Raw genomic sequence first — 55,308 nt, 5'->3', positions numbered from 1 at the left:
CCCAACCATAGGCGCAAGGAAAAGCCCTTCGTCCAGCTGACACAGGCAGTGTATCGAGGCAAGAGGCCTTATTCTGTATCGAAATCCTGTTGCGTTGCAACAAAAATCTAGGATACGACTCCGGCTCGTTACATCTGCGATCGTGGGAGGCCTGCCGCAGACACCAGATGCACAAGCGGGGGCGTTCATTGCGTGCGGACTGCCTCGGCGATGCATCTCGTCACATGGCCGTCCAGCTGATGTCGAGGAACTCTGCATCCGCGAGGCCCTTTATTCATTAGTCGGCTATCGGCCCGACGCGGCCTGAACACAGCCGGTCAGGCGTTGGCCAAAGAACGGCGGCGAACCGACGCTTTTTGAGCTTCGGCGGAAAAATAGGCTACCGTGCGAGCAATACCCTCGGCAGGGCTTACGGTGGGGTTCCAACCCAGGCAGCGTTGCGCCAAAGAAATATCGGGGCACCGATGCGCCGGATCATCGACTGGCAGATCCTGATGCGTAAGCGGCACTTGTGCCCCGGTTGATGCCAGCACGAGATCTGCGATATCCAGCATCGAGAGCTCCACGGGATTGCCCAGATTGACGGGCTGCGAGATCTCTGCCGGACTTTCCATCAGACGCACCAGGCCATCAATCAAATCATCGACATAACAGAGCGATCGCGTCTGGGTGCCATCACCGTAGATGGTGAGCGGCTTGCCCGCCAATGCCTGGCTAATGAAATTGGAGACCACCCGCCCATCGTTCGGCGACATCTTTGGGCCATAGGTATTAAAGATCCGTGCGATCCTGATCTCTACGCCCTCTCGGTGTTCGTATTCCATAAACAGGGTTTCGGCGCAACGTTTTCCTTCGTCATAGCATGCCCGTGGGCCAACCGGGTTCACATGCCCCCAATAGCCCTCGCGCTGTGGATGCTGCAGCGGATCGCCGTATACCTCGCTGGTAGAGGCTTGCAAGACCCGTGCACCCGTACGCCGCCCGAGTTCCAGCAACTGCATGGCCCCGAGCAAGCACGTCCGCAGCGTCTTTATCGGATCGGCCTGATACTGCGCCGGCGAAGCGGGACACGCCAGGTTATAAATGCGCGTCACGCCCAGATCGCCCAAGGGTTCGACCACATCGTGACGCAATACCGTAAAACGGGGATGGTCGGCCAGTGCCGCCAGATTGCCCGCACGCCCCGTCTGGAAATTGTCCACGCAGATGACCTCCCATCCATCGATCAGCAACCGCGTGCATAGATGAGAGCCCAAGAAGCCCGCACCGCCTGCCACTAAAGCTCGGCCTGTCTCTGCCATATCGTTTTTCATGAGTGCTCCATCACGGTGTCGAATACGTTGAGCCAGTCGGCGATATAGCGCTCCATGCCAAATCGCTGCAGCGCTTTTTCCCGAGCTGCCCTGCCCCACGTACGAGCCAATTCAGGATCGACGATCAGCTCACGAGCTACCTCGATCAATCGTTCCAGCCGCGTATCGACGTAGCCTTCTTTTCCGTTGGTGATTACGGTGGGTAATTCTGTCGTCGCATACCCTACGACGGGAAGACCGCATAACATGGCCTCCACTAGCGAGAGCCCCAGACTGGCGTAACGGATCGGACTGAAGAAATAGCGATAGCGAGCCACATGCGCAGCGACTTCCAGGTTGGGGACTTCACCCAAACCACCCAATGCCTCGGCGTCCATACCGATCAATTCCAGCGGGGTATGCAAACGCATGTGCTCAAAAATATCCCGGCCTATACGACGCCCGCGACGAGCCAAGTGATTGACGACGACAATTCCTCGCGCCAGGCTGCCGTCGTACGAGACCTGCGGATCGGGTACTGCATGCTCCACAATCCTGACGGGCATGCCCGTACTGTTCCACATCACTGCATTAAAAGGCGTGACGTGGACGATCAAGCCACGTGGTTGTTGAAACGGATGCTGCGTGTCCGTGGGATGCGGTTCAGGGGGATTGTGTTCCAGATACACACTGGGCAGCGCGCGCTGTTGATCTGTCAGTAGCAGGCGAGCGTCTTCGAGATTCTGCCGGGCCTGATACAGGATGCAGTCGAATTGCATGTGCCGCAATTGTTCCGCCGGCACCTGAGTGAGATTATTGCCCCACGGGATTCGGTTGCCCAGCGCGCCATAGCCCGGCACGGGGTGATCCAGGCCCGGCACCACGAAATCGTGAGGAACATGATGCAATGCGTAGAGATAATTGCCATGGACATGCCACGTCAAAATGCGCAAACGACGCGCCGGTTCTCGAGGGGAAGCAATCATGTCACCCTCTCGCACGCATAGAGTTGATCCCGCGCCGCGCCCAACACCTGCGGCACGGTCACCTGCAGTGCACACGGGTGTCCGATCGGACACGTCTGGTACGCACAGGGGCGGCACGGCAGGTCTGCGGACAGCACACGATGGCGTTCGCGATTGAGTGGCGCCCAACGGCGCGTATCGCTGCCGCAGGCCACCACGACACTGGCTGTCTGCATGGCGGCCGCAATATGGGATATCCCCGTGTCGTTGCAGACCAGCAAGCGGCTTGCCCGCACCAGCGCCGCCAGACTCCCCAAGTTGGTCAGCCCCGCCAGATCGGCTAGTGGGATCTGGGCCAGCCGTTGCAGCTCGGCAGTCATCGTCCGTTCGGTCGAGGTTCCGGTCAATGCGACTTGCCAGCCCTCCTGATGCAGGTCTCGCGCGATGTCCGCGAAACGCGCTAATGGCCAACGGCGCGACGCAAGGCGAGCTCCCACATGGATGATCACCAGTCTACGAGGATCCAGATCCCATCGACGCATCAACTGCGCTGCATCGCGTTCGTCCGTATGCGAACACGGGAACTCCAGATGTTCATCGTGCGCGTTTTCCAGGCCCGCAAAACGCAATAGCGCCAGATATCGCAGGACCTCTGGCAGATGGTCCGGCCAGACCAGGCGCGCGCCGGACACTTGTTCATGGCTATCTGGCACAAAGCCGGCCCACTGCTGCGCGCCGAACTGACGCACGATATCGTTGGACTGACGCCCACTGCCATGCAGTTGCAACGCGACATCGGGCTGCCACGCTCGTATCCGGTCAAAGAACGCGGGCAACGCTGCCTCGTCAGGCTCCTGTTCCGGAAAGGCCGGATTTCCAGGGAATGTCGTCAACTCGTCTACATAGGTATGAAACCTGTCGACGAACTCCCGTGCCCCGGGCAGTCCTGCCAAGACGATCTGCGCCCGTGGAAAGGCCTGCCGCAATGCTCTGAATGCAGGAACGGCGCACAACATGTCGCCCAATTGCAGCGCACGGAAAACGATGATGCGATGCGGGGGATGCTGGGGGTCGAGTACCGCCGTCATACCGCCGCCCTTTGAAATCGAATCAAGCCGACCACCCGCCATGCGATGGACAGTAGCGGAATACAGATGGAGGTGATCATCAAGTCCGCGACGGCCCGCAGTGAGTGTCGCGTGCCCCTGAGGCGGCGCACAAAAAATATGATCGTCAGCATCAACCATATGGTTGCGGCTACGGCCGCCAATGGATAGTGCCCGACGATCATCAAGACAACACCCGTGAGAAACGCCGCGGTGACATACAGGTAAAAACTCGGCAACCGATCGCGAATATGCTTGCGATAGAGAAACGGATATTTCCGCCGCAACAACATATCGAACATCACTTTTTTCTGCATCCCTATGCCCGCCGCAAAGCGAAACGACCGCACCGGATGCAACACGCGGGCCAAAGGCGCAGACTGAACCGAGAACCCCCGGTCCAAGAGCGCGAAATGCAGATCGGAGTCTTCTCGCCAGGCCATGGTATAGCGTGTGTCAAAGCCTCCGACGGCCTCCAGCGCCGAGCGGCGGACAAAACAATTCGCGGTAATAAAAGCCGAGCGAGTCAACCCCGCCGCATCACGCTCGTAGTCGCTCGGGGGATCGGGCAACGGCATCTCCGTGACGCCTGTCACGGCGGCGACGCTCGCCGTCATCGCCTGCACGCCCTGCCCCAGCCAATCCGGCGCGGGAATCGTGTCATCGTCTGTAAATGCAATGATGGTGCCGCGAGCGTTGCGCCACCCCATATTGCGCGCGCCGGCAGGACCTCTTGTTCCTACCACAGCCAGATAGCGTATCGAGGGCATCCCCTGCTGTGCACGCTGCCATTGGCCGACCTGCTGACGGGTCACATCGCTGCATGCGTCGTCGCAGACGATGATTTCATAACTATCACGGGGGAAATGCTGACTGGCCAGTGCCTTCACACAACGCTCCAGCAAATCCGGACGGTGATATGTCGGCACAATGACCGACACCAGAATGGTAGGTGCAATCGTTGCGCTCATCGCGGTTTCTCAACGAGATAAGATCCGATCACCAATGCATCCAGCGGCGACGTCCAGAAACTCTCCAGTGCGTCGCGAGGCGTGCACACCACAGGTTCGCCTCGCGTATTGAACGAGGTGTTCACCAGCACAGGCACACCGGTCCGCTTTTCGAACGCGGCCAGCAGATCGTAATAACGCGCGTTCTGGTCGCGCCGCACGGTTTGTACGCGTGCGGTGCCGTCGATATGCCTGACAGCGGGGATCTGCTTTGCACGATGCGGCAGTACGTCATAGACGAACAACATGAACGGCGCGCAGATTGACGCGGCGCCACGGCCGTCGAACCAGGCGGTCGCGCGATCCTCCATCACCACCGGCGCGACAGGCCTGAAGTCCTCGCGGTCCTTCAGACCGTTCAAACGCGCTTGCATCGCGCTGTCCAGGGGCGAGGCCAGAATCGATCTCGCACCCAACGCGCGAGGGCCGAATTCCATCCGCCCCTGAAACCATCCCAGGATTTTCTCCTGGGCCAGCAGTTCTGCGGCCTCCTCTGCGACATCGTCCAGCTTGCGAAATGCCAATCTCGATTGATAGAGGAACCGCTCGATTTCCTCATCCGTATACTCTGGCCCCAGGTAGGCATGTTCCATGGCCCATTCACGCGGCCCGCCCCGACGCTGGTAGTCCACGTATAGTGCCGCGCCTAACGCCGTCCCCGCGTCGCCCGCCGCAGGCTGCACCCAGACTTGATCGAATTCCCCATCACGCGCGATACGCGCGTTCATCACGCAGTTCAGCGCCACACCACCAGCCATGCATAGCCGCGAAGACCCGGTTTGCTTGCGCAGCCAATGCGTCATGTGCAGTGCAGTTTCTTCCAACACATACTGCAAGGAACTGGCAATGTCCTTGTGCCGTTCATCAAATGGCTCGCCGCGATGGCGTGGCGGACCGAATCGCTCAGCCAACTTTGCGGGATGCAAGGCATAGCCGCCCTGATCTTCGAGACTCAGAATCTCGCGAAACTCCTTGCGATACGTCGGTTTCCCGAACGATGCCAGGGCCATCACCTTGTATTCGTCGGAAGAATGCAGAAAACCCAGGTACCGGGTGACTTCCTCGTACAACAGGCCCAGCGAATGCGGCAGATCGATCTGTTTGATACGGTGGTATTCACCTCGGGAGAAATGGCCGAAACTCGTCGTCGTGCGTTCGCCTCGACCGTCCATGGTCAGCACCGCAGCCTCGTCAAAGGGCGCGGCCAGAAACGCACTCGCTTCGTGCGACAGATGATGATCCAGATTGACCCAGCGGTCTTTAATGTGGTCCAGCGTCAGGCCGTCCATCCTCGGCGACCTGAGATGATGCGGGACACCATCAAGCAATTGCCGCGGGGCATTGACCAGATACGAGATGAACAATGGATCCCAAGGCGACTCGCCGTTCGGTCCGAAGCCCGCCTTCGATGGCTCGAGCGGCAGCACGACATTCGGCTCGACATTACCCGCCGGCATCAGCAGCATTGGGTCGTAGGCGTAAGCAATATGATCTACCTGTCCCAGATGAGCGCCGGCCTGCGTCAAACAATAGTCGATCGCGTGATACGGCAACTGCCACGCCGTAAACGGCACGGGCCGTTTGCCATGCTTTATCCGGGTAAAGCGCTCTTCTTCCGCGGCGGCCAACACCTGGCCGTCACGCACCAGTGCCGCGGCGCAATCATGATAAGCCGCATTGATTCCTAGGGTAAGCATGAAACATCCTCCGCGTGACGAGAAACGACGCTGTCGTCGCGTCCATGCTGCAGCAACTCCCGTGCCGCGGCCGTGACACGGCGTGGATCCACACCGGCGAGACAAGCGTGATGGCCCTGCTCGCACACACTGCGATAGCAGTACTTGCATGGCACATCGTGATAAATGACGCGCGCGGCGGTTTGCCACGGCGTGTGTTGTGGATTGGTCAGGGCATAGAGGTCCACGATGGGAGTCTGCAAGGCAGCCGCAATATGCGCAGGGCCGCTGTTATTGCAGATCATCACTGCGGCTCCCGCCAACGCGGCCCCCAATTCACCCAAGGTCAGTTGACCGGACAGATCAAGCAAACCCGGCAATAGCGCGCGGTGATCGGCCAATGCCTGGGATAACGCCGGATCCTCGTGGCCGCCCAATAGCAGCATACGGCGCCCTTCTCCTCGCAGGCCGACCAAAGCCTGGATCATCAATGCCGGCGGATAACGGCGCGAGGCGGCGGTAGCGCCTGCGTGCACGCAAATCCATCCCTCCGTTTCGCTCACGCCCAGATGCACCAGTTTGTGCTTGAGCGAAAGCAGGTCGCCAGCACCGACACGAAATGACAACCGCGTATCGTCGCTATGCGCGCCGACGTGTGCAACGAGATCGAGTTGACGCTGAACCTCGTGACGAATGCCGCTTTGAGGTTCGGTGTCGCGCACCCAATCCGATAACAAGCGATACGGATTTTCGCGGCAATGGGCCAGGACGCTCGGTATGCCGGCCAGATGGCACATCAGCGCCGCGGGCAAGGCGCTCTGGCTGAAAGAGGTAAAAATCACCGCGGCATCCGGCCGCAAAGCCCGCAGCCTACCTATCATGTTGATATCGTCGTCCAGTCCTGACGAATCGTTTTTGACCCACGCGGGGTCATAGGCCAGCACCGTGTCGATCTCGGGAATATAGGGCGCCACTTGAGCGCCGGCAGCGGAAGCCAGCAACGATATACGAGATGCGCCGGATTCGCGCAACGCTCGCATCGCCGGGCTGCACATCAGCACATCGCCCATATTGTCCAGGCGCACACATAAAACATGCCGTTTCGCAGCCCAATCCCACACCATGCTCAACTCCCTCGTGCCGCAGCATCATTGGTCATGGCGTTCAATACCAGGCGAGCTGCCTCGTAAAGATCCGCGGCGCATCGATCGGGCTCGCGTTCCGGTGTCATGCGCCATTCCGTTTCGTGGCCCACGTCCAGCAAGACACTGCGGCACCCTGCCAGATGACCGGCCTGCACGTCGTCGAGAATGTCGCCGATGAACCACGACGCTTGCAGATCCAGGCCCAGTTCCCGTGCAGCCCGTAACAGCAAACCGGGCTGAGGCTTGCGGCACTCGCACTCGATGGCGTAATCCGGCGATATGCCCGTCGGATCATGCGGGCACCAGTAAAATCCGTCGAGCCGAGCACCCGCCGCACGAAACATCTCGGCCAATCTATGCTTCACCGGAATCAAGGCGTCGGGGGAAAAATATCCTCGGGCGATTCCCGCCTGGTTGCTGATCACAACCAGGGGTAGATGGGCGGCAGCGAGGCACGACAAGGCCTGCGCGGCTCCCGGCGCATAACTCATGCGATCTGGATCGACGTTATAAGGTTCGTCGACGAGCACCGTGCCGTCTTTATCCAGGAACACCGCCGGCCTCAGGGCCATGATGTTTCCTTCATCGGCAACACCATCACTTCGGGCACGACGGTTTCCGGCGGCTGGGTCAAGATAAAGCGTACGGCACGTGCGACGTTGGCGGGATCCTGCAAGGTCCCCACGTCAATGTCCGGAAATCGATCCAGCAAAAACGGCGTACGCATGCCGCCCGCGATGACGGCGCTGACTTTCAGGCCCGCGCCGCGCAGCTCTGCATGCAAGGCATGCGACAGGCCCATCAGCCCCCATTTGCTGGCATGATAGGCGCTGGCATTGGGCCAGGCTCGGCGGGCGGCCGTGGACGCAATATTCACAATGTGTCCGCCAGGACTCAAACGGTCCTTTCCCATTTTCGCCATCAAGAATGGGCCCGTCAGGTTGGTGCGCAGGACTCTTTCCCACACATCGGTATCCAGCGTGTCGATCGGCGCCGTCACGTCCACGCCCGCGCTATTGACGATGGCGTCCAGCTTGCCGAACTGGCTGACCACGGCATCCAGCCCGTCGCGTACATCCACCACCACGCCGACATCCATGCCGCAGGCCATGGCCTGGGCCCCGGTTTCCTTCAGCTGCCCGGCCAGTTTCATGGCGCGTTGTTCGTCGATGTCTGCCACCGCAACACGGGCGCCCTCGGCCGCGAGCATCCGACACAATGCCTCGCCCAGGCCGCTGCCGCCGCCTGTCACCAGAATCACTCGATCTTTCAGTGTCTCGAATTCATGCATCATTTCGCTCCTTTACGCCGCAATCTGAACGGCATGACGAGTCCGGCCTGCCCTGCCTGCCTCGAGGCGTTCATAGACGGACAGCAGATCCTGTCCCACGCGTTGCCATGTATAAAGCCGTCTTGCACGCAATCGACCCGCCTCGCCCATCCGTTCGCATAGTTCGGAATTCGATGCCAGCTGCGCCAGCCTTTCGGCCAGCTTGTCGGGATTTTTAGGGGGAACCAGAAATCCGGTTTTTCCATTTACGACGGTTGTGCGTATGCCCCCGGTATCGGCACCGATCACGGGCCGGCCGCATGCCATGGCCTCGACCGGTGTGATACCGAACGGCTCGTACCACGGTGTTGTCACAAACACGTCGCTGGCGCTGTAGTACGTTGCCAGCTGATCGCGATGGCGGCGGCCCGTAAATTGCACCAAAGGCGCGACGCCCTCTTGTTCTGCGATGCCGCGCAACCGTCCGATTTCAGGGGTGGCAGTTTCGCTCGCGTCTTCCGAATTTCCGCCGACCACGAGCAGTCTGGCCTCGATGCCGTAGCGGTGGCGTAATCGCCCCAGCGCTCGAATCACGTTGTCGACACCTTTGCGCGGCACCATGCGTCCCAATTGCAGCAAGGTGAAGGTCGTGTCATCCCAGCCGAGTGCGGCGCGCGCGGCAGCTTTGGGTTGCGGTTTCATTTCGCTGGCATCGTAGCCGCAGGGCACGATGTCGATATGCGTGGGATCGGCCTCGTACAGCTCCATCAAGTCGCGCCGGTCTTGCGGACATTCCGCAATGATGCAGTCGGCGTGCCGGACGATTTCATCTTCGATGTCAAATCGGCTATCAGGAAAACGGTCTGCTTCCTGTTGATAGCGACGGCGCACTTTGCCCAGTGCATGAAAGGTCACCACCATCGGCACACCGAACCGTTGCGATACGGGCAGTGCCGCCAACGCTGACATGAAAAAATTGGCGTGAATGACATCGTAGCCGCGACGCTGCTGTGCGAAGTACCGTTGCAGAAAGGCGCTGAATTCGTCCATATACGGCAGCATTTGTTCCTTTGGCAGATAACTCGCCGGCCCTGCCGGAACATGCACGATATTGACACCGTCCATCCATTCCTGTTCTGTTGCCTGTAGGGGGTCGTCCTTGCGCGTGAAAACGTCGACTTGAATCCCGGCGCGCGCCAATTGACGGGCGACCTGCGCCACATAGATGTTCTGTCCGCCGCTATCGACGCCGCCTGCCAGCGCGAGCGGTGACGCATGCTCGCTGATGAGGGCAATCTTTCTCATAATGAAGCTCCGTTTTCTAGCCAGCGCTCGACGGGTGACGCACGCCGGTGTCGTGTTTGAAGCAAGTGCTGTGCCGTAAAGGCGCGCATACGGCGATGTATGCCGGTGCAACAGGGAAACCGGCGCGATGCGGCACTTCTTACCGGCAGGCGTAAGAAGTGCCGCGAGACGATCAATGTTGAGAAATCCCGTGATTGCGCCGCAGTCAGCCTTTATCCTGGCCGCCGCTCGCCTTTGCCGGCGCAGCGGGCAGCAATGCCCCCACCGTCGCCAGCAACTCCTGTGTATTGACCGGTTTGGCCAGATGGATCTGGAAGCCGGCCAGCAAGGTACGCAATCGGTATTCGGGCTCTGCAAAACCCGATAACGCAATAGCAGGCAAGCGATGCGCCAGCGCGGCGCCTCGCTCAGCCTCCATGGCTCGAATCCTGGCAATGACCTCGTAGCCGTCCACCTCGCCCAGTGACAGATCGCAGATCAGCACGTCGGGCCATTGATCCGCGGACATGGTCTTGAACGCGGCCAATGCCTGCTCGCCGTCGGCATATTCGGTCACACGTGCACCGTTATCCTTCAGCACCTCGGCGATCATCTCGCGCGCCTCGTCTTGGTCGTCTACCACCATTACTGACACATTCTGCACATCGGCACGCTGCGCATCCCGCCGTGTCACTGTGGGCTCGACAGCCCGAATCGGAAAATCTGCCGAGAACGTCACCCCGCCCACATCGGCTGCCGCGCTATGAAAGACACCGCCTTGCCGCTGGACCTGTGCTGCCAGCTGAGCCGGGTCCAAGGCCGCCGCTCGACGCAGCGCATCGGAACCCTCCTGTCCCGTCGAGGACACGAGGTCCGAGCGTCCATCGGTCACTGCCAGATGCGCCATGGGACCATTACGTTGCAACCGTATTTCGATGCGTCCTCCAGGTGGGGTAACCGCGATCGCATGCAAGCACAGATCCCATACCAACTGCTGCAAGGTACTGGGATCGCCACTGATCCGTGCGGCCTCGTTGCCGATGAGGGTATACAGGTTCACGCCGCGCTCTAACGCGACCTCCCGTATTGCATCCAATACCCCTGCCACAACCGCCACCAGATTCACGGGCTGGCGGGTCTGGCGGTCCTGGGCTTGCTCCAGCTCGGACTGTTGACGCTGCAGCGCCCACATTTGCGCGTACATGCCCTGTTGCGCCAACAAGTCCTCGTGCTGGCCCTGTTCGATAACGCGACCTCGATCCAGCACCACAATGTTGTCCGCGTGCACAATCGTCGATAGGCGATGCGCGATGATCAGCGTGGTACGGCCGTGTGAAAGGCGTTCCAGCTCGGCCTGAATCGCACGCTCGGTGCGCGTGTCCAGCGCCGATGTCGCCTCGTCAAAAACCATGATGGAGGGATTCTTGAGGATGGCTCTGGCGATGGCGATGCGTTGACGTTCGCCGCCGGACAGTTTGATGCCACGTTCGCCGACCGGCGTCTCGTAGCCACTCGGCAAGCTCTCGATGAACTCATGCACCCGAGCGCCACGCGCCGCCTGCACGATCTGATCGCGCGTCGCACCGGGCTGACTGTAGGCGATGTTGTAGGCGATGGTCTCGTTAAACAACACCGTATCCTGCGGCACGATGCCCAGGGCTTTGCGAATACTGCGTACGTTGACGGTGCGCAGGTCGTGGCCATTGACGCGAACGCTGCCCTCGCTGGGATCATAAAAACGGAACAGCAGGCGTGCCAATGTGGACTTTCCCGATCCGCTGCCGCCTACCACCGCCAGCGTCGTTCCCGCGGGAACTGTCAGATCGATATCCCACAAGATCTGGCGCCCGGCCTCGTAGCCGAAATTGATTTTCTCAAATCGAATTTCTCCCATGCCGGGATCCAGATCCGGCAGTGTTGCGTCGTCGCCCGTTTCCGTGGGCTTGCGCAACAGATCGCAGACTCGCTCGGCATTCACGAAAGCCTCTTTGGCTTGGCGAAAGATCAAGCCCAGTGTATTCAAGGGCAGGCAGATCTGGATGATGTACGCGTTGACCAATACCAGATCGCCCACCGTCATCCGCGCGTCCACGACCTGCTCGCCCGCCAGCAACATGACGGTCGCCACACCGCAGGCGATAATGGCGCTCTGGCCCACATGCAAGCGCGACAGAGAGGTTTGGTTGCGTATCCCCACATCGACCCATGATCCCAGCACATGGCTCAACCGGCGGGACTCCAGCCCCTCGTTCGCGTTGAGTTTGACCGCCTCGTAATTCAAGAGGCTATCAACAATCCGGCCACCGGCGCGTGAGTCCAGATCATTCATATGGCGCTGGTAGACCATCCGTTTACGCACCATGATCACGGTATAAACAAAGTAGGCCGAGAACGTCGCGGCCATGACCAGCGCAAACCACGCGCTATAGCCCATGACCAGAATCAACACAACGGAGACCATTTCAACTAGCGTCGGCAGCAGCGTAAAGAGCGCAGTACCGAGCAGAAATCCTATGCCGGCAGTGCCTCTTTCCACGTCGCGCGCGAGCTTGCCGGTCTGCCGCGTGCCGTGGAATCGCGCGCCTAAACGCTGCAGGTGATCGAATACTCTCAAGGTGAAATCGGCTACGGCACGCTGCGCCACCCGGACGAACACCACATCGCGCAATTCGGTAAACAGGCTGCCGCCAAACCGGATCAACGCGTAGCCCAATAGCAAGAACACAGGCAAAACCAGCAACCCGGGTTCGCTGAGCCTGTCCACGATGGACTTCAACAGAAACGGGACCAGCACCATCAGCAATTTGGCCGCGACCAGCAGTGCGATCGCAGCCCCGGTTCTGCCCCGATGCTTCCACAACGCGTGCAAGATCGTACGCGTGACCTCTTTGCGTGCAAAGCTGTCGGCCGTGACGTCCTGATCCGATATGCCTACGAATTCATCTGTCTTGTCGTTCATAGGCTGTGCACCGGTCCTTTGAGCCCGGCAGTACGCGATCGCGATACCCGTTCGACCCGTGCACAAACAGAGGCATTCACGCACCGCCGATCACGCCATATCACGACGGCCCCTTTCAATACGTCTGCCAGCAGTTGCAGCCTGGAGGATAGTGATGGCGTGTTCTTGAATTCCTCGATGCTGCAGCGTATGGCCATGGGCAACGGCAGCCGCAGCCATGCTGTCCAGATGCTATTACGCGTCATCAACCGACGCCGCCGCACATTATCCCGCAACGAAGACGGCCAGTGATGCGTCACGACGCTTGGCGCGTAGACGATGCACTGGCCCCTTTCCAGAATGTCCAAGGCCAACAGGGTTTCTTCGCCGCCGATGAACAGAGGCGGCCAATAGCCGCCCGCGTCGCGAAACGACGCAGTCCGCATGACGCAGGCGCCTGCCATGAATCCGATCAGTTCCGGGCCGACATCGTCCACCTCAGCCAGAGGGCTGGCGGCCATGACATCGCATGCCGGGTCGATCCGAGCCTCATTGCCGACCAGAATCTGCGCATTGAGTACGGCGATGAGCGGATGCGCATCCAGAATCTCGGTCGCGGTGTCCAGCGCCGTTGGCGCCCACGCGGTGTCGTCGTCGCTAAAGGCAACGTACGGCGTACGCACGTACTGCACGCCCAGGTTGCGGCCAGCCGCGCCCAGATTGGTCTGCGACACGATCAACTGGACCTCGGGATATTCGTCGGCGATGCGCTGCGCGGTGCCGTCGGTACTGGCGTTGTCCACCACGATAATGGGCGGCGGGCCGGTTGCCGTGGATAGTTCCTTCAAGCGCGCAAGCGTTGCGCATACTTCGTCTTGGCGGTTATAGGTCAGCAGTACGATCGACACGCGGGGTTCGACAGCCTGGCCGGAGGCGGTCATTCTCCATCTCCCGATGGCGTCAAACGCCAATAGCCCTCGGGCCGCGCCAGATCGTCCGGACAGGCGCCAAAGCCTCGCAACTGGCTGCCATACGCCCACACGGCGCGGGATTTCCGGTCCGAACGGCACGGCGTGATTACCGGCGATGTCTCTATTCCCCGCTGGCGGATCACAGACAGCCGTTGCGGCACGGCATCGGGGCGTGCACGATAAGGCACATCCTCATATGCCATCCAGACCGCTCCTGGAAACAGATACAACAACGACAGCAATATGTCCGACACCCGGATGTGATCATCGTGAAACAGTCCCAACGGCATCACCACCTGACGTGGATGCAGGCGCGCGAGCGCATTCTTCAGTGACTCACGCAGCAGCGGAATAAAGGGCTGCCAGTTGTGCACGTATTGACTATCCGGCAGACCCAGCTCCACACCCTCGCTGCCCAGCAGCCTCAGCGCTTCGCGGTTTTCCTCCAGACGCCTTTTCAACGCGGCCCGCGCGGTCGGAAATCCGCAGCGCTGATCCCATGAGGTCAAGCGCGCGGGATTCTCCGGCAGTCCCGTACACACCGTAATGACGGTACTCAGCCGACTGCGGGCCAAGAGATCTCCGCAACTGAACACCCCATCGTCCAGATGCGGAGACACCACAACGAGTGCGTTTTTCTCACGCGTCAGCATGCGTTTCTACCACCGTGACGGGACGGCCGCAGGCATATCGCCTACTGCTTGGCCGGCGCGACAGTTTGCTGCAGCTTGCGGGCATCCTCGAGATGATGCTTCAAGCTGGGCAGCGTTTCTATGGCGAACTGTTTGACGTCGGGGTCCTGGGCGTCCGTCGAAGCTTTTTCAAACAGTTTGACGGCATCCTCGTGGGCCGACACACCGATCTCTTTTGCATAGGCTTCGTCAAAGCTGTCGTCACGTACGTCCAACGCCTTGAGCCTGGCCTTTTGCATCAGCGAGGGGTCACTGGGGATTTCATATCCTTTGCTCTTGGCCAACTCTGCCAATTTCTGAGCGACCTTGGTATGCTCGTCGATCATCTTTTGCGCAAAGGCCTTGACGTCGGCGTGACGCCCCTTTTCCAGCGCGAGTTTGCTGGCCTGGATCTCCAACGCGCCAGAGTGAGCGGCATCATTCAAAAATTGCCGATCGGTGCTGTCCAGCTTGGTGACGGGTTGGCTAGGCTGCGGTGTGGTGGGCGCCTGTGCGGCGCTGACACCCATCATGCCCAAGGTCAATACGACGGCCAGACCACTGTGTATAAAGCGATTCATCATGCTTATCTCCTGATGTGCGCGGCACATATTCCGCTGCGGCGCCGCGAGAGCGTGGCGCCTGTTTGCCCGTCAGCAAGTCGCATGCCGCATGCGCCCCTATCCCAGGGCGGCGATCACGCGTTTTCAAAGCCTTTTTGAATCAGGCCGGACGTGCGCTGGATATTCGGTTTTGCCGCCGTCGGACCGGCCGAAAAAGATGGCAATGTTTTGCTTTAATGAAGTTTTTGCTAATATCGCAACACTTTTTGTTTCTTTTGATTAGCCTCCACCCATGCTGGCACTCCGAAGATGGCAGTTCGTCTCTGGCGCAGTCATCTTTACGATGCTGGCGGGTCACGCTATCGTGCCGAGCGCAGCGCGGGCATCCCAGTCAGAGATCATCCTGGACCCGGCGGTCGATCCGGCAATCGCACCGCACGAAACCTATCCGCACGTCTCCGGCCAGTTCATCGGCTACATCGAAAACGCCCATTTCTATGATGTCAAAGGCCCTGAGGGCTCGGGCCTGCCGTCGTCGTGGAACACGGTGGATCCCTTTATGCAGGGCGCCATCGTTGCAAAACTGACGCCCACACTCGCGATATCGGGATTGGCGGAATTCCGCTCGTTTGCTACCGCGCCCGAAGATCGCGCCTTTGAACAACTGGACGGGCAGCTGCGCAATCTGTTCGTGACCTACGACGCCGGTCACACCACGCTGTTTGCAGGGAAATTCGAGGTGGGCTATGGCGAGGCCTGGCAGACAGTCGACGGCATCTATAGCGGGTTTTCCGGGGACTACAGCTATCCCGGCTCGTTGGGCCTGGGTGCGCGATGGTCGTGGAAAAACGCGGACTCGGCGCGCCACACCTGGACCTCTATTGTGTTCAAGCGGGATAACACGATTTTTGGCCATACCTGGACAAAAGACTATCCCGCCCTCCCGCAGTTGGAGGACGGCGGACCCGGCAATACCCATGGATTGCAGTCCGGCGGGATCGCCTATGACATTTCGGATATCCCCGGCCTGCCCGGCTTGCGCGGCGGTATCGCGGTAGGCCGAATGGCGCGCGGCGACGGCGAGGCCGATGAACGCGGCGAAACCGGTATGTCGGTCACCGTCAACTACGACACGCCACTGTCCGAGACATGGGGACTGCGATTGTTTGCCGAAGCCGTGTATCTACGCGGCTATATGGGACGCCAGGCAGCCGCCACCGATACCGTCCTTTCAGCCAGCCTCAGCCACGGCCAGATGCTTTACACGCTCACCGCGGCGCGCCGTGATCTGAACGCCATCCAAGGGAGTTTGGCCGACCAGGGCTTTGTCGACAACAACGATTGGGGCTGGTCGGCCACGGCGGCCTATCAAACGGATTTTGGGTTGATCGTGCAAGCTGGATTCTTGCGTCAGCAGGAGCAAGGCGTGGCGTTCAATCAGGCATTGCTGCGATTGATCTATCAGACGGGATGGCAATAGAGAGCGAGTCAGCTTGACGCTCGACCTCGAAAAACAGGCACTACGTTGCAGGACAACCGAATAGGGATTCGTATGAAACAGCTATTCCCGTGCTATCGGCACAGTGTGATATCCGCCACGATTGCCGCGGTCATGGCAGTCGCCGGCGTGGGCGCCGCCTACGCTTACAACCTGGACACCAGCGAGGCCACGGCCGGCAGGAAGTTGACTACGGAGCAGGTCGCGCGCGCCCTGCCCGCGTTTGAAGCCTACGCCAACGATCTGCTGGCGCGCAGTGGTTTGCCGGGTATGGCAGTCGGCATCATTGTGGACGGCAAGCCCGTGCTGGCGCGCGGCTATGGCGTGCGCGATGTCCGCAGCGGCAAACCGGTGGACGCCGATACGTTGTTTCCCTTGGCGTCGGTTTCCAAGGTGTTTGCCGGGGCCTCGGTCGCGGCGCTGGTGGGCGACGACGCCGTGCAATGGGATAGCAAGGTGTCTGATCTGGTCAGCGGCATCCGTTTTCAGGATCCCTATGTGACCAGCGAAATGACGCTGCGCGATCTGCTGTCGCAACGCACGGGCTATGCGTCGTTCTACGGTGACGATCTGGAGGTGATTTTCAGTTATCCGCGTGCCGAGGTGTTCAAACGGCTGCGTCATTTGCCGCCGGTCACGCCTTTTCGTACACAGTATGCCTACTCCAATTGGAATCTCACCCTGGCAGGCGAAGTCGCCGCACAGGCCGCAGGCATGTCGTGGGAAGACCTGGTGCGCAGCCGGATCATCAAGCCCCTGGGGATGAATCACACCGTCGTCACGCACGAAGAGTTTCTGGGTGTGGAAAACCGCTCTGCAGCCCACGAACTCGTCAACGGCAAGGCGGTGGCCACCGAGGTCAACTCGCACAATGCAGAGGCGCCTGCAGGAGGCGTGTATTCCACGCTGAACGACATGCTGCGCTTTGTCGCGTTCGAGATGAATGCCGGTCAGTTGGACGGTAAACAGATTGTCTCCGAAGACGCCATGCACGAGACTCAGACGGCGCAAACCATCATCAACCCCGCGTTCCCCTCGCTGCATTACGGTCTGGGGCTGGAAGTCCGCAACGATAATGGCCGCAAAGTGCTGGAGCATAACGGCGCCTTCGAGGAAGGCATCAATACGCGCGTCTCTTTTTTGCCCGCGCAAGGCCTGGGTATCGTGATATTGACCAACACCCCGCCGATGGGTGTACCGGATGCGCTGGAATATAAATTGATGACCTTGCTGTTCGGCGACCGGCCGGATCAGGATATCTGGCCCGATCTGCGGGATAAATGGCATGAGGCATTGGCACAATTGCTGGATCGTCCAGGCCGTCTGCACGGCACACCGCCGGCCGGCTCGGACCAGGTCATCGATGCCAAACGCTATGTGGGCCGGTATACGCATCCCTATTACGGAGACATCGTGATTCGGCAGGAAGGCAACGGCCTGCTCATGGTGGCCGGCGCCTCCGCGCCCCGCGCCATGCAGCACTGGCAAGGCGACACATTCCGAATTCCCATGCTGCAGGATGCGGCGATGAACTTTGTACCCGGCGCGGATCAGACGACCAGCGGAGCACTGACCCTGTCGGAGATTGACGACATCCCCGATGCGCTGTTTGTGCGGCAACCTTGACACCGAAACGGATTCGAGGGTCCCAGGCTGGCCGCTCACGGGCGNCCGCGCCGATTGACGCGGCAAGCCCTCAGGCCTAAGCTTTGCCGATCATTGACTACACGGCGACGGGAATGGAGTCTGCGACGGCTGCGGCGCCTCACTATATCGGCATCCTGTTGGCTGCAGGCGAAGGCATGCGTTATCGGGCTGCCTTGCTGGATGCCACAGGTCATGAGGCGCACAAGCTCCTGGCCAGATTGCCCGATGGCCGCCATGTCGTGCAGGCCAGTGCGCAGACGCTGCTGACGACGCTGCCCGATACGATAGCGATCGTTACCGAACAGCCGGCCTCTTTATCGGCGATGCTATCCGACGTTGGCTGCCAGATCGTGAATGTGCCGGACAGCCCGCGCGGCATGGGGATTTCGCTGGCGGCGGCAGCCCGTCACCTCATTCAACGGCCGGCTGGCCAGACGGATGGAGCAGACACGGCACTGCAAGCGACGGCCTGTGTGGTTGCGTTAGCCGATATGCCCTGGCTGCGGGCCGGCACGCTGCAGCGATTGTTGGCGTACGCCGCTCGCGACCGTATTGTCGTGCCGGTGTACCGGGGCCAACGCGGGCACCCTGTTATATTCGGTACGCAGTTCTTGCCCGAGTTGGCCGGACTCGGGGGTGACACGGGCGCCCGGGCATTATTGGTGCGTCACGGCGCACTCGAAATCGAGTGCGATGACGCAGGTATTTTGCGTGATGTCGATGTCCCTGCAGATTTGATGAACCCGGCATAAGCGCCGTCTCTGATCAACGCTTCAGTAACCTTCACACAAGACTCATTTCCGATGAACTCGCTGGATATGGATGTGCTGCGCCAGGCGCGCGAATGGATTCGGGAAGGCCATGCCGTGCATTTGGCAACGGTCGCCCAAACATGGGGCTCCGCGCCCCGCCAGGCGGGCGCGCTCATGGCGTTGCGCGCTGACGGCCGCATGGTGGGATCGGTCTCCGGCGGTTGCGTCGAAGACGATTTGATCGCTCGCGCTCAGGCAGGCACGCTGCCGGACCGGCCCGACCGCATTACCTATGGCGTGACGGGCGATGAGGCAGCGCGTTTCGGGCTGCCCTGCGGTGGCACGCTGCGCCTGGTCGTGGAGCCTCTGCGAACGCCCGAGTGGCTCGACGCCGTGTTGACGGATATCACCGAACAGCGGCTGGTTGCGCGTACGCTTGACTTGCAGACAGGCGCCTGCACGCTGGCGCCGGCCAATCCCTCTGACGGCCCGGATTTTGACGGGCGGATCCTGCGCGCGGTCTATGGGCCGCAATGGCGTTTGTTGATCATCGGCGCCAATCAGACAGCACGCGCGCTGTGCCACATCGCCACGATGCTGGATTTTCGCGTGCTGGTCTGTGATCCGCGCGAGGAAATCTATGGCGGATGGGACATGCCGCAAGCTACGCTGCTGACCACCATGCCTGACGATGCCGTGCTGGAAATAGGCGTCGATGCCCGCACCGCCATCGTGGCGCTGACGCATGATCCGAAACTGGATGATATGGCGTTGCTGGAGGCATTGAAATCGCCTGCCTTTTATGTAGGCGCGTTGGGATCACGGCCAAACCAGGCGAAACGGCGCGAGCGCCTGCGTCAGTTTGACCTGACCGACGATCACATCGCCCGTTTGCGCGGCCCTGTGGGGCTGCCTATCGGCAGCCGTACACCGGCGGAAATTGCCGTGGCCGTCGCTGCCGAGTTGGTCCAGGTAAGGAACTCCCTCAGCGCGGCGCAAGCGCTCTCTGCGGACGCGGCACATCCTGTATCGGGTTCTACCTTGTCATTCACCAAAGATTTGCAATAATGAGCGCACCAGCCGTTTTCAATGAATAGATTTTGCGGGGCATTTATTTATTAACGGGTGTACACCTACAAATCAAAGAGAATCCAAATGATCAAATCTGATGACACCGGCAAGCTCGTTTTACGCCTCAGCTTAGGCATTCTGGTGCTAATGCACGGCATCATGAAACTCTCCAGCGGCGTGGGAGGCATCTCCGGCATGTTGAGCTCGCATGGGCTGCCGGGTTTCCTCGCCTACGCCGCTTATCTGGGCGAGGTCGTCGGCCCTCTGTTGATCATCCTCGGGTTCTATAGCCGTCTGGGCGGCCTGCTGGTGTTCGTCAACATGATTGTTGCGATCCTGCTGGCGCATACCGGGCAACTCAGCAGCCTGAACGCGCAAGGCGGCTGGGCGCTGGAATTGCAGGGCATGTTCCTGTTTGGCGCATTGGCTATCGCCTTCATGGGTGCGGGTCGCTTCAGTCTGGGCGGCTCCGGCGGCCGCTGGAACTGAGATACGACCTGAGACTTGAGCGACTTATGCTGAAACGTGCTTTGATTTCGCTGACCATGGCTGCGGTCTTGGCCAACCCGTTATTGGCTCATGCCGAATTACCGGTCGGTGCTGCGGCGCCCGATTTTTCGGCGCCGGCGTCCTTGGGCGGCGAAGTCTTCACGTTCAAACTGGCTGAGGCGCTCAAGCAAGGCCCTGTCGTGCTGTACTTTTATCCTGCGGCCTTCACCCAGGGATGCACGATCGAGGCGCGCAATTTTGCCGAGGCCATCGACGACTACAAGGCCCTGGGCGCCAGCGTGATCGGCGTCTCGGCCGACGATATCGATACGCTAAAAAAATTCTCGGTCAGCGAGTGCCGCGGCAAGTTCGCGGTCGCTGCCGATGAGAATCAGGCCATCATGAAAGCCTACGATGCCGTCCATGACCGCCGGCCTGATTATGCGAAACGGGTGTCATACGTGGTTTTGCCGGACCATAAGATCGGCTATGCCTATACCGACATGAGTCCGGACCGGCATGTGGCCAACACCCTGCAGGCACTGCGGGACTGGCGCGCCAGTCATCCGCTGCAGACCTCGAAAAAATAGCCTTACGGCAGAATTTCCTTGACCAATTCGGCGGGGCGGCAGAGACGCGCACCATGCTCGGTCACGACGAATGGACGATTGATCAGGATGGGATTCTCAATCATCGCATCCAGCAACTCGTCGTCGGTCACATCGGCTGCGTCCAGACCGAGCTCTTCGTAGAGAGACTCTTTGGCCCGCACGGCCTCGCGCACGCTCAATCCCGATTGTTGGATCAGCCCGGCCAGCGTCTGGCGCGATGGCGGTGATTTGAGATACTCAATAATCGTGGGCTCGATACCCGCGTCACGGATCATCTGCAGGACGTTGCGCGACGTACCGCAGCGGGGGTTGTGATAAATGGTCGTAGACATGCGAGTTCCTAATTAATTAAACGGCCAGACCGTCGGGTTCGTCCCTGGCGGAACAGAGGGTCTCGTCCAACGCGCAGGGGTCAATGAAAACTGCGCGGCATGACGCACGGCAGTCAGTTGGCCAAACCCTGAGGGCGTCGTCTCCAGATAGCTCGCTATTGGAGGCATCGGGCACTGCAGCCCATCTGCAACACGACCCAATGAACGCAACCAGCGCGCCGTCTGCGCCAATGACACGCGCACATGCCAGCTGCCCCCTTCGGTCGCCTGACGCGCCAGAGCCACCTGCGCGCCAAACGCCATCAAATAACCCGACGCATGGTCGAGAATCTGCATAGGCAATGGCTTCGGACGGTCGATCCCGGCTGCCTGCGCCTCGGCGTGATTAAAGCCCGTCGCGGTCTGCACCAGTGAGTCGAACCCGCGGCGCTGCGCCCAGGGCCCGCTGTCGCCGTACGCCGACAGCGAGACATACACGATGCCCGGCCGTATGCGCGCCACGTCTTGCGGGCCGAATCCCACGGACTGCAGCGCCCCCGGGCGATATCCCTGCACGAAGATGTGAGCACTGCGCAGCAGATTGGCCAAGGCGATGCGTCCGTCCGCGGTTTCCAGATCCGCATGTACGGACAGTTTGCCGCGGCTGGTTTCCGCAATCGTCTCGATATTGGGCAGATGAGGCGAATTGACCAGCATGACATCGGCCCCGTACGCCGCCAGCGCCCGGCCGCACACCGGGCCGGCAATGATGCGCGTCAAGTCCAGCACGCGTATGTCCTTCAGCGGGCGCGCTTCCTGAGAATACTTGGGCAAGGGGCGCGGATCGGCCTCACCCATGCGTGTCACGGTCAGCACCGGCTGGCCAGCGATCGCCAGGCCCTGCGGATGGCGGTCCCATTCGTCGAAAGTGCGCATGGCTGTCACCACCAGCCCTGCCTCGGCCGCCTGTTGCTCGAAGTCCAACGCGCTGCGTGTGGAAAGCGCCCGCTCGACCATGTCACGGCTGGTCTCGGGGCCCGTCGGGCACCCCAGTAATGCCAAAGCACCATCCCGGTGATGAGCGAAATTGGCGTGAATACGCACCCAGCCCCCATCGCCACAGCGATACACCCCGGTGATTTTGTCGTGCACATCAGGCTCGACCCCGTCGAGCGTGAAATAGCTGCGGCATTCCTGGGCCGCGTGCAGCATGTTGATCGAGACGCGTTGCCGCGTGCCGCCCCGCAGATGCCAGATCTCTGCCGCAGCCAGCGCCGCGGCAGCCATACTGGCCTGCGCCGCAGTGCCTACCGCAAACGACGAGGGAAACACCGGTTCCGCGCCCGTCAGTTCAATGACGTCCATGGCCTCGTCAGGCATGTTCAGACTACGCCATAGCGATTGCAATGCATCGCGCGCCGTTTTGCTGTGGCGATCCGGTCCATTGGTATACGGGGATCGTAAATCTATCGGTTTGCCCATCTCAGCGTTGACCTCTATCTCTCTCGTCCATGTCTTCGATTACAGAACCGAGCCCCCACAGGCGTCAATAGCCGCGCGGGCCTTGGCCGGGTTCGAGACACATCTCCTTGTTGCTTTTACATTTGGCTGGCGCGATCCAGACGTTTGATAAATACCTGTAATTCCTTGATGATCTGCTGATCGCCGCGCGCTTGCGCAGCCGCGATGCCGCTCTCCCATGCCTGTCTTGCGCCTGCGAGATCGCCCTGCCCTTGCAATGCTTTGCCCAGCCACTTCCAGGCGACGGAATATTGCGGATCCAGTTCCAAGGCTGCGCGCAGATGCGGTGCCGCGACATCGAACTGTTCCTGTTCGGTATAGGCCTTGCCTAACGACAAACGCAACATGGCATTGTTTTGGCCTTTGGCCAGCATGGCTTCGAGTCTTTTTACTAAATCGTCCATGTTGTGGGCTCCGTACGAATTCCGTGTGAATGCTATACCCTCCATCATAGGCGGGCTCGGTCGAAAAACCTGCTGAAACCGCGGGCGCGGCAAGGACAAATCGGCGGTGTCCGGTGTGTCCGCATGCAATGCTGCATGTCAATCCGGAATGGCTGTCCGTATGACGCCTGCCCGTAGCGCGCTACACTGAGCCGAGAGACCCATCAAGAGGCCCATGTCACGCGGTCTCCAGGGTCTCGTTCGAAACCGAACGACGAGAGGCCGCCATGAGCACAATCTACGATTTTTCTGCGACAGACATCCAGGGCAAGGAACAAGCGCTGGAGGCATTTCGCGGCCAGGTACTGTTAGTGGTGAATGTCGCGTCGAAATGCGGGTTCACGCCGCAGTATGCGGGGCTGGAGACGCTGTACCGTGATTACCACGCAGCGGGGCTGACCGTGCTGGGCTTTCCGTGCGATCAGTTTGGCCATCAGGAACCCGGCGACGAAGCTGCCATCCAGAATTTTTGCTCGACCGAATACGGTGTCACCTTTCCCATGTTCGCCAAGATCGAGGTCAATGGGCCGAATGCTCACCCGATATATCGTTGGCTCAAGGGCGAAAAACCCGGTGTGCTAGGCACCGAGGGCATCAAATGGAATTTCACCAAATTCCTGGTGGGCCGCGACGGTCAGGTGATCAAACGCTATGCGCCCACCGACAAGCCTGCCTCGCTGAAGGAAGATATTTTGCAGGCCTGCAGTGCCGGGGCCTGATGGAGTCAAGCCGCACCCTGTGCGGCGCTCGGTATCACGGCCTCGCTGATTGCAGTGGCGGCAGGCGGCGGCGCACCGTGCTGCTTTTCACGATCGCGGTATTCGTTTCTGCGAACTCGGTGATCCTGTCCAGCACGCCATCGAGTTGCTCGATGGATTTCAATACCAGGCGCGCGATAAAACAATCATCGCCTGTGACCTTGTCGCACTCGATCACCTCGCCGATTTCGGCGATGAGCTTTTCGACGCGATGCAGTTGACCGGGCAAGGGGCGGATACGCGCGATCGCGGTCAAGGTATAGCCCAAAGCCACGGGATCGACATCCAGCGTATAACCACGCACCACGCCGGATTCCTCCAGGCGTCGCAGGCGATCCGCGACGCTGGGCGAAGACATGCCGACCTGGCGCGCCAGGTCCGCCGTCGTGGTGCGCGCATTCGCCGTCAACAGTTGCACCAGACGACGGTCGATACCGTCCAAGACGTCATTTTCGATTTTTAGGTCATTATTCATAAATACCCCAAAAAAGAAGGTGGAAAGATATATTCTCTATTTTTTCTGCATATTACCCGCTTTAACTCCCTGGGATAATTTTTCTCATCAACGGTGCACTGCTGGCACCTCTGAAACAGGGAGCAATCGATGAAAACTGCCAATCAAAATGCAGGCGTAGCCCAAATGGCCATGGCCATGACCCTCTCGGGCACGGTAGGGATATTTGTCCTGGAGTCCGGCCAAAGTGCCTGGAATGTAGTCTTCTTTCGCTGTGTGTTTGGTGCGTTGGGGCTGCTGGCCTACTGCCTGGCGCGTGGTCTGCTGCGGCCCGGCATCTTTACGCGCACCACGCTGGCATGGGCCATGGCGGCGGGCGTCGCCATTGTGTTGAACTGGGTGTTGTTGTTCTCGGCCTATCGCTGGGCGTCGATTTCCCTGTCGACAGCGGTCTACAACTTTCAGCCGTTTTTCTTGATCGCGCTGGGTGCGGTGTTTCTGGGCGAGCGCCCGACGCTCGCCAAGCTAGGCTGGTCGGTACTGGCGTTTGGCGGTTTGATACTGGTATTGCGTATCGAGCCCGCAGAGCTGGCCCAGGCCGGCGGCTATATCCATGGTTTGACGTTGGCGTTGGGGGCAGGCGCGCTGTATGCGGTCACCTCCATCATCGTCAAACGGCTCAAGCATATTGCTCCGCACGTGCTGGCCCTGGTGCAGGTCAGCCTGGGCGCCGTGCTGCTGCTGCCGATGGTGGATCTGCATGCCCTGCCGTCCGCCCCCGTGCAATGGGGCTATCTGGTCGCGATCGGCCTGCTGCATACCAGCCTGACCTATATCCTGTTGTATTCAGCCATTCAGAAACTGCCCACGACCTCGACCGCGGCGTTGGCTTTCATCTACCCTGCCGTCGCGATCTTGCTGGACTATGTGGTCTATGGCCAGCAACTGGCCTGGTCGCAAATCGCCGGGATCAGCCTGATCTTCCTGGCTGCAGCGGCAGTGAGCCTGAATTGGGGATTCCGGCTCATGGGTCCTCAAGACCTGTTTACACGATGGACTGGCAAGCGGAAAACGCAGTCCGAAGCCTGAGCAGCAGATCACGCCCGCCGCCTCGAGCGACATGCACACTCCTGAGGGCGACCGAGTTTGGGATAACCCGGTTTGATGGCTATGATGACATCCAAATAGCAGTCTTATCCGGAAAACCACACGCAGCGACCTCAGGAACCGTTCATGTCTCAGCTTGCGTCATTACAGTTTCGCCGCGCCGGCCGGGCCGACCTCGATGCCATCATCGCGTTACTCGCGGACGATGTGCTGGGCAGCCAGCGCGAGGATGCCTCCATTCCCGCCGCCCCGTGTTATGTGCGGGCCTTCGAGGCCATCGAGCGCGATCCGAATCAGTATCTGGCGGTGGCCATGCGCGACGGCGCGGTGGTGGGCTGCCTGCAATTGAGCTTTATTCCCGGCCTGTCGCGCCGGGGGCTGTGGCGCGGCCAGATCGAGAGCGTGCGGGTCGCGTCAAACGAACGCGGCGCCGGCACGGGACGGGCCTTGTTTGACTGGGCCATCGAGCAATGCCGCGCGCACGGCTGCGGTATGGTTCAATTGACCACCGATAAGGCGCGCGCCGACGCCCGTCGATTTTATGAATCGTTAGGTTTCGTCGCGACGCACGAAGGCATGAAACTGGAACTCGCCATTTAATTCGGAGTCCGATATCGCCATGCATGGTGAATACAAAGTACCCGGCGGCAAACTCGTCGTCGTCGATCTGGAAGTCAAAAATGGCGCGCTCAGCGACGTGCGCCTGAGTGGCGATTTTTTCCTGGAGCCGCTCGAGGCGCTGGATGTGATCAACGCCGCGCTCACGGGCCTGCCCGCCGACGCAGACGACGCCCGCATCGCAACTGCCGTCCAACAATCCCTGCCTGCAGAGGCCGAGCTGTTCGGATTTTCTCCCGAAGCCGTCGCAGTCACGGTACGGAGGGCGCTAGCGTGAGCGAACGCACACAGTGGGGCGACTATCAATGGGAATTGCTGCACGATGGGCCTCAGTCCCCTGAATTGCACATGGCCCTGGACGCAGTCATTACCGACGAGGTCGGCGCCGGCCTGCGCCCCCCGACACTGCGGATCTGGGAATGGTCCCAACCCGCCGTCATCATCGGACGTTTTCAGTCACTGAAAAACGAAGTCGACCCCGAGGGCGCACAACGTCATGGCGTCAAAGTCGTGGGNNGCCGCGGCGCCATGTTTGTCGAGCCGGGCAATACCATTACCTATTCGCTCAGCGTCCCGCAGGCCCTCGTGCAAGGCATGAGTTTTCAGCAATCGTATGAGTTTCTCGATGCCTGGGTAATTCAGGCGCTGCACGATCTGGGCATCAAAGCCTGGTATCAACCGCTGAATGACATTGCCTCGGAGAGCGGCAAAATCGGCGGTGCGGCACAAGCCCGGCGCGCGGGAGCAGTCTTGCATCACGTGACGATGTCATACGACATCGACGTCGAAAAAATGGTGCAGGTGCTGCGCATCGGCCGCGAAAAACTCTCTGACAAAGGCACGACGAGCGCGAAAAAACGTGTCGATCCGCTGCGCAGTCAGACGGGCCTGGAGCGTGACGTTATCATCGAGCGCATGCTGCAAACCTTTCGGGGACTGGCGTCGCTGACGCCGATATCCCTGTCACAGACCACGCTGGAAAAAGCCCAAGCCCAGGCGCGCGATAAATTTTCCAGTCAGGAATGGACTGCCCAAGTTCCTTGAATGCCATGAGATTGAACCTATCCGCTTTTGCTCGCACCCGCCGTCTTGCTCCTGCCGGCATCTTGTCGATGCTGGTATTGCTGGCGGGCTGCGCGAGCTCGACTCCGTCGAATATCACCCTGCCCTCCAACGTCCCGCAACCTGCCAAGACCGAAGACAAGGTCGCCGGGCTGGAGGTCGAGAAAATCCAGTGGCAAGGCACCAAGCCCGGCTGCAAAGGGCAATGCCCGACCATTGAGATCGACAGCGTGGGGTTTCCTGCCATCCCGAAACTGACGGCGCTGGTGGATCATGTCCTGGCCTATATGACCGGCGTCGATCCCGGCCGCCCGCGTCCGTATCAAACGCTATCGGAATACACGCAGTATTTCTGGCAGACCGCGCAGTCCCGCGACAGCACCATTTTCAAGGCTAGCGTCAAGGACGTCAGTCCTCAGATCATTGCCATTGAGTTGCACACCGGCCAATACCTGACCGGCGCAGCGCATGGGATTCCGGCGACACAGTATCTGAACTGGCAACGAGATCGTGAGCGCGTCCTGGCGCTGGACGAAGCCCTGCTGCCGAATCAGCATCCCGCGTTCGTCGAGGCGTTGCAGCGTGCCCACCAGGCCTGGCTCACGCGTAATGAGGATGCGCAACGCGATCGCGCGGCGTATGACCGGATGTGGCCGTTCCAGGAAAGCGATAATTTCGCGTTGACGCGCGAGGGCCTGGTCGTGAAATATGACGCGTATTCGATCGCGCCGTATTCCCATGGAGAGCCGGAGTTGCTGATTCCGTATACCGAACTGCATGGTATTTTGCGGCCGGAGTTTATGCCTGCAGCTTGAATGCGGATGCGGGATCTTGCGGCTGACATTTGCCTGCGGCGCGTGGCGCGACAGCGGCTCTGCTATAAAAAGCGCCCCGCATGACTGGCTGTACTGCCAATCATGCGGGGCGCTTTTCCGTTCCTCGGGTCTAGGCCCGAGGGATCATCAAACGCATCACGGATACAGACCGCGCACTTGGCGGGCTTGCAGAATGCGGGTGCAAGCGACGATAAACGCGGCGGTGCGCAGCGTTACGTTGTGCTCCTTGGCCATTTGAGACACGGCGGCATAGGCCTCGCGCATCAGGCGTTCGAGACGATTGTTGATTTCCTCTTCGCTCCAGAAGAAGCTGGAGAAATCCTGCACCCACTCGAAATAACTGACGGTCACGCCGCCGGCGTTGGCCAGCACATCGGGCACCACGTAGACGCCGTTCTCGCGCAGGATGTCATCGGCGATCGGCGTCGTGGGACCGTTTGCGCCTTCGACCACGATCTTGGCCCGCACCTTGCCGGCATTGGCCTCGTTGATCTGGCCTTCTAGAGCCGCAGGTATCAGGAACTCGGTTTCCAATTCCCAGAACTGTGCATTGTCGAGAGCCTCGGCAGCGCTGAAACCGCCGACGCCGCCTTTTTGCGACACGTGAGACAACAGCTTGTGCACGTCCAGGCCGGCCGGGTTGTACACCGTGCCAGTGTGGTCCTGAACAGCGATCACTTTGGCGCCGGTCTCATGGAACAGGCGCGCTGCCGTGCCGCCCACGTTACCGAAGCCCTGCACGATCACACGAGCAGTGCTCACATCGACATTGCGATCGCGCGCGGCTTCGCATGCCGTCACGAACACGCCCCGCCCCGTTGCCTCGACCCGGCCTAGGCTGCCACCCAGCGCGATCGGCTTGCCGGTCACCACACCTGTTGCCGTCGCTCCTTCATTCATGGAATACGTGTCCATCATCCACGCCATGGTCTGCGCGTTGGTGTTCACATCCGGTGCGGGGATATCCTTGGACGGCCCGATGATGACGCCGATCTCCGAGGTGTAGCGGCGCGTCATGCGCTCGAGCTCGGATTGAGACAGCACACGCGGATCCACGCGGATGCCGCCTTTGGCGCCACCGTACGGCAAATTGACCGCAGCGTTCTTGACCGACATCCACGCGGCCAGCGCCATGACTTCGGACAGTGTCACGTCCTGGTGAAAACGTACGCCCCCCTTGCCTGGACCTCGCGACGTATTGTGCTGAACCCGATAACCCTCAAAATGCGCAATGCTGCCGTTATCCAGTTCGATGGGCACATCGACAATCAACGCACGTTTGGGGCGTTTCAGCGTTTCTACCCAACGCGCCAGTGGACCAAGATACGGGGTGACCCGATCGACTTGTTGCAGATAGATGCCCCAGGGACCGAGGTGCTCGGCATCCAGGTACGACGGCAAAGCATGAGTGGGTTTGTCCGACATGAGAGGATCTCCAGGCTAGGATCGGCATTATTGTAGCCACAGATTTCGTAGTGTCCCTATTTAATTTAAACAAAATAAATTAGGGACGTATAACGATTATCTGAATTTCGGTTCTGCTTGGGTCTTGCTCGGAGCCAACAACTGCCAGGCGAGCCTGGCCGCTACCTTTGAGGTGCGATGGTCGATATCGTAATCTGGATTGCATTCCGCCAGATCAGCCAGTCGCAATTTGCCACTTTGTTTTACCTTCAAGGCGATTTCTTCGACCACGGTCAGCGGCACACCGTACGCTGCCGGGGCGGACACCCCAGGCGCGACAGATGCCGGCAACACGTCGATATCAATGGTCAGATAAACATGCCCCGCACGAGCTAGCAGCGCATCCACATCCGCCAGACGTTGTGCGATGTGCCGTTCTTGCATGGCATGGTCTTCGATCCATAGCGTGCCGATTTCCGCCGCCCTTTCATAGAGTGCTGCGGTGTTTCCTAATCTGGATACCCCATAACAGGCGTATTGCCATGCATGACCATGTGCCTCGCAATACTCGGCTATCTGATCGAACGGCGTACCCGAGCTGCCTGGCCGCCCCGTGCGCAGGTCGAAATGCGCATCCAGATTCAGCACCAGCACGGGTTGTGTATCGCCTATGCCGTCCAGCCAGCGCCTCAGGCCTTGGAAACTGCCCCAAGCAACCTCATGCCCTCCTCCCAGTACGAGCGGCCGGGCTCCCGCAGACAGAACCTGGGCAATGCGAGCCGCCAATTGATCCTGGGCCAGCTCGAGTTGAGCGCCGTCACACACCACATCTCCGGCATCGACCAAGCGCTTGTAGTCGTGCGCTGGCAGGCCTGCCAGCATGCGCCTTATGCTCTGCGGTGCTTGCGCAGCGCCCAGGCGCCCCTGGTTTCTGGCCACGCCTGCGTCGCAAGCAAAGCCGATCAACACCGGGTCATCCGCCTGGATGCCAGCCTCGATCCCTGTCGCAACATGCGCCAGCCTGCGCGTATCACCGCGTTCCTGACTGTCATCACGCGCCCGCCAAATAGCGGGGTCCAACGCAGCAGTCATGCGGCCTCCCGCTGCGAACTGTTCAGCACGGCTTGCAGAAAAGCGCGTGTTCGCGCTTCGCGAGGTTGACTGAAGATCACCTCTGGCGGACCGGATTCGACGATGTTGCCTCCGTCCATCACGGCCACTACGTCAGCCACGTCGCGTGCGAATCCCATTTCATGGGTGACGACCATCATCGTCATCCCTTCTTTGGCCAGTACTTTCATGACTTGCAAGACCTCCCCCACCAACTCGGGGTCCAGCGCCGAGGTGGGCTCATCAAACAGCATGACCTCGGGCTCCATGGCCAGGGCACGGGCTATCGCCACGCGCTGTTTCTGTCCCCCGGATAGACTGCCGGGCATGGCACGCATTTTCTCGCTCAGGCCGACTTTCGAGAGCAGTTGCTCGGCTCGAGCCTCGGCATCCGCACGGCTGACACCGCGCAGCGTACGCGGTCCGACAGTGACGTTATCCAGCACCGACAGATGCGGGAACAGATTGAATGACTGAAACACCATCCCGACACGCATGCGCAGCCGATTCAAGTCCGACTCGCCCATCGGTTTTCCATGGTCCAGCAACGACTGCCCGCAGATGTCGATGGTGCCGCCTTGGGCGACTTCCAGGCCATTGCAACAGCGCAGCAATGTGCTCTTGCCCGAACCGCTGGGCCCGATCACGACGACGACCTGCGAGCGCTGCACGTCGAAATCAATACCGCGCAACACGTCTACCGTGCCAAAGGATTTACGCAAACCGCGGATGCGGATCATTTCTTGTTGGCTCATTGGACCATTCCCCCTGCACGCAAGCGATGTTCGATCTTGCGCAAAATCATTGTCGTTGCCGTGGTCAGCACAAAGTAGATCAACGCGATCACCAGGTACGTCTCCAGCGAGCGGTACGACACGCTGATGATTTTCTGACCCTCGTGCATCAAGTCGTGAATCGTCAACAGCGAGACCAGCGCCGAGTTTTTGATCAGCGCAATGAATTCATTACCCAGCGGCGGAATCATGCGCACAATGGCTTGCGGCAGGATGATGATGCGCATGGCTTGTCCGCCTGACATCCCGAGCGAACGCGCGGCTTCCGTTTGGCCGCGCTCAACGGATTGGATCGCGCCACGCACAATCTCGGAGACATACGCGCCAGAATATGTCCCCAGGCCGAGGACGCCGCAGACAAATGCCGGCAGCAAGATATCAAACTGAGGCAGGCCAAAGAACCAGATAAACAACTGAACCAGCAGCGGCGTGCCACGGAAGACCAGCAGATACGCGCTGCAGATTCCATAGACGATGCGCCGCTGCGGATTGAGCCGGCCGATGCCGACCAGCAATCCAATTGCGCAGCCTAACAGCAATGCGCAAGCGGTGATTTCGACGGTGACAATGGCGCCGCGCAACAAGGCATCAAAGTCGGCGAAGACGGGAGAAAAATCCAGGTTCATTGTGCCGGCGCCTCAAACCATTTGTTGACGATCTGCTCATAGGTACCGTCAGCCTTGATCTTTTTAAGCGCCTCATTCAGCTCCGTCTTGAGTTCCGGCAGACGTTTGGAGACTGCAATCCCATATTCTTCGGTAGTGATCTGATCCGCCAATACCGTCAAATCACGTGTGCTCTGTGCAAACAGTTTGGCGGCCGGCTTGCCCGTGACAGCCGCGTCGGCGCGGCCGATTTGCACCAGATTGAACATTTCCTGGTTCTTCTCGACCTCTACGCGTTGCACCGAGGGATAGTGCTCTTTCAGATAGGACACGGATTTGGTGCCGACCTGTACCGAGACTTTGCGCCCGTCAAGATCCTTCAGTGTCTTGATGGGACCGTCTTTGCGAGTCAGCACAACCAGTCCGCCGGCATAGTACGGGTCAGTGAAATCCACCACTTGCTTACGAGCGTCGGTGATGTAGATGGCAGAGACTGCCATCTCTGCCCTGCCTGCTTGCAAGGCGGGGATCAAACCCTTGAAGTCGATGTCGATCCATTCGATTTTCTTGCCCATTGCCTTACCGAGCGCCTCGATCAGCTCGATATCAAAACCGGTACGCTTACCGTCTTTGACGAACTCCATGGGAGGAAAGGTCGCGTCGGTCACCACGCGCAGCGTTTCCTGGGCCTGGGCGGACGCTGCGCCCCAGGTCAAACCAAAAGCCACGACAGCGGTCAATAGTTGGCGGCGAGTATTCATGATGTTTCCTTGGAGAATGAATAAATGGAACGGCAGGTGTGGAGCAACACAGATCGACGGGACGGCCAGTCCACGCCCAAACAGGTCAGCGGCTTTGCAGTCGATGCGAGATCCGCTTGGCAGCGGCTACCGTCATATCAGTCAGCAAGCTCGCACGCTGCGCGGCGCGTGTGGATGGCGCCATCAAGGTGATCGACGCCACAGCCAGATGAGGACGTTGGAATATCGGTGCACTGACGCCCCAGACGCCGGCGTCGACTTCGCTATCGGTGACGACATAGCCGGCGCTGCGAATGGGTTCCAGGCTCGCAGCCAGTGCCGCGACGTCAGTGCCTGCGGCTTGCAAGTCGGTCAAGAGCGCCTGAAGGCGGGCCGGCGGCATAAAGGCCATGAGCGAACGGGCCGATGCGCCGCGCACGAGCGGCAGGCCACGCCCTTTGACGAAGGAACAGCGCAAGGGATGTTGGCTCTCAACCATATCCAGGCACACGGCCTGGTCTTTCATGGCGACGAGCAGCCCGACGGTTTCGCCTGAGTCCTCTGCCAGGCGAGCCATGTCCGGCTGGGATTCTTGCACCAGAAACGACGATTGATCAAAGCCCCACGCCAGTTGCACGCAGAGCGGGCCCGGGCCATATTCCCCGGCCTGTTCCGACACGAACCCCCAGCGTTTTAGCAACGCGATTTGCCGGTACAGCGTGCTTTGCGCGAGACCAGTCTGCTCGGTCAGCGCGGCGATCGAGAGCGGACCGTCGTGACGCGCTAGCGTAGCCAGCACGTATAACACCCGGTCGGCGCCTCCGGCTATGGCCTGGTCTGACATGCGTACGCTCCCTGCGGCTTATTAGAAGGCCGCAGGTTAGCGATTTTTTCTCAAATTTCTATATGGAATTTCCCAAATTATGAGAATTACTAGGGAAATCCAGGACGTAAATCAGTCGTAATTGTTCAACCGCACGCCCGACACGCCGCCCACAGAGGAGTCGTCTCCGTCTGGTTTCGCCGGCGCGGGGATTTTGGCAGGCTGGGAGGGTGTTGCCTCAGGCAACACTGCCTGCGGGACTTGTTGCGGCTCGACAGGTGCGGCGGGAGTTTCCGTAACGGGAATTGCCGTCGTACGCCCCTGCTTCGCGCGTTGCGCGGCGCGCTGTTGCTCGGCCTTTGCGATGACCTTGGCCAGTTCTGCGCCCAGCTCATTACGCTTGGCGGCATAGGCCCAATCGGAGGCATTTTGCCCTTTGAGATTGCGGGTGGTGATGTCGGCGCCTGCATCCAGCAGTAGTTGCACCATGTACATACGCCCGGAAAAGCCGGCCATCATGATCGGCGTCGTCCCCTCGGGAGACGGCGCGTTCACCATGGCTTTGTTGGCGAGGAGCAGCTTGGCCGTGTCCATCTGGGCTTTGGACGCGGCATAGTGCAATGGGGTCCAGCCCAGGCGGTTGACCTGTGCACCCCGGGCAATGAGTTTGCGGGCCCGCTCAGTTTCCCCTGCCACGGCCAGGTACATCAGCGCAGTCTCGTTGGCGGGATTGACGGCATTGACATCGGTACGGGGATCGGCAGCGAGCACGTCAAAGACTTTCCATGCGCCGTCGACCACTGCACGCATCAAGGCCGGTTGGCCATTTGTGTACCTCACATTGGGGTCTGCGCCCTTGGCGAGCAGTGCTTTGAGATCCGAAGCTTTGTCGTTATGGACATACACCCACCAGTTTGCCGGTGCAGTATCGGCGTGAGCGGCAGGCGCCATACTTGCCGTCGTCACCGTCGCTAGAGCAAATGCCGCCAGGAGGCCACGGGCTTTTACGGGAAAGGATGCATAACGTTTCATGGCATTCTCGTCACAAGCCCGCTTCTCGTGACAGCCGCCTTCAATGCACGAGGCCAAGCGCTATCGAAACCGGGACTTCGTATTGTAGAAATTACTTTAAGAAAGCTTCGGATTATCCAAATCTAGATATAACATCAATAAAAACCCATAACCAACTGATTTTTATGAACTAAACATCAATTCAGTCCAAATAATCCAGAAAGTACTTTAAAGAATTAAATTTAAATAAAATACTTTAAATTAACGATCTATCTTATTGAATAACTTGAAAAAATTCTCTGTAGAGGCATGTGCCACCTCAGCCACCGGAATGCCTTTCAGATCCGCGATCTTTTCGGCCACATGGATGACCTTGGACGGATCGTTGCGTTTGCCACGGTAAGGTACTGGGGCCAAATACGGCGAATCGGTCTCGATCAACAGGCGATCCAACGGAACTTTGGTAGCGACCTCATGCACGATGCCGGCGTTCTTGAACGTAACGATGCCCGAGATGGAAATATAAAAATTCAGATCGATGGCAGCGTGCGCCATTTCCCAAGATTCGGTAAAGCAGTGCATCACTCCCCCGACCTCAGCGGCATTCTCCTCGCGCAGAATACGCAGAGTGTCCTCGACTGACTGTCGGGTATGGATGATCAGTGGCAAGTTCGCTTGCCGCGCCACGCGGATATGGCGGCGGAATCGCTCGCGCTGCCAGTCCAGCGGCTCGCTCAACCGGTAATAATCCAGCCCGGTTTCGCCGATGGCCACGACCTTTGGGTGCCGTGACAATTCCAGCAGTTCCGCCTCGGTCGGATCCGAGGTCGCCTCGTAGTCGGGATGCACCCCGACCGACGCCCACAAATGGCGGTGCGGCTCGACCAATTCGATCAAACCCGGCCAGTCGGGCATATCGACGCTGACGACCAGGGCGTGAGTAACCTGATTCGCCGCCATGCGTTGCAGAATATCGGGCAACTCTTGCGCGAGATCGGGGAAATTCAGGTGGCAATGAGAATCTACGTACATACGGAATCGTTAAGCTTGGCAGGATGCTGCCACGCGCTGCAGGGTCGCATGCGCAAATAATTTGGGGCTGAGCGGATGGGTCGCCAGACGGCGCTGCTGGGTGAGCCAGCGTGCGCCCTCTGCCAGCCGCACGGCATCAGCACGCGAAGCCGTCTGTCCCACCGGTCGAGCCAGCGAAGGGAAATACCGCACCGGCGCCCCCACACCCGCCAGCATCAGATCGGCATACAAGCGTTGCAAGGTATCAATCCAATCGGCAGGCGAGTTTTTCTCGAGGCTTTCGGCCAACGTGCCGATATCGGGCGTTTGACCCCTGGCCAGCGGCTCGATCAATTTCGACAGCCACTCCGGACAAGCCTGATCGCCGCTCTGAGACAAGCGTAACGCCGCCAAGGGCGCCCCGCCCGCCGCGGCGAGCCAATCCTGGGCGGAGGCTACGCCCTGCTCTGTCAGCCATTGTAGAGCGGCATCGCTGCCCGGCGCCGGCAAGGGCAGGCGTCGGCAGCGTGATACCAGCGTCGGCAGCAGCCTGTCGGGTGCATCAGCGACCAGCAGGAAAACCGTGTGAGGCGGGGGCTCCTCCAAGACCTTGAGCAAGGCGTTGGCGGAGATCACGTTCAACGCCTGAGCGGGATACAGCACGGCGACCCGCCAGCCGCCTCGATGGGTCGCTGTGTTGAACCAGGGTTCCAGGGTACGGATCTGATCGATGCGGATCTCTTTGGATGGCGCTCGTTTGGCCGTGCCGGTTTCGGCCGCAGGCGCGGCGTCGTCGGTACTCTCAGTGGTCGCGACACCCTCTTGCAGTGCCACTGCCTCAGGGCGGATACGCCGCAGATCAGGGTGATTGCCGCTGGCGATCCAGGTACAGGCCGGACAATGGCCGCAAGCCAGATTGTCAACGGGCGATTCGCACAACAGACTGGCCGCCGCTGCCGCGGCAAACTCGACTTTGCCAATGCCGGCAACGCCATGAATGAGCCACGCGTGCGCGAAACGTTCCCGCCCAGCCAACCAGCCCTGCGCGATCTCGCGCTGCCACGGCAAAAACTGGGCGACGCTCATGAGGTTCGCGAGGCCTGGACCAAGGCCTTCAGTTCGGATTCCAATTGGGCGCGCACGTCGGCCATCGGCTGACTGGAATCCACGATACGAAAGCGTTCTGGCTGTGCCTGGGCGCGGGCATGGTAGGCCGAGCGCGTGCGCTCGAAAAAGGCCGCTTCTTCCCGCTCGAAACGGTCTGGCTCACGAGCATCGGCCAAACGTGCGCGGGCCAATTCCAACGGCACATCGAACAACCAGGTCCGATCGGGCTGCAACGAGGGCTGCATCCATTGTTCTAGCACGGCGACCCGTTGGACACCCAGTTGGCGTCCGCCGCCTTGGTAGGCGTAGGTCGCGTCGGTATAGCGATCGCACACCACCCAATCGCCTCGAGCCAGCGCCGGCTCGATGACCTGCGCGACGTGTTCGCAACGCGCAGCAAACATCAACAGGGTCTCTGTATCCAGCGTCATGGATTCGGACAACACCAGACCGCGCAGGATCTCGCCCAGCGGCGTGCCGCCCGGCTCCCGAGTCGTGACGACGCTGAGCCCCGCGGCACGCAATGTATCGGCGATCCAGGCGGCATGGGTGCTTTTCCCTGCCCCATCTACGCCCTCGAGGGTAATAAAACGTCCACGTGCTGTCATTGCGTCCTGCCCAGGATGTAGCGCGCCACGTTGCGGTTGTGTTCGGAAAGGTTAGCCGAAAACTCGCTGGTGCCGTTGCCGCGCGAAACAAAGTACAAATATTTATGGCGCTCCGGCTGTACCGCAGCCAACAGCGCGGCACGCCCGGAGGCAGCAATCGGTGTCGGCGGCAGGCCGGCGCGAGTGTAGGTGTTCCACGGCGTATCGGCCTGCAGGTCCGCACGCCGGATACGGCCTTGGTAGCGTTCCCCCATGCCGTAGATAACCGTCGGATCGGTCTGCAACATCATGCCTATACGCAAGCGATTCACGAATACGCCAGACACCCGGTTGCGGTCAGGGCCATGGCCGGTTTCTTTCTCGACGATCGACGCCAGAATCAACGCCTCGTACGGTGTCTTCAGCGGCAGATCATCCTGGCGCTGCGCCCAGATCGTGTTCAGTACTTGTTGCCCCTGTTGATAGGCTCGGCGCAGCAGGTCGAAATCCGTCGTCCCGGGGGTGAAAACGTAGGTGTCCGGGAAAAACATGCCCTCGGGCGCCTTGATCGAAGCGCCCAGTTTTTCCATCAGATCCTCGTCGCTGATATCGCCCAGCGTTTGCTTGACGTCGGGATTGGTGCGCAGCGCCTCGCGCATCTGCTGATAGGTCCATCCCTCCAGCAAGGTGACCTGCCGTTGCACCATTTCGCCCCGGGCGAGACGATCCAGTAATTTCCAAGGCGAGTCGCCTTGGCGCGCCTCGTAGCCGCCCGCCTTGATCAATTTGTCGCGCTCGGACAGCCGCGCCATCCAGGCAAAGCCGTCCTCCCACACAGGAATGCCGGCCTCGTTCATGGCGCGCGCCATCGCACGCGGGGTGCTGCCCGGCGTGACGATGAATTCGACCTTGTCGGCCGGCAAGGCAATCGCGCGGTTCATCCAGTACCACGCGCCACCGGCGGCTGCGCCTGCCAATACGAGTACGGTCAGACAGAGCAGCAGAAAATAGAGGAAAAGCTTTTTCATAGATGTACGCAGTTTAATGGATCGCGGGCATTTGATCTGGCGCTGGCTGTGTCTCGTTGTGTCCGCAAAGGTATGGCTGTTCATGGAAAGACCACCCTTGGCAATCTCTGCTGCAGGCAACGAGCGTGCCCGAGGACGGTGTTTTCCTTGAGCAGACCAGGGTTTAAACGTCGCCCCGCGCTCCGTCCGGGTATCATCACAGCATCGGACGCCGTCGCGGCGCCCCACTCTATCGCCTGGCCACAACATGTCTGCTTTTTTCGATTCGCTGTCACCAACTACCACAGGGACGGCCCATGCCGCCCCACTGCCCGACTACACCGTCATTTCCGCCTCCGGCGCGGATGCCTTGTCGTTTTTACATGGCCAATTGACGCAGGACGTGACGGGCCTGACGCCCGATGCCGCTCGCCTGGGCGGGTACTGCACGGCCAAGGGCCGTTTGCTGGCGACGCTGGTGCTATGGCGGGCGCAGGCCGTGGGCGAGGCAACGGAAACCCCGGACGGACCGCAACTGTATGCCTTGGTCCGCCGCGATCTGGCCGAGGCGCTGGTCAAGCGCCTGTCCATGTTTGTCCTGCGCGCCAAAGCCAAGCTTGCGCCCACGGCGCTGCATGTGAGCGGTGTCTGGGCCGAGCCAGCCGATCTGGCGAAACTGGAGGCGGCAGCGGACGGTGCGTTGCCCGTCACGCCCTGGCAACGTACCGAATTACCTAGTGGAACCTGGATCGCCACCCCCTCAGTCAGCGGCGGCCTGCGCTGGTGGTGGATCGCCAGTGAGGCGCAGCAGGCGGACGCTGCGATGCTGGCCACGCAGATACAACGCGGGAATGCCGACCAGTGGCACGCTGCCGATCTGGCCGCTGGCCTGCCCTGGGTTGGCACGGCAACACAGGACCTGTTCATTCCTCAAACGCTGAATCTGGACCTGATAGGCGGCGTGAGCTTTACCAAGGGCTGTTACCCCGGACAGGAAATCGTCGCCCGCAGCCACTATCGTGGCACGGTAAAGCGCCGCACCGCATATGGTCAGTGGGACGCAATGAACGAGCCGCCGACCCCAGGCACCGACATTTACGATGCCAGACAGCCCGATGAGCCGTGCGGACGCATCGTCGATGCATCGCGTAGCGGCGCGTTGTTCGAGATCGCCTTGGCCTCGCTGGACGATGGCGATCTGCGCGTGGGCACGCCTGACGGCGCCAAGATCACCGTGACGCCATTGCCGTATGATTTGGCCGACGGTGGATTTAAACGATAAGGGTTCGAGCTAGCCTCGCCCTCCTATCGCGGCGTCACACGGACCGCCGTCATCAGCCCCACGACACAGAGCGTGGGTTGGTCGCCGCGATAAGCATGCACCTCCACCTGGCAGATAGATAAACGCCGCCCCGGCTTGAGCACCCGCCCTGTGGCCACGAAACGCTCGCCGTCAGCCGGCGACAGGAAATTCATCTTGAACTCGGAGGTCAGGACGTCCTCCCCAGGCTCGAACAGCGACAGCGCCGCATAGCCGCCTGCGCTGTCTGCGATGGTCGTGGATATCCCGGCGTGCAGATAACCATTCTGTTGGCACAGATCCGCGCGAAACGGCAATTCGATATGGACCAGGCCTGGTTCGACGCGCGATAAACGCGCATCGAACAAGGTCATGATGGTTTGCCGGGCAAAGCTGTCACGCACGCATTGGAGAGCGGCGGTTTGTGTGGGCTCAGACGACACGGTTGTTCCCGTTATGAAAACTCATGGCCCCGCAAAAACCGGGCTCGGAAAAATCCGCGTACGCAAACGCCCCTCAGCGCGAGCGCTCACATGCGTAATGCGTACGACTGCAGATCAATGACTACCCTAAGGCGTCTTGTGCGCGTACAGATTGACGATGCTGGAAAAATCCAGCTTGCCGCTGCCGTCGCCACTATGCAGCGAATACAGATTGCGTGCGAGTTCGCCCAAGGGAATCGACGATCGCGAGGACAACGCCGCCTCTGCAGCCAGCCCCAGGTCCTTTAGCATGAGATCGACCCCAAAGCCGCCAGCGTAGCCCTTTGACGCCGGCGTGTTTTCCATGACGCCAGGCCACGGGTTGTACAACTCGGTCGCCCAGTTGCGGCCAGAGCTCTTTGCAATGATGTCCGACAAGACTTTGGGATCCAGGCCGTTGGCCACGCCCAGGGCCAATGCCTCTGATGTTCCGGCCATCAAGATGCCCAACAGCATGTTGTTGCAGATCTTGGCCACCTGGCCCGCGCCGGCCGGGCCCGCGTGGAAAATATTCTTGCCCATGGCCTGCAGGACCGGCATCGCACGAGCCAGATTGTCGGCCTCGCCGCCAACGATGAATGTCAGTGTCCCGGCGGCCGCGCCTGCCGTGCCGCCGGACACCGGCGCGTCGATCATCGCCAGGCCGCGCTCCTGAGCCGCTGTAGCGACCTTGCGGGCCGAATCCGGGGCGATGGTGCTGCACTCAATCACGAGTGCGCTGGGATCGATCGCGCCCAGCAGATCCTGGCTCAGGTACAGCGCCTCGACATGTTTGCTGGCAGGCAGCATGGTGACCACGACTTCGGCCCCCTGCACCGCGTCAGCGGCAGAGGTCGCTGCGCGCGCGCCGGCATCGGCCAAGCTGTTGACCGCGCCAGGCACCAGATCGAACACTGCCAACTGGTGGCCGGCCTTGATCAGATTGTTTGCCATGGGCGCACCCATATTGCCCAGACCGATAAACGCAATACTGCTCATGTGGGGGTCTCCTCGTGTTTGTCGTGTATGCGCTGTCTGAAATCAGCTTACTACCGAATTTAAGCCTCGGCGCCCAAGTCCGCCAACGGATGAGGCTGACCTGCCGGCCAAGGCGCCTCGAAAAAGCGCTGCACCCACGCCTCGGATGCCTGAGCCAGGGTGGCTGGATTCCATTTGGGTTGCTTGTCTTTGTCTATCAGCAAGGCTCGGATACCCTCGGCGAAATCTCCCTCGGCTGCGCATGCCAGCGCCGCAATGTATTCGATGCGGAACACCTCGGCCAATGAACTGAGCCGCGTCCGGCGCAACAGGGTAAAAGCGAGCCGTGCCGAACCCGGCGAGCCCGCCAGCATCGTCGCTGCGGCGCGGGCCAGCCACGGGTCTTCGTGGGTTTTCAGCTCGGCAATGGCGTCATAGATCGCGGTCAGGTTCTCGCCGCCACACAGGCTATTGATCCGTGCCGCATGCTGACGCAACGGTCCTGGGGAAAGCTCCGACGCTGGCTCATGAGCCAGCAGGACATCACGCAACAGGTCGTCGTTTAACGAACGCGCTGAGCGTCCATCCTCGGCAGCCGACGCGGTCCAAGGCGTTTGCAGCAATGCTTCGATAAACTGCGGCCAGCCTGACGAGTCCAGGCGATAATCCGCGACACCGGCATACAGGGCATCCGAGGTCGTCAGTTGCGCACCCGTCAGCGCCAAAAACAGCCCGATGCGCCCCTGCATGTGATTCAGCATCCAACTGCCGCCCACATCGGGAAACAGGGCAATCGAAATTTCCGGCATGGCCAGGCGCGTCGTTTCGCTGACTACACGATGGCTGGCTCCCATCATGAGGCCGACACCGCCACCCATGACAATGCCATGCCCCCAGCACAGGATCGGCTTGGGATAGGTGTGAATCTGATAATCGAGCCGATACTCGCGCTCGAAGAAGTCTCGCGCCAATGGATTGGCCCAGGCCCCCTGGCCCTGGTGTTCCTGCATGCTGTGATACAGGCCGTGCAGATCTCCGCCCGCGCTGAAGGCTTTGCCGCCCGCGCCTTGCAACACCACCATCGCCACGCCGTCGTCCTGCGCCCAGGCCGTCAGGCGCTGGGCCAGTAAATCGACCATTTCCAGTGACAGGCCGTTGAGCGTTTGCGGCGCGTTCAGCGTGGCAAACGCCACACGCATCCCATTGGCGGTGGTTTTTTCCTCGAACAGCACTGGGGCGGTCATCTGATATCTGCTCCTTTTTCCAGCAATTGGCGGGCGACGATCACACGCATGATCTCGTTGGTGCCCTCGAGAATCTGATGGACACGAGTATCGCGCACCAGGCGCTCCAAGGGATAGTCTCGCAAGTAGCCATAACCCCCATGAATCTGCTGCGCGTCCAGGCAGATCTGGAAACCCATATCGGTCGCAAAGCGCTTGGCCATGGCGCAGTATGTGCCGGCATCGGGCGAGCCGGCGTCCAGCTTGCACGCCGCCAATCGCACCATCTGCCGCGAGGCAACCAAGTGCGTAGCCATGTCCGCGAGTTTGAACTGCAAGGCCTGAAATTCGGCCAGGCGGCGGCCGAATTGCTTGCGCTCGTCCATGTAACGCCGTGCAGCGTCCAATGCGCCCTGGGCGGCACCTACCGAGCAGGTGCCGATATTGATGCGCCCGCCGTCCAGGCCCTTCATGGCGATCTTGAAGCCCTCGCCTTCCTTGCCCAGCATATTGGCCGCCGGCACCCGCACGTTTTCAAAGGTGATCGGACGCGTGGACTGGCTGTTCCAGCCCATTTTTTCTTCTTTGCGGCCATAGCTGATGCCGGCGCTGTCAGCCGGCACGGCAAAAGCGCTGACGCCGCCAGGCCCGTCGCCGCCGGTTCGCGCCATGACGACCAGCAGGTCCGTATCGCCACCGCCCGAGATAAACGCCTTGGCGCCGTTGAGCACAAAATCGTCACCGTCGCGTTTCGCGCTGGTGCGCAAGGAACCAGCGTCCGACCCTGCGCCAGGCTCGGTCAAACAGTACGAAGCGAGTTTTTCTCCGCTGGCCAGCAACGGCCCCCAGGTCTCGCGCAGCGCCGGTTGGCCCCATTGGCCAACCATCCAGGTCGCCATGTTGTGAATCGTGAGGAACGCTGTCGTCGACGGATCGACCGCCGCCATTTCCTCGAACACCAGCGTGGCGTCCAGCCGCGGCAGCCCCAGGCCACCGATATCCTCGGACGCATAAATCGCGCAGAAACCCAATTCGCCGGCCCGGGCAAAGGCCTCTCGGGGAAAGATGCCCCCGGCATCCCAGCGAGCGGCGTTGGGGGCGAGCTCGCCCTGTGCGTAGTCGCGCGCAGCCTGCGCAAAAGCCTGCTGCTCGTCAGTCAATTCCAGATCCACAGCGTTGTCTCCTGTTGGTTGGTCTAGCTGGCGTCATGGCTGTCTCGTGAACGGCCATACCCGCCATCCGTCCATTTTTGCATGACGTTAACGTAAACGTAAATCTATAGCCGGTATCTTACGCCGGAATCCAGAGACAATTTTGTCCTGCCGATGACTTTTCCGCGTCAGGAAGCGGGTTCGCTACGAACGAGAGCTACAGCAATCCCGCAGGGCGTTCACGACCGTTGCGTGCCGCCGTAGCCTTGGCTCGGCGGTGATCAGCCCGGCGGCGGCGCGAGACCATAGGATCGAACGTCAGCGGACGATAGATCTCGATCCGATCGCCGTCGGCCAATGGCGTCTCGGCCTGGCATTGTTTGCCAAACACGCCAACGCCCTGCCCCCAAGGATCCACCCCGGGAAACGCAGCCTCAAAACCGCTCTGGCGCAGCGCGTCTGCGGCCGTAGCGCCATTGGGCAACACCAGCTCGCGCTGCCACGTTGCCGATGGCATGGGATAGCAGACGCTGACTCGCAGTACCTGAGCGTCATTCCCCATAGATTGCCTGCGCCCGCTTGGTAAAGGAATCGATAAAACTGGTCGCAATCCGGTTAAAGACCGGCCCCACCACCATCTCGAGGGCACGGTTGGAGAACGCGTACTCCAGGGTGAACAAGACCTTGCACGCGTCCTCGGCCAGGGCCTGGAATTCCCAGTTGCCCACCAGCATCGAGAACGGACCGTCCACCAGCTCGAGTTGAATCCGGTTGGGGTACTCATGGGTATTGCGGGTGGTGAATCGCTGCTTCATCCCCGCAAAACTGATCATCACAGAGGCTTGCATCCCGTGTTCGTCGCGCGACTGGATCTCCGTCCCGCCGCACCAGGGCATGAATTCAGGATACTTTTCCACGTCGGCAACGAGGTCGAACATCTGTGCTGCACTATAGGGAACCAGGACAGATCGCTGTACTTTATGCATCGGCTATCGCAAATCGCTAGAATGGTTGGATTTTACCGGTAGCGCAGCTACCGCCGCATTTTTCGCCGGATTATTGCCTGATCAGCCTTTATGAGCATTATCGACAACCGCAAGGCCACCCACGATTATTTCATCGAAGACCGCTACGAGGCCGGCCTGGTCCTGCAGGGCTGGGAGGTCAAGGCGATTCGTGACAGCCGTGTCCAACTCAAAGAAAGCTACGTCATCGTGCGCGATGGCGAGCTGTTTTTGCTGGGCATGCATGTCAGCCCCCTACCCACTGCCTCCACGCATATCCATCCCGACGCCATGCGCACGCGCAAGCTGCTGCTCAAGGCCGAGGAAATCAGCAAGCTGATCGGCAAGGTCGAGCAACGTGGCTACACCCTCGTCCCGTTGAATCTGCACTACAAAAATGGCCGGATCAAGCTCGATTTCGCGCTGGGCCGAGGCAAAAAGCTTTACGACAAACGCGACAGCTCTCGTGAAAAAGACTGGCAGCGTGAAAAAGAACGCATCATGAAACACGATACCCGCAGCTCGCGGCGCGACGATTGACCGAGAACGGGCTATCAGTCCAGCGCCGCTGCGGCTGACAGGCTCGAAACTCCCTGGGTCATNGNGCCACGCTTGATTCCGGCGTGGCACGATTTCTATCCGGCCAAACGGCGCTAGACAGGCTTGTTCGTCTTGACGATCGCCATTGCCGAGGCGATCAGGCCGCCGACATCCGACAAATTGGACGGCAAGATCAAGGTGTTGCCTTCCTTGGCAACATTGCCAAAGGCATCGACATAGCGCTCGGCGACTTTCAGGTTGACGGCCTCCATGCCACCGGGTTGACGCACGGCCTCACCGACCTGCGTGATCGCTTTTGCAGTCGCTTCGGCAATAGCCAGCACCGCAGCGGCCTCGCCCTGGGCCTGGTTGATCTGCGCCTGCTTTTCACCCTCGGAACGCGCGATGGCGGCTTCGCGTTCGCCAGTCGCGATGTTGATCTGTTCTTGGCGGCGGCCTTCGGAGGCTGCGATCAGCGCACGCTTTTCCCGCTCGGCGGTAATTTGAGCCTGCATCGCGCGCAGGATCTCATTGGGCGGCGTCAAATCCTTGATCTCATAACGCAATACCTTCACCCCCCAGTTCAGCGCAGCCTCATCGAGTGAGGCCACAATCGTGGCGTTGATGAATTCGCGTTCCTCGAAAGTGCGATCCAATTCCAGTTTCCCGATCACCGAGCGCAACGTGGTCTGCGCCAACTGGGTAATCGCCGAGATGTAGTTGGACGAACCGTACGATGCGCGCATCGGATCCGTTACCTGGAAATAGAGAACACCATCGACCTGCAATTGCGTGTTATCGCGCGTAATGCAGACCTGGCTCGGCACGTCCAGGGGGATTTCCTTGAGCGAATGTTTGTAGGCAACGCGCTCGATGAAGGGGATAACAAATCCCGCGCCAGGCGACAGCACCCGGTCGAACTTGCCCAGCCGTTCGACGACCCAGGCATGCTGCTGCGGCACGATGGCAATGGCCTTGATGATGATCAATAACGCCAGAACGACCAAGACGATCAAGGCGATGGTGGAGGGTTCGAGCATCATGGAAATGGTCCTGCGTGGAATGAGAGAAAACCGCACCCGTCGAGGGCGGCCACGAAATCAGATAGACAAGCCTAGACTGTAACGTACTCGGCTACGCGGCTCACACCTTGCGCGTCAATACCAGTCGCGGGCCACGGACCTCGCTGATCAGGTATAGACCCGGCTCACGCGGTTGCCCGGCTGCCAGCTCTGCTTGCCAATGCGCACCACGATACCAGACGCGTGCAATCCCGGCGTCCGTCCAGCTTTCGACTTCGACAGTCTGGCCGATGTCCAGATGCACATCCGCATTACTCTTCGCATCGACCTCGCGTTTTTTCAGGACGCCGGTACGACGCAACACAAATAATCCAATCAGGGCCACGACAGCGCACGCCACCAGTTGCCACTCAAAGCCGGCGTCGAACCACGCCGCTGCGCCGCCTGCAGCCAAACCCAGTGCGACCAGCAACAGGTAAAACGTGCCGCTCGCCACCTCACCGATGAGTGCGACCGCTGCCAGTCCGAACCATATCCACATCATGTGATGCCTTATTTGAGAAACCCTGGGTTGGGCTCTACCGGCCCATATTCCCTCGGAAGCCAAGGACACAAGGGGCATCCCCGCGTCCCCTCTGCAACAGAATATGGCTTGATTGTACGGATTTCTGCGTCATGACGATTTATCATCATGCTATCGACTGCGTTTTGCGCCGAACAGCAAGCCCCTGGATTTCCCAATGAATACTGCTGCCCCCCATTCCGACGGCCTACTGCCCGTCCTGATCCTGCATACCGGTGATCCTGATGAAGCCCTGCGCCAGTCGCATGGCGGCTATGGCGAGATGATGCGCCATGCTGCGGGACTGTCGCCCGATGCGGTGCACATCGTACGGGTGTATCTGGACGAGGAGCCTTTGGCGCCCTCGGCCTATCGCGCGGCGCTCATCACCGGGTCGCCCGCCATGGTGACGGACCTCGAGCCTTGGAGCGAGCGCACGGCCGCGTGGATACGGCAGGCAGCCGCCGAGAGCCTGCCTATGTTCGGCGTGTGCTACGGCCATCAGTTGCTCGCGCATGCGCTGGGGGGCGTAGTGGAATACAACGTCAAGGGCCGCGAACTTGGAACGCAGACCATAGAGTGCTTGCCTGACGCGACAGGCGATGCCTTGATGACGGGTTTGCCCACCCGGTTTCCTGCGCAACTGCTACACGCGCAAAGCGTCACCCAATTGCCTCCCGGCGCCGTCGCGCTGGCTCGCTCGGATATGGATCCTCATCAATTGATCCGCCTGGCGCCCGCGATCTATTCCGCGCAATTCCATCCCGAATTCGGACCGGAATTCATGCGCGACCATCTGCAGCAGTATCAGGCTGCATATGGCCGCGAAGGGCTCGATGCCGACGCCCTCAGCGCTGCCTTGGGCCCGACGCCAACGGCGGCCAGCCTGGTACGGCGGTTTCTAGGACTGTGCCAGCGTACGTCAGTGCGACCCTCGCAAAACACCGGCCATATGCCGGCCAAGTAACGCCCGACGCGATATAGAACAAAGGGGCGGCCCAAGGGAAAAGGCCCCCACGCTGCGCCTTGCGGCTTGCTGCCCCCTGAGGGGACGTTTTTTGCCTTGGGGCGGCCCGGCGGCAAAAAAGGCCTGCATTCAAAAAATGCAGGCCTTTTTTGTGGCAAACCATTCCGAGCCAAAACTGCCTCGGAAGCCCAGCATCGCACCCGCGGTGCGATGCTGCCAGCGGGATTACTTAGCCAGACGCTGCCACGTATCGACCACCGTATCCGGGTTCAGCGACATGGACAGAATGCCTTCGTCCTTGAGCCACTGCGCGAAATCGGGATGGTCGCTGGGGCCTTGGCCGCAGATACCGACGTACTTGTTGGCAGCCAGGCAAGCCTTGATCGCACGGCTCAACATGAACTTCACCGCATCATCACGCTCGTCGAAGTCGGCAGCCAGCAGCTCCATGCCAGAGTCGCGATCCAGACCCAGCGTCAGCTGCGTCATGTCATTCGAACCGATCGAGAAACCGTCGAAATGCTCCAGGAACTGGTCGGCCAACAACGCATTGGACGGGACTTCGCACATCATGATGAGCTTCAAGCCGTTTTCGCCGCGAGCCAGGCCATGGGCGCCCAGCAGATCCACCACGCGCTTGGCCTGGCTGACCGTGCGCACGAACGGCACCATGATCTCGACGTTGGTCAGGCCCATTTCGTCGCGTACTTTCTTCAGCGCCTCGCATTCCATGCGGAAGCACTCGGCAAAATCGGCAGCGATGTAGCGCGACGCGCCGCGGAAGCCCAGCATGGGGTTTTCTTCCTCGGGCTCGTAACGCGAGCCGCCCACCAGCTTGCGATATTCGTTGGACTTGAAGTCCGACATACGCACGATGACCGACTTGGGCCAGAACGCCGCGGCAATGGTGGCGATACCTTCTGCGAGCTTTTCAACGAAGAAAGCACGCGGGCTGGCGTAGCCGCGGGCAGCCGATTCGACCGCTTTTTTCAGCTCGCCATCGACATTGGGGTAATCCAACACGGCCTTGGGGTGAATGCCGATGTTGTTGTTGATGATGAACTCCAGGCGAGCCAGACCCACGCCAGAGTTGGGGATTTGTGCGAAATCGAAAGCCAGCTGAGGGTTACCGACGTTCATCATGATCTTGACGTCGATCGGCGGCATTTCGCCACGGCGGACTTCTTCGACCTCGGTTTCGATCAGGCCGTCGTAAATCCGGCCCTCGTCACCTTCGGCGCACGACACAGTCACGGCCTGACCTTCTTTCAGGACGTCGGTCGCTTCACCGCAGCCCACGACTGCCGGGATACCCAGTTCACGCGCAATGATGGCCGCGTGGCAGGTACGGCCGCCACGGTTGGTCACGATGGCCGAGGCGCGCTTCATGACCGGTTCCCAGTTGGGATCGGTCATGTCGGTCACCAGCACATCGCCGGGCTGCACACGATCCATTTCGGAAATATCGGCCACGACGCGCACGGGGCCCGAACCGATTTTCTGGCCAATAGCGCGGCCAGTGATCAGGACCTGGCCGGTGGCCTTCAGGCGGTAGCGCTGCTGGACGTCGTTGCCAGTTTGCTGCGATTTCACCGTTTCGGGGCGAGCTTGCAGGATATAGATCTTGCCATCTACGCCGTCACGGCCCCACTCGATATCCATCGGGCGCTTGTAGTGCTTTTCGATGATGACCGCGTAGCGCGCCAATTCGGAGACTTCGTCGTCGGTCAACGAGTAACGGTTGCGCTCGGATACGGGCACGTCCACGGTGCGTACGGCGCGGCCTTCGGGGCGCTCGGGATCGAACTCCATCTTGATCAGCTTGGAGCCGATGCGGCGGCTGACGATGGGATAGTGGCCCTGTTCCAGCGTGGGCTTGAACACGTAGAACTCGTCGGGGTTCACTGCGCCCTGCACCACCGTTTCGCCCAGGCCGTAGGACGAGGTGATGAATACCACGTCCTGGAAGCCCGATTCGGTGTCGATGGTGAACATCACGCCGGCGCTGCCCTTGTCAGAGCGCACCATACGTTGCACGCCTGCCGACAACGCGACTTCGGCGTGGGCATAGCCCTTGTGCACGCGATAGGAGATCGCGCGGTCGTTGTACAACGACGCGAACACGTGGCGGATTTTGTCCAGCACGTCGTCAATACCGACGACGTTCAGGAAGGTTTCCTGCTGGCCCGCGAACGAGGCATCAGGCAAATCCTCGGCGGTTGCGGATGAACGCACGGCGAACGAACCCTTGCCGTCGGCGTCCAGCGCGGCAAAGGCCGTGCGGATCTGCTGCTCGAACTCAGGCGAGAACGGGGCATCGATAATCCATTGGCGGATCTCGGCGCCAGCCGTGGCCAGCTCGCGAACGTCTTCGGGGTTCAGCGTGCTGAGTCGCGTGGCAATGCGCGCATCCAGACCAGAGGCTTTGAGGAAATCACGGAAGGCTTCGGCAGTCGTAGCAAAACCGCCCGGTACGCGGACGCCCGCGCCGGACAACTGACTGATCATTTCACCTAGTGATGCGTTCTTACCTCCTACCGAGTCCACATCCGTCATGCGGAGCTGCTCGAACGAAACGACGTACGACATTTAAGTCACCTTTTACAATAGAGAAAGCGAGTTTGGTCAAAACATCACGATGCGCTGACCAAACCAGCCTGAGACCGCTCTTGGGGTGACTGATTGGGGTCGAATTGTACCCGGTCGGGCACTCCAGCCCTCCACTTTGGTTGGAATATTTTACATATGGCTTCGTCCCCTATCGAACGTACTGTCTACATCGTCTCGGACAGCACCGGCATCACCGCAGAGACATTTAGTCACTCTGTGTTGTCCCAATTTGAGCAAGTACGCTTCAAGCCGATCCGCCTGCCCTTTATCGATACATTGGAAAAAGCCCGGGAAGTCGCCGAGCGCATCGACCGCAACGCCAATGAAACCGGTCTGCCGCCTATTGTTTTCAGCACCCTGGTTGACCCCCACAGCATGGAATGTGTCCGTCGCGCCAATGGGATTTTCCTGGACCTTTTTGGCACTTTTGTCGGACATATCGAGCAGGCTTTGGGAATGAAATCCAATCATTCCGTCGGCCGGTCCCACATGGCGGCCAACTCCGAGCAGTACCGGAATCGGATCGATGCCATCAATTTCAGCCTGGCACACGATGACGGACAGTTCATCAACCAATTGGACCAGGCAGACGTCATTCTGGTGGGCGTGTCCCGTTGTGGCAAGACACCGACCAGCCTCTATCTGGCCATGCAGTACGCCATCAAAGCAGCCAATTTCCCGCTGACGCCCGACGATTTCGAGCGCGGCACGCTGCCGTCCACGGTTGCGCCGCATCGATCCAAGCTATTTGGCCTGTCGATCCAGCCCGAACGCCTGTCCGAGGTCCGTAACGAGCGCCGTCCCAACAGCCAATACGCGACGCTGGAACAGTGCCGCTACGAGGTGGCCGAGGCCGAGCGCATGATGCGCCGCGAAGGGATTTCCTGGCTGTCCACGACGACCAAGTCCATCGAGGAAATCGCCACGACGGTGATGCAAGAGGTGGGCCTGGATAGATCGAATTAGTCCATCGCCTGGCGGCGCTGTTCAAACAGACACAGCGCCGTCGCCACCCCGACGTTCAAGGACTCCACCGAGGGGGCGTGGTCAATGCGCACCCGTAGCGTGGCGACAGACTGCAAATCGGACGAAACGCCCTGCCCCTCGTGGCCGAATACCCAGGCGCAGGCCCTTGGCAGCGCGGTTGCATAGAGATCCTGGGCGTTTTCCAGCGTCGTAACGGCCAGGGGGACATCCAGGCGGCTCACGCAGGCCATCAGATCTGCCTGTTCGTGTAGGGACAGGGCAAAATGCGCGCCTTGGCCGCCGCGCAGCACTTTGGGCGACCAGGCCGCCGCGCAGCCCGGTGACAGCAACACGCGAGACACACCTGCGGCCGCGCATATCCGCAAAATCGTGCCGACGTTACCCGGGTCCTGCACCCGGTCTAGCCATACCATGGACTCCGCCAAGCGCGCAGGCAGCGTTGGCGCCGGCGGATCGACGATGAACAGCACGCCCTGACCGGTTTCAACCGTCTCCAGATGCTTCAATAGCTGCGGCGACAGCGCCAAAATCTGCCGCTCGGGCAGGACGGCCTGCACTGCAGCCAACAACGCCGCCAATTCCGGACGGTCCAGCCGGTCTGCGTCGAACACAGCCAAGGCCGGCGCCGTTGACGACGCCAACCAGGCCTGACACAAATGCACGCCTTCCAGGATCGCATTTTCGCCACGACGCCCGGCATGGTGGGCCAGACGCTGCAATTGCTTGAATTGAGGGTTGTCGCGGGACGCGATGTGTTTCATGGCAGAGACAGAGGTGGCAATACGCGGTGCACGATACCGTGCAAAAAACGCTATTAAATCGGATTGAATGCAATTCAGCCCGCACCGCCCGAGCGGGACATCCCCGGACGTAAACAGGATCTTATGATGCCGGCATCAACAGCTCGCGCACAGGCGCGAAACTGCGCCGGTGTTCCGCGCAGGGACCATGTTCGCGCAGCCGCGTCAAATGCAGCGCAGTGCCGTAGCCCTTGTGCTGATCAAAGCCGTACTGCGGATACTGGGTATGCAGACGCAACAAATCGGCGTCACGAGCTGTTTTTGCCAGGATGGAGGCTGCCGAGATGGCCGGCACCAGCGCGTCGCCCTTGATCACGGTTTGCACCGTGCAACGGAGCTTTGGCGCCTGGTTGCCGTCGACCATGGCCACCTGCGGCGCATGGGCCAATCCTTCGACGGCTCGTTGCATGGCCAAAAGTGTCGCCCGCAAAATGTTCAAACTGTCGATTTCATCGACACTGGCGCTGGCAATGCACCAACTCAATGCGTATTCCTGGATCTCTATGGCCAGCGCCTCGCGGCGAACTGCGGTGAGCACCTTGGAATCAGCCAAGCCATCGATCGGCCTGGCGGGATCCAGAATCACGGCAGCCGCGTAAACAGCCCCCGCGAGCGGTCCGCGGCCGGCCTCGTCGACGCCGGCCATCGTCACGCCCGAAAAATCGGGCGTGGTGCACGCAAAAAGGCTATGTTGATCCATGTGCTACATCGAGAATTGCGCGCGCCGCCAAGCTCGCCGTATCGCGCGTCAGATCGTGATGCATGGCGGCAAAACGCGTGTGTATGCGTGCGGCATGGGCCTCGTCCGTCAGGGCGGCCCAGGTCGCTTCGGCCAGCTTATCCGGCGTAGCATCGTCCTGCAAGAGCTCTGGCACGGCGAAATCCCGCAGCAACACATTAGGCAGCCCCACCCACGGTAAATATGGCCGTTGCTGGCCGGATTTCCAGGCCATGATGCGGCGCATCCATGGGGACAAATAATACGAGATCACCATGGGGCGCTTGAATAGCGCTGCCTCCAGGGTGGCCGTGCCACTGGCCACCAGCACCGCATCACTGGCCTCGAGCGCTGTCCAGGCCACCGGTGCACTGCCTGCGGTTGTCAGATCATCGGCAGTCACGCAACGCAGCCCCGGGACCGGATACTGCGCCAAAATGGCGTCGAATTCCTGCCGGCGCTGGGCATTGACCATGGGCACGATGCATACCAGGCCAGGATCCCGCTGGCGCAGTTGTTGCGCCGCCTGGAGGAAACGCGGTGCGAGGATGCGGATCTCCGACGAGCGGCTGCCTGGCAAGATCGCCAAGACACGCGCAGTGTCATCCAGGCCCAGGCGGCGGCGTGCCGCCTGACGGTCGGGTTGCATCGGAATGGCGTCAGCCAACGGATGTCCGACATAGGTCACCGGGATGCCTTCTTTGCGGTACAGGTCTTCCTCGAACGGAAACAGCACCAGCATGTGCGACACCGCCTCGCGGATCTTGTGAATGCGCTCGTAACGCCACGCCCAGATCGACGGGCCGACAAAATGCACGGTGGGCGTACCCGCCTGGCGCAGTTGCAATTCGAGCTTCAGATTGAAATCCGGCGCATCTACCCCAACGAACACTGAGGGCGGCTCGGCCAGCCAGCGACGCTTGACGTCGCCGTAGGTCCGCAACAACCCCGGCAGACGCTTCAGCGCGTCCACATAGCCAAATACGGTCAGCGCATGCATGGGGTGCCAGGCCTCAAAGCCCGCAGCATCCATGGCGGGCCCGCCTATGCCTTGGCAATGCAAATCGGACGAGGCCTGATGCAGGCCGGTAATGACACGGCTGGCCAGCAGGTCGCCTGAGGGCTCGCCTGCCACCATGCCGATGGTAGTAGTCATGGCCGGATGATGCCCCGGTTCGAGGCATCAAAGAAATCCAGCAATGTCTGTAACGCCTCGGTCGCATCGGGATGCGACTGCTGGCGCGCGCGCAACTCTGCGCGTGCCTCGTCCAAGGACAGACCACGGCGGAAAACGATCTTGTATGCCTCTCGCAGGCTGGAAATCACCGACGCGCTGAAACCGCGACGGCGCAAGCCCTCGACATTGACGCCAACGGGTCGGCAAGGATTGCCGGCGCCCAACACAAAAGGCGGCATGTCCTGCATCAGGGAGCTATTGCCCCCGGTCATGCTGTGCGCGCCGATCTTGCTGAACTGGTGCACCCCGGTCAGTCCGCCCACAATGGCCCAGTCTCCGACCTGGACGTGTCCCCCCAGTTGTACTGAGTTGGCCAGAATGGTGTTATTACCCAGATGGCAATCGTGCGCGACGTGCACGTAGGCCATGATCCAGTTGTCGTTGCCCATGGTGGTCACGCCACCGTCCTGGACCGTGCCCGTATTAAACGTGGTGAATTCCCGGACCGTATTACGGTCACCAATGACCAGACGCGTGGGTTCAGCCGCGTACTTTTTGTCCTGCGGCATGCCGCCGATCGAACAAAACCGGTAAAACCGGTTATCTCGGCCTATTGTCGTCACACCGTCGATCACGCAATGGGGGCCGATCTCCGTCCCTGCTCCGATAGTGACATCCGGGCCTACGACGCTATACGGCCCGATCCGCACGCTGCTGTCGATCTGAGCGCTTGGATCGACCAAGGCGGTGGGATGGATATTTCCTGACATTTACGCTTCCAGGCTACGGATGGCGCACATGAGCTTGGCTTCGGCCACCACCTGGCCGTCCACCAGTGCACGCCCTTGGTATTTACAGATGGCGCGGCTGAGCCGTTCGGCCTGCACTTCCAGACGCAATTGGTCGCCCGGCACCACGGGACGGCGGAAACGCGCCTCGTCGATCCCCACCAGATAATAGGCGGTCTTGGCGCTGTCGCATTTCAGGCCGCCATCGTCATCAGTGAAAGAAAACAGCGCGGCCGCTTGAGCCATGGCCTCGGTGATCAACACACCGGGCATCACAGGATGATGCGGGAAATGGCCTTCGAAAAAAGGCTCATTGATCGACACATTTTTAATGGCAACGATGGATTTGCCCGGCACGATTTCCAGCACGCGGTCAATGAGCAGCATCGGATAGCGATGCGGCAAGCGCTCCATGATCGCCTTGATGTCGAGTTCCATTTCGTAAAAATTCCTACCGTATTGAATGATGACGCCATCACCGCAGGCCGCGGTGACAGGTCAGGCTTTTTCGAGTGCCCGCAGCCGGCGGCGCAGCTGCGACAGTTGTTGTATCACGGCGGCGTTACGTTGCCACTGGCCGTGTTCAGCGTAAGGATACACGCCAGTGTAACGGCCCGGCTGAGAAATGCTGGAGGTCACCGCCGTCCCCCCCGAAATATGGACGTCATCGGCCAGTGTCAGATGTCCCGACAGCATGGCCGCGCCAGCGATGGTACAGCGTGCGCCGATGACCGTCGAGCCGGCAATGCCCA

The 55,308-nt window shown here is 60.3% G+C and carries 59 protein-coding genes and 1 pseudogene (1 of these 60 running past the window's edge); 17 read left to right on the top strand and 43 right to left on the bottom strand.

The window, feature by feature from the left end; translation table 11 throughout:
• Window positions 1–317: 317 nt before the first annotated feature.
• From ACNA0I_RS05380 to ACNA0I_RS05320, 13 genes are all read right to left on the bottom strand, one after another.
• Window positions 318–1,313, bottom strand: coding sequence for a UDP-glucuronic acid decarboxylase family protein (locus ACNA0I_RS05380; RefSeq protein WP_415805038.1), 996 nt, complete (start codon window positions 1,311–1,313; stop codon window positions 318–320).
• Window positions 1,310–2,278, bottom strand: coding sequence for a glycosyltransferase (locus ACNA0I_RS05375; RefSeq protein ID WP_415805037.1), 969 nt, complete (start codon window positions 2,276–2,278; stop codon window positions 1,310–1,312). The genes ACNA0I_RS05380 and ACNA0I_RS05375 overlap by 4 nt, the downstream gene beginning before the upstream one ends.
• Window positions 2,275–3,345: a glycosyltransferase family 9 protein gene (locus ACNA0I_RS05370; RefSeq protein WP_415805036.1), complete on the bottom strand. Its 1,071-nt coding sequence runs from the start codon at window positions 3,343–3,345 to the stop codon at window positions 2,275–2,277. The genes ACNA0I_RS05375 and ACNA0I_RS05370 overlap by 4 nt, the downstream gene beginning before the upstream one ends.
• On the bottom strand, window positions 3,342–4,334 hold the full coding sequence (locus ACNA0I_RS05365; protein ID WP_415805035.1) for a glycosyltransferase family 2 protein: 993 nt from the start codon (window positions 4,332–4,334) through the stop codon (window positions 3,342–3,344). Before ACNA0I_RS05365 ends, ACNA0I_RS05370 begins: the two co-directional genes overlap by 4 nt.
• Window positions 4,331–6,070, bottom strand: coding sequence for a carbamoyltransferase family protein (locus tag ACNA0I_RS05360; protein WP_415805034.1), 1,740 nt, complete (start codon window positions 6,068–6,070; stop codon window positions 4,331–4,333). The genes ACNA0I_RS05365 and ACNA0I_RS05360 overlap by 4 nt, the downstream gene beginning before the upstream one ends.
• The gene (locus ACNA0I_RS05355) at window positions 6,058–7,173 is read right to left on the bottom strand and encodes a glycosyltransferase family 9 protein (protein WP_415805033.1); all 1,116 of its coding nucleotides are present in this window, start codon (window positions 7,171–7,173) and stop codon (window positions 6,058–6,060) included. The genes ACNA0I_RS05360 and ACNA0I_RS05355 overlap by 13 nt, the downstream gene beginning before the upstream one ends.
• 2 nt (window positions 7,174–7,175) lie before the next feature.
• On the bottom strand, window positions 7,176–7,766 hold the full coding sequence (locus tag ACNA0I_RS05350) for a D-glycero-alpha-D-manno-heptose-1,7-bisphosphate 7-phosphatase (protein ID WP_415805032.1): 591 nt from the start codon (window positions 7,764–7,766) through the stop codon (window positions 7,176–7,178).
• Window positions 7,757–8,485 carry an SDR family oxidoreductase gene (locus ACNA0I_RS05345; RefSeq protein ID WP_415805273.1) on the bottom strand — a complete coding sequence of 243 codons (729 nt, stop codon included), beginning with the start codon at window positions 8,483–8,485 and terminating at the stop codon, window positions 7,757–7,759. The genes ACNA0I_RS05350 and ACNA0I_RS05345 overlap by 10 nt, the downstream gene beginning before the upstream one ends.
• A 12-nt stretch (window positions 8,486–8,497) precedes the next feature.
• Entirely contained in the window at window positions 8,498–9,769 is a 1,272-nt protein-coding gene (locus ACNA0I_RS05340) for a glycosyltransferase family 4 protein (RefSeq protein WP_415805031.1), read from the bottom strand.
• 205 nt (window positions 9,770–9,974) lie between these two features.
• Complete coding sequence (locus ACNA0I_RS05335) at window positions 9,975–12,707, bottom strand: ATP-binding cassette domain-containing protein (RefSeq protein WP_415805030.1); 2,733 nt, start codon at window positions 12,705–12,707, stop codon at window positions 9,975–9,977.
• Window positions 12,704–13,627: a glycosyltransferase family 2 protein gene (locus tag ACNA0I_RS05330; protein ID WP_415805029.1), complete on the bottom strand. Its 924-nt coding sequence runs from the start codon at window positions 13,625–13,627 to the stop codon at window positions 12,704–12,706. The genes ACNA0I_RS05335 and ACNA0I_RS05330 overlap by 4 nt, the downstream gene beginning before the upstream one ends.
• Window positions 13,624–14,310, bottom strand: a complete 687-nt coding sequence (locus ACNA0I_RS05325) for a PIG-L deacetylase family protein (RefSeq protein WP_415805028.1) — start codon at window positions 14,308–14,310, stop codon at window positions 13,624–13,626. The genes ACNA0I_RS05330 and ACNA0I_RS05325 overlap by 4 nt, the downstream gene beginning before the upstream one ends.
• Window positions 14,311–14,351: 41 nt before the next feature.
• Window positions 14,352–14,912: a DUF4142 domain-containing protein gene (locus ACNA0I_RS05320; protein WP_415805027.1), complete on the bottom strand. Its 561-nt coding sequence runs from the start codon at window positions 14,910–14,912 to the stop codon at window positions 14,352–14,354.
• A gap of 271 nt (window positions 14,913–15,183) precedes the next feature.
• On the opposite strand from ACNA0I_RS05320, the gene ACNA0I_RS05315 reads away from it, so the two are divergent.
• From ACNA0I_RS05315 to ACNA0I_RS05290, 6 genes are all read left to right on the top strand, one after another.
• Window positions 15,184–16,371, top strand: coding sequence for a hypothetical protein (locus ACNA0I_RS05315; protein WP_415805026.1), 1,188 nt, complete (start codon window positions 15,184–15,186; stop codon window positions 16,369–16,371).
• A 72-nt stretch (window positions 16,372–16,443) separates the two neighbouring features.
• Window positions 16,444–18,015, top strand: a complete 1,572-nt coding sequence (locus ACNA0I_RS05310) for a serine hydrolase (protein WP_415805025.1) — start codon at window positions 16,444–16,446, stop codon at window positions 18,013–18,015.
• Window positions 18,016–18,128: 113 nt separating this feature from the next.
• Entirely contained in the window at window positions 18,129–18,788 is a 660-nt protein-coding gene (locus ACNA0I_RS05305) for a nucleotidyltransferase family protein (RefSeq protein ID WP_415805024.1), read from the top strand.
• A 51-nt stretch (window positions 18,789–18,839) separates the two neighbouring features.
• Window positions 18,840–19,856, top strand: coding sequence for an XdhC family protein (locus tag ACNA0I_RS05300; protein WP_415805023.1), 1,017 nt, complete (start codon window positions 18,840–18,842; stop codon window positions 19,854–19,856).
• A gap of 87 nt (window positions 19,857–19,943) precedes the next feature.
• On the top strand, window positions 19,944–20,348 hold the full coding sequence (locus ACNA0I_RS05295) for a DoxX family protein (RefSeq protein WP_415805022.1): 405 nt from the start codon (window positions 19,944–19,946) through the stop codon (window positions 20,346–20,348).
• A gap of 26 nt (window positions 20,349–20,374) precedes the next feature.
• Window positions 20,375–20,938, top strand: coding sequence for a peroxiredoxin (locus ACNA0I_RS05290; protein WP_415805021.1), 564 nt, complete (start codon window positions 20,375–20,377; stop codon window positions 20,936–20,938).
• Between the two features lie 2 nt (window positions 20,939–20,940).
• Here the strand turns inward: ACNA0I_RS05290 and arsC are convergent, their stop codons facing one another.
• The 3 genes from arsC to ACNA0I_RS05275 form a co-directional block, all read right to left on the bottom strand.
• The gene (arsC, locus tag ACNA0I_RS05285; protein ID WP_415805020.1) at window positions 20,941–21,291 is read right to left on the bottom strand and encodes an arsenate reductase (glutaredoxin); all 351 of its coding nucleotides are present in this window, start codon (window positions 21,289–21,291) and stop codon (window positions 20,941–20,943) included.
• A gap of 12 nt (window positions 21,292–21,303) precedes the next feature.
• Window positions 21,304–22,752 carry a CoA transferase gene (locus ACNA0I_RS05280; RefSeq protein WP_415805019.1) on the bottom strand — a complete coding sequence of 483 codons (1,449 nt, stop codon included), beginning with the start codon at window positions 22,750–22,752 and terminating at the stop codon, window positions 21,304–21,306.
• Window positions 22,753–22,868: 116 nt separating this feature from the next.
• On the bottom strand, window positions 22,869–23,195 hold the full coding sequence (locus ACNA0I_RS05275; RefSeq protein ID WP_094821200.1) for a tetratricopeptide repeat protein: 327 nt from the start codon (window positions 23,193–23,195) through the stop codon (window positions 22,869–22,871).
• Window positions 23,196–23,461: 266 nt separating this feature from the next.
• On the opposite strand from ACNA0I_RS05275, the gene ACNA0I_RS05270 reads away from it, so the two are divergent.
• Window positions 23,462–23,953 (top strand): glutathione peroxidase, encoded by a 492-nt coding sequence (locus tag ACNA0I_RS05270; protein ID WP_415805018.1) that lies wholly within the window; start codon window positions 23,462–23,464, stop codon window positions 23,951–23,953.
• A gap of 34 nt (window positions 23,954–23,987) precedes the next feature.
• On the opposite strand, the gene ACNA0I_RS05265 is transcribed toward ACNA0I_RS05270, so the two are convergent.
• The gene (locus ACNA0I_RS05265) at window positions 23,988–24,467 is read right to left on the bottom strand and encodes an Lrp/AsnC family transcriptional regulator (RefSeq protein WP_415805017.1); all 480 of its coding nucleotides are present in this window, start codon (window positions 24,465–24,467) and stop codon (window positions 23,988–23,990) included.
• Between the two features lie 129 nt (window positions 24,468–24,596).
• On the opposite strand from ACNA0I_RS05265, the gene ACNA0I_RS05260 reads away from it, so the two are divergent.
• The 6 genes and pseudogenes from ACNA0I_RS05260 to ACNA0I_RS05235 all read left to right on the top strand — a co-directional run bounded on the left by ACNA0I_RS05260 (window position 24,597) and on the right by ACNA0I_RS05235 (window position 28,048).
• On the top strand, window positions 24,597–25,535 hold the full coding sequence (locus ACNA0I_RS05260) for a DMT family transporter (RefSeq protein WP_415805016.1): 939 nt from the start codon (window positions 24,597–24,599) through the stop codon (window positions 25,533–25,535).
• A 144-nt stretch (window positions 25,536–25,679) separates the two neighbouring features.
• Window positions 25,680–26,153, top strand: coding sequence for a GNAT family N-acetyltransferase (locus tag ACNA0I_RS05255; RefSeq protein WP_415805015.1), 474 nt, complete (start codon window positions 25,680–25,682; stop codon window positions 26,151–26,153).
• A gap of 19 nt (window positions 26,154–26,172) precedes the next feature.
• Window positions 26,173–26,448: a biotin--protein ligase gene (locus tag ACNA0I_RS05250; RefSeq protein WP_415805014.1), complete on the top strand. Its 276-nt coding sequence runs from the start codon at window positions 26,173–26,175 to the stop codon at window positions 26,446–26,448.
• A pseudogene (locus tag ACNA0I_RS05245) lies at window positions 26,445–26,686 on the top strand (lipoate--protein ligase family protein); the annotation flags it as partial. The gene ACNA0I_RS05250 and the pseudogene ACNA0I_RS05245, both read left to right, overlap by 4 nt.
• Window positions 26,687–26,688: 2 nt before the next feature.
• Window positions 26,689–27,215: lipoate--protein ligase family protein (locus ACNA0I_RS05240; protein ID WP_415805013.1), on the top strand; the 527-nt coding region annotated here is incomplete at its 5' end.
• Between the two features lie 5 nt (window positions 27,216–27,220).
• Window positions 27,221–28,048 (top strand): DUF3298 domain-containing protein, encoded by an 828-nt coding sequence (locus ACNA0I_RS05235; RefSeq protein ID WP_415805012.1) that lies wholly within the window; start codon window positions 27,221–27,223, stop codon window positions 28,046–28,048.
• Window positions 28,049–28,204: 156 nt separating this feature from the next.
• On the opposite strand, the gene ACNA0I_RS05230 is transcribed toward ACNA0I_RS05235, so the two are convergent.
• The 11 genes from ACNA0I_RS05230 to mltG form a co-directional block, all read right to left on the bottom strand.
• Window positions 28,205–29,494, bottom strand: coding sequence for a Glu/Leu/Phe/Val family dehydrogenase (locus ACNA0I_RS05230; protein WP_415805011.1), 1,290 nt, complete (start codon window positions 29,492–29,494; stop codon window positions 28,205–28,207).
• Window positions 29,495–29,590: 96 nt separating this feature from the next.
• Complete coding sequence (gene hutG, locus ACNA0I_RS05225) at window positions 29,591–30,565, bottom strand: formimidoylglutamase (protein ID WP_415805010.1); 975 nt, start codon at window positions 30,563–30,565, stop codon at window positions 29,591–29,593.
• Complete coding sequence (locus ACNA0I_RS05220; protein ID WP_415805009.1) at window positions 30,562–31,338, bottom strand: amino acid ABC transporter ATP-binding protein; 777 nt, start codon at window positions 31,336–31,338, stop codon at window positions 30,562–30,564. The genes hutG and ACNA0I_RS05220 overlap by 4 nt, the downstream gene beginning before the upstream one ends.
• Entirely contained in the window at window positions 31,335–32,003 is a 669-nt protein-coding gene (locus ACNA0I_RS05215) for an amino acid ABC transporter permease (RefSeq protein ID WP_415805008.1), read from the bottom strand. Before ACNA0I_RS05215 ends, ACNA0I_RS05220 begins: the two co-directional genes overlap by 4 nt.
• Entirely contained in the window at window positions 32,000–32,743 is a 744-nt protein-coding gene (locus tag ACNA0I_RS05210) for a transporter substrate-binding domain-containing protein (protein ID WP_415805007.1), read from the bottom strand. The genes ACNA0I_RS05215 and ACNA0I_RS05210 overlap by 4 nt, the downstream gene beginning before the upstream one ends.
• A gap of 85 nt (window positions 32,744–32,828) precedes the next feature.
• The gene (locus tag ACNA0I_RS05205; protein WP_415805006.1) at window positions 32,829–33,566 is read right to left on the bottom strand and encodes an IclR family transcriptional regulator; all 738 of its coding nucleotides are present in this window, start codon (window positions 33,564–33,566) and stop codon (window positions 32,829–32,831) included.
• A gap of 111 nt (window positions 33,567–33,677) precedes the next feature.
• Window positions 33,678–34,577 carry an ankyrin repeat domain-containing protein gene (locus tag ACNA0I_RS05200; protein ID WP_415805005.1) on the bottom strand — a complete coding sequence of 300 codons (900 nt, stop codon included), beginning with the start codon at window positions 34,575–34,577 and terminating at the stop codon, window positions 33,678–33,680.
• Between the two features lie 240 nt (window positions 34,578–34,817).
• Window positions 34,818–35,588 (bottom strand): TatD family hydrolase, encoded by a 771-nt coding sequence (locus tag ACNA0I_RS05195; RefSeq protein ID WP_415805004.1) that lies wholly within the window; start codon window positions 35,586–35,588, stop codon window positions 34,818–34,820.
• 9 nt (window positions 35,589–35,597) lie between these two features.
• The gene (gene holB / locus ACNA0I_RS05190; protein ID WP_415805003.1) at window positions 35,598–36,653 is read right to left on the bottom strand and encodes a DNA polymerase III subunit delta'; all 1,056 of its coding nucleotides are present in this window, start codon (window positions 36,651–36,653) and stop codon (window positions 35,598–35,600) included.
• Window positions 36,650–37,282, bottom strand: coding sequence for a dTMP kinase (gene tmk / locus ACNA0I_RS05185; RefSeq protein ID WP_415805002.1), 633 nt, complete (start codon window positions 37,280–37,282; stop codon window positions 36,650–36,652). The genes holB and tmk overlap by 4 nt, the downstream gene beginning before the upstream one ends.
• Entirely contained in the window at window positions 37,279–38,289 is a 1,011-nt protein-coding gene (mltG, locus tag ACNA0I_RS05180) for an endolytic transglycosylase MltG (protein ID WP_415805001.1), read from the bottom strand. Before mltG ends, tmk begins: the two co-directional genes overlap by 4 nt.
• 247 nt (window positions 38,290–38,536) lie before the next feature.
• On the opposite strand from mltG, the gene ygfZ reads away from it, so the two are divergent.
• Entirely contained in the window at window positions 38,537–39,550 is a 1,014-nt protein-coding gene (gene ygfZ, locus ACNA0I_RS05175; protein ID WP_415804998.1) for a CAF17-like 4Fe-4S cluster assembly/insertion protein YgfZ, read from the top strand.
• 23 nt (window positions 39,551–39,573) lie between these two features.
• On the opposite strand, the gene ACNA0I_RS05170 is transcribed toward ygfZ, so the two are convergent.
• From ACNA0I_RS05170 to ACNA0I_RS05145, 6 genes are all read right to left on the bottom strand, one after another.
• On the bottom strand, window positions 39,574–40,011 hold the full coding sequence (locus ACNA0I_RS05170; protein ID WP_415804997.1) for a PaaI family thioesterase: 438 nt from the start codon (window positions 40,009–40,011) through the stop codon (window positions 39,574–39,576).
• 126 nt (window positions 40,012–40,137) lie between these two features.
• A complete protein-coding gene (gene mmsB / locus ACNA0I_RS05165) occupies window positions 40,138–41,028 on the bottom strand; it encodes a 3-hydroxyisobutyrate dehydrogenase (RefSeq protein WP_415804996.1) in 891 nt (296 codons plus the stop codon).
• A gap of 59 nt (window positions 41,029–41,087) precedes the next feature.
• Window positions 41,088–42,251: an enoyl-CoA hydratase/isomerase family protein gene (locus ACNA0I_RS05160; protein ID WP_415804995.1), complete on the bottom strand. Its 1,164-nt coding sequence runs from the start codon at window positions 42,249–42,251 to the stop codon at window positions 41,088–41,090.
• Window positions 42,248–43,402, bottom strand: coding sequence for an acyl-CoA dehydrogenase family protein (locus tag ACNA0I_RS05155; RefSeq protein WP_415804994.1), 1,155 nt, complete (start codon window positions 43,400–43,402; stop codon window positions 42,248–42,250). The genes ACNA0I_RS05160 and ACNA0I_RS05155 overlap by 4 nt, the downstream gene beginning before the upstream one ends.
• A 196-nt stretch (window positions 43,403–43,598) precedes the next feature.
• Window positions 43,599–43,943, bottom strand: coding sequence for an RnfH family protein (locus ACNA0I_RS05150; RefSeq protein WP_415804993.1), 345 nt, complete (start codon window positions 43,941–43,943; stop codon window positions 43,599–43,601).
• Complete coding sequence (locus ACNA0I_RS05145) at window positions 43,933–44,367, bottom strand: type II toxin-antitoxin system RatA family toxin (protein ID WP_415804992.1); 435 nt, start codon at window positions 44,365–44,367, stop codon at window positions 43,933–43,935. Before ACNA0I_RS05145 ends, ACNA0I_RS05150 begins: the two co-directional genes overlap by 11 nt.
• 90 nt (window positions 44,368–44,457) lie before the next feature.
• On the opposite strand from ACNA0I_RS05145, the gene smpB reads away from it, so the two are divergent.
• On the top strand, window positions 44,458–44,925 hold the full coding sequence (gene smpB, locus ACNA0I_RS05140) for an SsrA-binding protein SmpB (RefSeq protein WP_415804991.1): 468 nt from the start codon (window positions 44,458–44,460) through the stop codon (window positions 44,923–44,925).
• 113 nt (window positions 44,926–45,038) lie between these two features.
• On the opposite strand, the gene ACNA0I_RS05135 is transcribed toward smpB, so the two are convergent.
• The gene (locus ACNA0I_RS05135; protein WP_415805272.1) at window positions 45,039–45,965 is read right to left on the bottom strand and encodes an SPFH domain-containing protein; all 927 of its coding nucleotides are present in this window, start codon (window positions 45,963–45,965) and stop codon (window positions 45,039–45,041) included.
• Between the two features lie 103 nt (window positions 45,966–46,068).
• Window positions 46,069–46,488 carry an NfeD family protein gene (locus tag ACNA0I_RS05130; RefSeq protein WP_415805271.1) on the bottom strand — a complete coding sequence of 140 codons (420 nt, stop codon included), beginning with the start codon at window positions 46,486–46,488 and terminating at the stop codon, window positions 46,069–46,071.
• 199 nt (window positions 46,489–46,687) lie between these two features.
• On the opposite strand from ACNA0I_RS05130, the gene ACNA0I_RS05125 reads away from it, so the two are divergent.
• The gene (locus ACNA0I_RS05125) at window positions 46,688–47,476 is read left to right on the top strand and encodes a glutamine amidotransferase (RefSeq protein ID WP_415804989.1); all 789 of its coding nucleotides are present in this window, start codon (window positions 46,688–46,690) and stop codon (window positions 47,474–47,476) included.
• 225 nt (window positions 47,477–47,701) lie between these two features.
• Here ACNA0I_RS05125 and ppsA read toward each other — a convergent pair whose 3' ends face one another.
• Complete coding sequence (gene ppsA / locus ACNA0I_RS05120) at window positions 47,702–50,065, bottom strand: phosphoenolpyruvate synthase (protein WP_415804988.1); 2,364 nt, start codon at window positions 50,063–50,065, stop codon at window positions 47,702–47,704.
• Window positions 50,066–50,221: 156 nt separating this feature from the next.
• Between ppsA and ppsR the strand changes: the two genes are divergently transcribed.
• A complete protein-coding gene (ppsR, locus tag ACNA0I_RS05115; protein ID WP_094821228.1) occupies window positions 50,222–51,052 on the top strand; it encodes a posphoenolpyruvate synthetase regulatory kinase/phosphorylase PpsR in 831 nt (276 codons plus the stop codon).
• Here the strand turns inward: ppsR and ACNA0I_RS05110 are convergent.
• The 6 genes from ACNA0I_RS05110 to lpxD all read right to left on the bottom strand — a co-directional run.
• The gene (locus ACNA0I_RS05110; protein ID WP_415804987.1) at window positions 51,049–51,834 is read right to left on the bottom strand and encodes a TrmH family RNA methyltransferase; all 786 of its coding nucleotides are present in this window, start codon (window positions 51,832–51,834) and stop codon (window positions 51,049–51,051) included. The two genes, ppsR and ACNA0I_RS05110, sit on opposite strands and share 4 nt — an antisense overlap.
• A 121-nt stretch (window positions 51,835–51,955) precedes the next feature.
• Window positions 51,956–52,573: a ribonuclease HII gene (gene rnhB / locus ACNA0I_RS05105; protein WP_415804986.1), complete on the bottom strand. Its 618-nt coding sequence runs from the start codon at window positions 52,571–52,573 to the stop codon at window positions 51,956–51,958.
• Complete coding sequence (lpxB, locus tag ACNA0I_RS05100; RefSeq protein ID WP_415804985.1) at window positions 52,560–53,747, bottom strand: lipid-A-disaccharide synthase; 1,188 nt, start codon at window positions 53,745–53,747, stop codon at window positions 52,560–52,562. The genes rnhB and lpxB overlap by 14 nt, the downstream gene beginning before the upstream one ends.
• On the bottom strand, window positions 53,744–54,538 hold the full coding sequence (lpxA, locus tag ACNA0I_RS05095; protein ID WP_415804984.1) for an acyl-ACP--UDP-N-acetylglucosamine O-acyltransferase: 795 nt from the start codon (window positions 54,536–54,538) through the stop codon (window positions 53,744–53,746). The genes lpxB and lpxA overlap by 4 nt, the downstream gene beginning before the upstream one ends.
• Window positions 54,539–54,994: a 3-hydroxyacyl-ACP dehydratase FabZ gene (gene fabZ / locus ACNA0I_RS05090; RefSeq protein ID WP_094821232.1), complete on the bottom strand. Its 456-nt coding sequence runs from the start codon at window positions 54,992–54,994 to the stop codon at window positions 54,539–54,541. It lies immediately after the preceding gene.
• Between the two features lie 60 nt (window positions 54,995–55,054).
• Window positions 55,055–55,308: the 3' portion of a UDP-3-O-(3-hydroxymyristoyl)glucosamine N-acyltransferase gene (gene lpxD, locus ACNA0I_RS05085; protein WP_415804982.1), read on the bottom strand. The gene runs 901 nt beyond the window's last position; only the last 254 of its 1,155 coding nucleotides appear in the window; the start codon falls outside the window, past its right edge; the stop codon is at window positions 55,055–55,057.

Origin of the sequence: Bordetella muralis (assembly GCF_965139205.1) — a bacterium.
Lineage (GTDB): Bacteria > Pseudomonadota > Gammaproteobacteria > Burkholderiales > Burkholderiaceae_B > Bordetella_A > Bordetella_A muralis.
This window is presented reverse-complemented; position numbering and strand designations above follow the sequence as displayed.

Coding starts and splice junctions, on each gene's coding strand:
- ACNA0I_RS05130 (WP_415805271.1), bottom strand. CDS start 46,488: ATGTGGATATGGTTCGGACTGGCAGCGGTCGCACTCATCGGTGAGGTG.
- ACNA0I_RS05320 (WP_415805027.1), bottom strand. CDS start 14,912: ATGATGAATCGCTTTATACACAGTGGTCTGGCCGTCGTATTGACCTTG.
- ACNA0I_RS05250 (WP_415805014.1), top strand. CDS start 26,173: ATGCATGGTGAATACAAAGTACCCGGCGGCAAACTCGTCGTCGTCGAT.
- ACNA0I_RS05330 (WP_415805029.1), bottom strand. CDS start 13,627: ATGACCGCCTCCGGCCAGGCTGTCGAACCCCGCGTGTCGATCGTACTG.
- ygfZ (WP_415804998.1), top strand. CDS start 38,537: ATGTCTGCTTTTTTCGATTCGCTGTCACCAACTACCACAGGGACGGCC.
- ACNA0I_RS05305 (WP_415805024.1), top strand. CDS start 18,129: ATGGAGTCTGCGACGGCTGCGGCGCCTCACTATATCGGCATCCTGTTG.
- ACNA0I_RS05350 (WP_415805032.1), bottom strand. CDS start 7,766: ATGGCCCTGAGGCCGGCGGTGTTCCTGGATAAAGACGGCACGGTGCTC.
- ACNA0I_RS05135 (WP_415805272.1), bottom strand. CDS start 45,965: ATGCTCGAACCCTCCACCATCGCCTTGATCGTCTTGGTCGTTCTGGCG.
- ACNA0I_RS05110 (WP_415804987.1), bottom strand. CDS start 51,834: ATGAAACACATCGCGTCCCGCGACAACCCTCAATTCAAGCAATTGCAG.
- ACNA0I_RS05375 (WP_415805037.1), bottom strand. CDS start 2,278: ATGATTGCTTCCCCTCGAGAACCGGCGCGTCGTTTGCGCATTTTGACG.
- fabZ (WP_094821232.1), bottom strand. CDS start 54,994: ATGGAACTCGACATCAAGGCGATCATGGAGCGCTTGCCGCATCGCTAT.
- mmsB (WP_415804996.1), bottom strand. CDS start 41,028: ATGAGCAGTATTGCGTTTATCGGTCTGGGCAATATGGGTGCGCCCATG.
- ACNA0I_RS05220 (WP_415805009.1), bottom strand. CDS start 31,338: ATGAGCCAACAAGAAATGATCCGCATCCGCGGTTTGCGTAAATCCTTT.
- ACNA0I_RS05300 (WP_415805023.1), top strand. CDS start 18,840: ATGAACTCGCTGGATATGGATGTGCTGCGCCAGGCGCGCGAATGGATT.
- ACNA0I_RS05275 (WP_094821200.1), bottom strand. CDS start 23,195: ATGGACGATTTAGTAAAAAGACTCGAAGCCATGCTGGCCAAAGGCCAA.
- ACNA0I_RS05265 (WP_415805017.1), bottom strand. CDS start 24,467: ATGAATAATGACCTAAAAATCGAAAATGACGTCTTGGACGGTATCGAC.
- ACNA0I_RS05160 (WP_415804995.1), bottom strand. CDS start 42,251: ATGACCGCCCCAGTGCTGTTCGAGGAAAAAACCACCGCCAATGGGATG.
- tmk (WP_415805002.1), bottom strand. CDS start 37,282: ATGACAGCACGTGGACGTTTTATTACCCTCGAGGGCGTAGATGGGGCA.
- ACNA0I_RS05210 (WP_415805007.1), bottom strand. CDS start 32,743: ATGAATACTCGCCGCCAACTATTGACCGCTGTCGTGGCTTTTGGTTTG.
- ACNA0I_RS05345 (WP_415805273.1), bottom strand. CDS start 8,485: ATGCATGAATTCGAGACACTGAAAGATCGAGTGATTCTGGTGACAGGC.
- ACNA0I_RS05315 (WP_415805026.1), top strand. CDS start 15,184: ATGCTGGCACTCCGAAGATGGCAGTTCGTCTCTGGCGCAGTCATCTTT.
- ACNA0I_RS05340 (WP_415805031.1), bottom strand. CDS start 9,769: ATGAGAAAGATTGCCCTCATCAGCGAGCATGCGTCACCGCTCGCGCTG.
- lpxB (WP_415804985.1), bottom strand. CDS start 53,747: ATGACTACTACCATCGGCATGGTGGCAGGCGAGCCCTCAGGCGACCTG.
- ACNA0I_RS05200 (WP_415805005.1), bottom strand. CDS start 34,577: ATGAAACGTTATGCATCCTTTCCCGTAAAAGCCCGTGGCCTCCTGGCG.
- ppsR (WP_094821228.1), top strand. CDS start 50,222: ATGGCTTCGTCCCCTATCGAACGTACTGTCTACATCGTCTCGGACAGC.
- ACNA0I_RS05355 (WP_415805033.1), bottom strand. CDS start 7,173: ATGGTGTGGGATTGGGCTGCGAAACGGCATGTTTTATGTGTGCGCCTG.
- ACNA0I_RS05125 (WP_415804989.1), top strand. CDS start 46,688: ATGAATACTGCTGCCCCCCATTCCGACGGCCTACTGCCCGTCCTGATC.
- ACNA0I_RS05380 (WP_415805038.1), bottom strand. CDS start 1,313: ATGAAAAACGATATGGCAGAGACAGGCCGAGCTTTAGTGGCAGGCGGT.
- ACNA0I_RS05255 (WP_415805015.1), top strand. CDS start 25,680: ATGTCTCAGCTTGCGTCATTACAGTTTCGCCGCGCCGGCCGGGCCGAC.
- ACNA0I_RS05230 (WP_415805011.1), bottom strand. CDS start 29,494: ATGTCGGACAAACCCACTCATGCTTTGCCGTCGTACCTGGATGCCGAG.
- ACNA0I_RS05325 (WP_415805028.1), bottom strand. CDS start 14,310: ATGCTGACGCGTGAGAAAAACGCACTCGTTGTGGTGTCTCCGCATCTG.
- ACNA0I_RS05365 (WP_415805035.1), bottom strand. CDS start 4,334: ATGAGCGCAACGATTGCACCTACCATTCTGGTGTCGGTCATTGTGCCG.
- holB (WP_415805003.1), bottom strand. CDS start 36,653: ATGAGCGTCGCCCAGTTTTTGCCGTGGCAGCGCGAGATCGCGCAGGGC.
- ACNA0I_RS05270 (WP_415805018.1), top strand. CDS start 23,462: ATGAGCACAATCTACGATTTTTCTGCGACAGACATCCAGGGCAAGGAA.
- ACNA0I_RS05335 (WP_415805030.1), bottom strand. CDS start 12,707: ATGAACGACAAGACAGATGAATTCGTAGGCATATCGGATCAGGACGTC.
- rnhB (WP_415804986.1), bottom strand. CDS start 52,573: ATGGATCAACATAGCCTTTTTGCGTGCACCACGCCCGATTTTTCGGGC.
- ACNA0I_RS05360 (WP_415805034.1), bottom strand. CDS start 6,070: ATGCTTACCCTAGGAATCAATGCGGCTTATCATGATTGCGCCGCGGCA.
- ACNA0I_RS05295 (WP_415805022.1), top strand. CDS start 19,944: ATGATCAAATCTGATGACACCGGCAAGCTCGTTTTACGCCTCAGCTTA.
- ACNA0I_RS05215 (WP_415805008.1), bottom strand. CDS start 32,003: ATGAACCTGGATTTTTCTCCCGTCTTCGCCGACTTTGATGCCTTGTTG.
- ACNA0I_RS05205 (WP_415805006.1), bottom strand. CDS start 33,566: ATGTCAGACCAGGCCATAGCCGGAGGCGCCGACCGGGTGTTATACGTG.
- arsC (WP_415805020.1), bottom strand. CDS start 21,291: ATGTCTACGACCATTTATCACAACCCCCGCTGCGGTACGTCGCGCAAC.
- ACNA0I_RS05235 (WP_415805012.1), top strand. CDS start 27,221: ATGAGATTGAACCTATCCGCTTTTGCTCGCACCCGCCGTCTTGCTCCT.
- mltG (WP_415805001.1), bottom strand. CDS start 38,289: ATGAAAAAGCTTTTCCTCTATTTTCTGCTGCTCTGTCTGACCGTACTC.
- ACNA0I_RS05280 (WP_415805019.1), bottom strand. CDS start 22,752: ATGGGCAAACCGATAGATTTACGATCCCCGTATACCAATGGACCGGAT.
- ppsA (WP_415804988.1), bottom strand. CDS start 50,065: ATGTCGTACGTCGTTTCGTTCGAGCAGCTCCGCATGACGGATGTGGAC.
- ACNA0I_RS05260 (WP_415805016.1), top strand. CDS start 24,597: ATGAAAACTGCCAATCAAAATGCAGGCGTAGCCCAAATGGCCATGGCC.
- hutG (WP_415805010.1), bottom strand. CDS start 30,565: ATGACTGCTGCGTTGGACCCCGCTATTTGGCGGGCGCGTGATGACAGT.
- ACNA0I_RS05195 (WP_415805004.1), bottom strand. CDS start 35,588: ATGTACGTAGATTCTCATTGCCACCTGAATTTCCCCGATCTCGCGCAA.
- ACNA0I_RS05290 (WP_415805021.1), top strand. CDS start 20,375: ATGCTGAAACGTGCTTTGATTTCGCTGACCATGGCTGCGGTCTTGGCC.
- ACNA0I_RS05150 (WP_415804993.1), bottom strand. CDS start 43,943: ATGGGGAATGACGCTCAGGTACTGCGAGTCAGCGTCTGCTATCCCATG.
- smpB (WP_415804991.1), top strand. CDS start 44,458: ATGAGCATTATCGACAACCGCAAGGCCACCCACGATTATTTCATCGAA.
- ACNA0I_RS05310 (WP_415805025.1), top strand. CDS start 16,444: ATGAAACAGCTATTCCCGTGCTATCGGCACAGTGTGATATCCGCCACG.
- ACNA0I_RS05370 (WP_415805036.1), bottom strand. CDS start 3,345: ATGACGGCGGTACTCGACCCCCAGCATCCCCCGCATCGCATCATCGTT.
- ACNA0I_RS05145 (WP_415804992.1), bottom strand. CDS start 44,367: ATGCATAAAGTACAGCGATCTGTCCTGGTTCCCTATAGTGCAGCACAG.
- lpxA (WP_415804984.1), bottom strand. CDS start 54,538: ATGTCAGGAAATATCCATCCCACCGCCTTGGTCGATCCAAGCGCTCAG.